The 57,671-nt window shown below is 72.1% G+C and carries 48 protein-coding genes and 1 tRNA gene (2 of these 49 cut by a window edge); 20 read left to right on the top strand and 29 right to left on the bottom strand.

The genetic code is table 11. The features are described from left to right. On the bottom strand, positions 1-764 hold the start of the coding sequence (locus ABD832_RS23905; RefSeq protein ID WP_344899122.1) for a hypothetical protein. 811 nt of this gene lie to the left of the window's left edge; only the first 764 of its 1,575 coding nucleotides appear in the window; it begins with the start codon at positions 762-764; the stop codon falls past the left edge of the window. 119 nt (positions 765-883) lie between these two features. Between ABD832_RS23905 and ABD832_RS23900 the strand changes: the two genes are divergently transcribed. From ABD832_RS23900 to ABD832_RS23890, 3 genes are all read left to right on the top strand, one after another. Then, positions 884-2,245, top strand: a complete 1,362-nt coding sequence (locus ABD832_RS23900) for a glycosyltransferase (protein ID WP_344899120.1) — start codon at positions 884-886, stop codon at positions 2,243-2,245. Positions 2,246-2,281: 36 nt separating this feature from the next. Beyond that, positions 2,282-4,063, top strand: coding sequence for a methionine--tRNA ligase (metG, locus tag ABD832_RS23895; RefSeq protein ID WP_344899118.1), 1,782 nt, complete (start codon positions 2,282-2,284; stop codon positions 4,061-4,063). A 106-nt stretch (positions 4,064-4,169) separates the two neighbouring features. After that, a complete protein-coding gene (locus ABD832_RS23890; protein ID WP_344899116.1) occupies positions 4,170-5,030 on the top strand; it encodes a TatD family hydrolase in 861 nt (286 codons plus the stop codon). Positions 5,031-5,084: 54 nt separating this feature from the next. On the opposite strand, the gene ABD832_RS23885 is transcribed toward ABD832_RS23890, so the two are convergent. Both ABD832_RS23885 and ABD832_RS23880 read right to left on the bottom strand, forming a co-directional pair. After that, complete coding sequence (locus ABD832_RS23885; RefSeq protein ID WP_344899114.1) at positions 5,085-6,476, bottom strand: hypothetical protein; 1,392 nt, start codon at positions 6,474-6,476, stop codon at positions 5,085-5,087. Next, the gene (locus ABD832_RS23880; RefSeq protein ID WP_344899112.1) at positions 6,473-8,632 is read right to left on the bottom strand and encodes a serine/threonine-protein kinase; all 2,160 of its coding nucleotides are present in this window, start codon (positions 8,630-8,632) and stop codon (positions 6,473-6,475) included. The genes ABD832_RS23885 and ABD832_RS23880 overlap by 4 nt, the downstream gene beginning before the upstream one ends. A 225-nt stretch (positions 8,633-8,857) precedes the next feature. On the opposite strand from ABD832_RS23880, the gene rsmA reads away from it, so the two are divergent. The 3 genes from rsmA to ABD832_RS23865 all read left to right on the top strand — a co-directional run bounded on the left by rsmA (position 8,858) and on the right by ABD832_RS23865 (position 12,693). Next, a complete protein-coding gene (rsmA, locus tag ABD832_RS23875) occupies positions 8,858-9,799 on the top strand; it encodes a 16S rRNA (adenine(1518)-N(6)/adenine(1519)-N(6))-dimethyltransferase RsmA (RefSeq protein ID WP_344899110.1) in 942 nt (313 codons plus the stop codon). Between the two features lie 102 nt (positions 9,800-9,901). Then, positions 9,902-10,804 (top strand): 4-(cytidine 5'-diphospho)-2-C-methyl-D-erythritol kinase, encoded by a 903-nt coding sequence (locus ABD832_RS23870; protein WP_344899108.1) that lies wholly within the window; start codon positions 9,902-9,904, stop codon positions 10,802-10,804. Positions 10,805-10,881: 77 nt separating this feature from the next. Then, complete coding sequence (locus tag ABD832_RS23865) at positions 10,882-12,693, top strand: ABC-F family ATP-binding cassette domain-containing protein (protein WP_344899106.1); 1,812 nt, start codon at positions 10,882-10,884, stop codon at positions 12,691-12,693. A 178-nt stretch (positions 12,694-12,871) separates the two neighbouring features. On the opposite strand, the gene ABD832_RS23860 is transcribed toward ABD832_RS23865, so the two are convergent. Next, the gene (locus ABD832_RS23860; RefSeq protein ID WP_344899104.1) at positions 12,872-13,423 is read right to left on the bottom strand and encodes a MarR family winged helix-turn-helix transcriptional regulator; all 552 of its coding nucleotides are present in this window, start codon (positions 13,421-13,423) and stop codon (positions 12,872-12,874) included. A 57-nt stretch (positions 13,424-13,480) separates the two neighbouring features. Here ABD832_RS23860 and ABD832_RS23855 point away from each other — a divergent pair, with 57 nt between their 5' ends. Beyond that, positions 13,481-14,245 carry a trans-aconitate 2-methyltransferase gene (locus tag ABD832_RS23855; RefSeq protein ID WP_344899102.1) on the top strand — a complete coding sequence of 255 codons (765 nt, stop codon included), beginning with the start codon at positions 13,481-13,483 and terminating at the stop codon, positions 14,243-14,245. A gap of 311 nt (positions 14,246-14,556) precedes the next feature. Next, positions 14,557-16,029: a CYTH and CHAD domain-containing protein gene (locus ABD832_RS23850; protein ID WP_344900057.1), complete on the top strand. Its 1,473-nt coding sequence runs from the start codon at positions 14,557-14,559 to the stop codon at positions 16,027-16,029. Positions 16,030-16,209: 180 nt separating this feature from the next. Here ABD832_RS23850 and ABD832_RS23845 read toward each other — a convergent pair whose 3' ends face one another. From ABD832_RS23845 to ABD832_RS23770, 16 genes are all read right to left on the bottom strand, one after another. After that, positions 16,210-17,226, bottom strand: a complete 1,017-nt coding sequence (locus ABD832_RS23845; protein ID WP_344899100.1) for an NAD-dependent epimerase/dehydratase family protein — start codon at positions 17,224-17,226, stop codon at positions 16,210-16,212. Beyond that, positions 17,223-18,695: a cation:proton antiporter gene (locus tag ABD832_RS23840; RefSeq protein WP_344899098.1), complete on the bottom strand. Its 1,473-nt coding sequence runs from the start codon at positions 18,693-18,695 to the stop codon at positions 17,223-17,225. Before ABD832_RS23840 ends, ABD832_RS23845 begins: the two co-directional genes overlap by 4 nt. A 2-nt stretch (positions 18,696-18,697) precedes the next feature. Beyond that, positions 18,698-19,951, bottom strand: coding sequence for a hypothetical protein (locus ABD832_RS23835; RefSeq protein ID WP_344899096.1), 1,254 nt, complete (start codon positions 19,949-19,951; stop codon positions 18,698-18,700). Beyond that, positions 19,948-21,243 carry a phenylacetate--CoA ligase family protein gene (locus ABD832_RS23830; protein ID WP_344899094.1) on the bottom strand — a complete coding sequence of 432 codons (1,296 nt, stop codon included), beginning with the start codon at positions 21,241-21,243 and terminating at the stop codon, positions 19,948-19,950. Before ABD832_RS23830 ends, ABD832_RS23835 begins: the two co-directional genes overlap by 4 nt. A gap of 3 nt (positions 21,244-21,246) precedes the next feature. Next, on the bottom strand, positions 21,247-22,059 hold the full coding sequence (locus tag ABD832_RS23825) for a hypothetical protein (protein ID WP_344899092.1): 813 nt from the start codon (positions 22,057-22,059) through the stop codon (positions 21,247-21,249). Next, positions 22,056-23,270 carry an ATP-grasp domain-containing protein gene (locus ABD832_RS23820; RefSeq protein WP_344899090.1) on the bottom strand — a complete coding sequence of 405 codons (1,215 nt, stop codon included), beginning with the start codon at positions 23,268-23,270 and terminating at the stop codon, positions 22,056-22,058. Before ABD832_RS23820 ends, ABD832_RS23825 begins: the two co-directional genes overlap by 4 nt. Continuing rightward, positions 23,267-24,223: a glycosyltransferase family 2 protein gene (locus ABD832_RS23815; RefSeq protein ID WP_486389082.1), complete on the bottom strand. Its 957-nt coding sequence runs from the start codon at positions 24,221-24,223 to the stop codon at positions 23,267-23,269. Before ABD832_RS23815 ends, ABD832_RS23820 begins: the two co-directional genes overlap by 4 nt. Before the next feature lie 94 nt (positions 24,224-24,317). Then, a complete protein-coding gene (locus ABD832_RS23810) occupies positions 24,318-25,070 on the bottom strand; it encodes a HalD/BesD family halogenase (RefSeq protein WP_344899088.1) in 753 nt (250 codons plus the stop codon). 135 nt (positions 25,071-25,205) lie between these two features. Then, positions 25,206-26,072 (bottom strand): hypothetical protein, encoded by an 867-nt coding sequence (locus tag ABD832_RS23805; protein WP_344899086.1) that lies wholly within the window; start codon positions 26,070-26,072, stop codon positions 25,206-25,208. An 80-nt stretch (positions 26,073-26,152) separates the two neighbouring features. Then, complete coding sequence (locus ABD832_RS23800; protein ID WP_344899084.1) at positions 26,153-26,515, bottom strand: YybH family protein; 363 nt, start codon at positions 26,513-26,515, stop codon at positions 26,153-26,155. 20 nt (positions 26,516-26,535) lie between these two features. Beyond that, entirely contained in the window at positions 26,536-27,525 is a 990-nt protein-coding gene (locus ABD832_RS23795; protein ID WP_344899082.1) for a hypothetical protein, read from the bottom strand. After that, positions 27,515-30,115 carry an NAD-dependent epimerase/dehydratase family protein gene (locus ABD832_RS23790; RefSeq protein WP_344899080.1) on the bottom strand — a complete coding sequence of 867 codons (2,601 nt, stop codon included), beginning with the start codon at positions 30,113-30,115 and terminating at the stop codon, positions 27,515-27,517. The genes ABD832_RS23795 and ABD832_RS23790 overlap by 11 nt, the downstream gene beginning before the upstream one ends. Before the next feature lie 709 nt (positions 30,116-30,824). Continuing rightward, positions 30,825-31,733 carry an NUDIX hydrolase gene (locus ABD832_RS23785; RefSeq protein WP_344899078.1) on the bottom strand — a complete coding sequence of 303 codons (909 nt, stop codon included), beginning with the start codon at positions 31,731-31,733 and terminating at the stop codon, positions 30,825-30,827. Beyond that, complete coding sequence (locus ABD832_RS23780) at positions 31,726-33,789, bottom strand: RNA degradosome polyphosphate kinase (protein WP_344899076.1); 2,064 nt, start codon at positions 33,787-33,789, stop codon at positions 31,726-31,728. Before ABD832_RS23780 ends, ABD832_RS23785 begins: the two co-directional genes overlap by 8 nt. A 62-nt stretch (positions 33,790-33,851) precedes the next feature. Continuing rightward, positions 33,852-34,940, bottom strand: a complete 1,089-nt coding sequence (locus ABD832_RS23775) for a TetR family transcriptional regulator (RefSeq protein WP_344899074.1) — start codon at positions 34,938-34,940, stop codon at positions 33,852-33,854. Positions 34,941-35,336: 396 nt separating this feature from the next. Beyond that, complete coding sequence (locus tag ABD832_RS23770) at positions 35,337-36,281, bottom strand: acyl-CoA desaturase (RefSeq protein WP_344899072.1); 945 nt, start codon at positions 36,279-36,281, stop codon at positions 35,337-35,339. Positions 36,282-36,601: 320 nt separating this feature from the next. On the opposite strand from ABD832_RS23770, the gene ABD832_RS23765 reads away from it, so the two are divergent. The 5 genes from ABD832_RS23765 (at position 36,602) to pth (ending at position 40,963) form a co-directional block, all read left to right on the top strand. Next, positions 36,602-36,676: transfer RNA gene (locus ABD832_RS23765), tRNA-Gln, on the top strand. A 163-nt stretch (positions 36,677-36,839) separates the two neighbouring features. After that, on the top strand, positions 36,840-38,294 hold the full coding sequence (glmU, locus tag ABD832_RS23760; RefSeq protein WP_344899070.1) for a bifunctional UDP-N-acetylglucosamine diphosphorylase/glucosamine-1-phosphate N-acetyltransferase GlmU: 1,455 nt from the start codon (positions 36,840-36,842) through the stop codon (positions 38,292-38,294). A gap of 75 nt (positions 38,295-38,369) precedes the next feature. Continuing rightward, entirely contained in the window at positions 38,370-39,347 is a 978-nt protein-coding gene (locus ABD832_RS23755; RefSeq protein ID WP_344899068.1) for a ribose-phosphate diphosphokinase, read from the top strand. Between the two features lie 338 nt (positions 39,348-39,685). Next, the gene (locus ABD832_RS23750; protein WP_344899066.1) at positions 39,686-40,294 is read left to right on the top strand and encodes a 50S ribosomal protein L25/general stress protein Ctc; all 609 of its coding nucleotides are present in this window, start codon (positions 39,686-39,688) and stop codon (positions 40,292-40,294) included. Positions 40,295-40,366: 72 nt separating this feature from the next. Then, the gene (gene pth / locus ABD832_RS23745; RefSeq protein ID WP_344899064.1) at positions 40,367-40,963 is read left to right on the top strand and encodes an aminoacyl-tRNA hydrolase; all 597 of its coding nucleotides are present in this window, start codon (positions 40,367-40,369) and stop codon (positions 40,961-40,963) included. On the opposite strand, the gene ABD832_RS23740 is transcribed toward pth, so the two are convergent. The 3 genes from ABD832_RS23740 to ABD832_RS23730 form a co-directional block, all read right to left on the bottom strand. Next, positions 40,960-41,451, bottom strand: coding sequence for a hypothetical protein (locus ABD832_RS23740; RefSeq protein WP_344899062.1), 492 nt, complete (start codon positions 41,449-41,451; stop codon positions 40,960-40,962). The genes pth and ABD832_RS23740 overlap by 4 nt on opposite strands. A 126-nt stretch (positions 41,452-41,577) precedes the next feature. Continuing rightward, entirely contained in the window at positions 41,578-42,024 is a 447-nt protein-coding gene (locus ABD832_RS23735; protein WP_344899060.1) for a MarR family winged helix-turn-helix transcriptional regulator, read from the bottom strand. Further along, complete coding sequence (locus ABD832_RS23730) at positions 42,021-42,536, bottom strand: exonuclease (protein ID WP_344899058.1); 516 nt, start codon at positions 42,534-42,536, stop codon at positions 42,021-42,023. Before ABD832_RS23730 ends, ABD832_RS23735 begins: the two co-directional genes overlap by 4 nt. Before the next feature lie 99 nt (positions 42,537-42,635). Between ABD832_RS23730 and ABD832_RS23725 the strand changes: the two genes are divergently transcribed. From ABD832_RS23725 to ABD832_RS23695, 7 genes are all read left to right on the top strand, one after another. Further along, positions 42,636-44,132, top strand: coding sequence for a sugar transferase (locus ABD832_RS23725; RefSeq protein WP_413224518.1), 1,497 nt, complete (start codon positions 42,636-42,638; stop codon positions 44,130-44,132). Continuing rightward, on the top strand, positions 44,132-44,899 hold the full coding sequence (locus tag ABD832_RS23720; protein ID WP_344899056.1) for a 3'(2'),5'-bisphosphate nucleotidase CysQ: 768 nt from the start codon (positions 44,132-44,134) through the stop codon (positions 44,897-44,899). Before ABD832_RS23725 ends, ABD832_RS23720 begins: the two co-directional genes overlap by 1 nt. A gap of 19 nt (positions 44,900-44,918) precedes the next feature. Then, positions 44,919-45,833, top strand: coding sequence for a sulfate adenylyltransferase subunit CysD (gene cysD, locus ABD832_RS23715; protein ID WP_344899054.1), 915 nt, complete (start codon positions 44,919-44,921; stop codon positions 45,831-45,833). Between the two features lie 172 nt (positions 45,834-46,005). Further along, complete coding sequence (gene cysN, locus ABD832_RS23710) at positions 46,006-47,268, top strand: sulfate adenylyltransferase subunit CysN (protein WP_344899052.1); 1,263 nt, start codon at positions 46,006-46,008, stop codon at positions 47,266-47,268. Between the two features lie 328 nt (positions 47,269-47,596). After that, entirely contained in the window at positions 47,597-48,556 is a 960-nt protein-coding gene (locus tag ABD832_RS23705) for a sulfotransferase (protein WP_344899050.1), read from the top strand. Then, positions 48,553-49,494: a glycosyltransferase family 2 protein gene (locus ABD832_RS23700; RefSeq protein ID WP_344899047.1), complete on the top strand. Its 942-nt coding sequence runs from the start codon at positions 48,553-48,555 to the stop codon at positions 49,492-49,494. Before ABD832_RS23705 ends, ABD832_RS23700 begins: the two co-directional genes overlap by 4 nt. 68 nt (positions 49,495-49,562) lie before the next feature. Then, positions 49,563-50,678: a WecB/TagA/CpsF family glycosyltransferase gene (locus ABD832_RS23695; RefSeq protein WP_344899045.1), complete on the top strand. Its 1,116-nt coding sequence runs from the start codon at positions 49,563-49,565 to the stop codon at positions 50,676-50,678. Between the two features lie 42 nt (positions 50,679-50,720). Here the strand turns inward: ABD832_RS23695 and ABD832_RS23690 are convergent, their stop codons facing one another. The 6 genes in view from ABD832_RS23690 to ABD832_RS23665 are tightly spaced (each overlapping or abutting the next) and all read right to left on the bottom strand, a layout consistent with a single transcriptional unit that may run on beyond the window. Further along, entirely contained in the window at positions 50,721-51,653 is a 933-nt protein-coding gene (locus ABD832_RS23690) for a sulfotransferase (protein ID WP_344899043.1), read from the bottom strand. Then, on the bottom strand, positions 51,638-53,254 hold the full coding sequence (locus ABD832_RS23685) for a lipopolysaccharide biosynthesis protein (protein WP_344899041.1): 1,617 nt from the start codon (positions 53,252-53,254) through the stop codon (positions 51,638-51,640). Before ABD832_RS23685 ends, ABD832_RS23690 begins: the two co-directional genes overlap by 16 nt. Beyond that, positions 53,242-54,126 carry a sulfotransferase family protein gene (locus ABD832_RS23680; protein ID WP_344899039.1) on the bottom strand — a complete coding sequence of 295 codons (885 nt, stop codon included), beginning with the start codon at positions 54,124-54,126 and terminating at the stop codon, positions 53,242-53,244. Before ABD832_RS23680 ends, ABD832_RS23685 begins: the two co-directional genes overlap by 13 nt. Then, positions 54,123-55,073, bottom strand: coding sequence for a hypothetical protein (locus tag ABD832_RS23675; RefSeq protein WP_344899037.1), 951 nt, complete (start codon positions 55,071-55,073; stop codon positions 54,123-54,125). The genes ABD832_RS23680 and ABD832_RS23675 overlap by 4 nt, the downstream gene beginning before the upstream one ends. Further along, a complete protein-coding gene (locus tag ABD832_RS23670; protein ID WP_344899035.1) occupies positions 55,070-56,362 on the bottom strand; it encodes a hypothetical protein in 1,293 nt (430 codons plus the stop codon). The genes ABD832_RS23675 and ABD832_RS23670 overlap by 4 nt, the downstream gene beginning before the upstream one ends. Continuing rightward, a protein-coding gene (locus ABD832_RS23665; RefSeq protein ID WP_344899033.1) for a YveK family protein crosses the window boundary here: on the bottom strand, positions 56,359-57,671 show its 3' portion. Its footprint extends 316 nt past the window's final position; the window shows 1,313 of its 1,629 coding nt (coding positions 317-1,629); its start codon lies off the right edge, out of view — the gene reads right to left on this strand; it ends in the stop codon at positions 56,359-56,361. The genes ABD832_RS23670 and ABD832_RS23665 overlap by 4 nt, the downstream gene beginning before the upstream one ends.

Here is a 57,671-nt window from a genome sequence, read left to right as displayed (position 1 = left end):
TCGGCGAACAGCGACGTCCGCATGTAGAGGATCGCGCCGTCGCTGTTGGTCATCGCGAAGTTGCCGTGCGCCGAGGCGAACCAGGCCATGTAGCCGACCACCGGAAGAGCGCACGCGGTGATCATCGCCGCGATCGTCCTCCAGGCCGTGCGCTTGACCAGCAGGTAGACCACGACCAGCGCGAGGATCGGCAGGCCGATCGACCGGGTCAGGGCGGTCAGGGCCAGCATCAGCCCGATCACCGCGCCGAGCCGCCAGGACATCCGCCGGTGCCAGAGCACCAGCGTGATCACGCCCACGACCAGCAGCATGAACATCACGTCGGACATGATCAGGTGTTCGAGCTGGATCTGGTACGCGTCGAACAGCACCGGCACCGCGGCCAGCGTCGCCCCCCAGGCGGGCAGCCCGAACCTGCCGCGCAGCAGGGTGTAGATCAGGACCGCGACGCCCAGGCCCATCAGGTGCTGCAGGAAGGCCACCAGCGCGAAGCTGTGCAGCGGCCTCAGCAGCAACAGCAGGAAGGAGTAGCCGTTCGGGCGCAGGGCGCTGGGACGGCTCGGGTTGACGGCCCCCGAGACGTACTCGTAGGAGTCGTTGAACCACAGGGCCGGGCCGTAGCCGAGCATGGTGACCACGCGCAGCAGGAACGCCAGCGCGAGGACGGCCGCGAAGAGCCGATGCCGGTGCAGGAAGGCTCGCAGGCGGGCACCCCGCCCAGGCGGGGGGGCGTCCAGGCGAGGGCGGTCGGTGACGGTCACCATGCATTACAGGATGCCAGCCGTTTCGGGGAGTTGACCCGGGCACCCGGCCGCAGAGGGCATCATGGTGAGATTGAGCTGTGCCGTGAGTGAAGGGTTGAGACGTGGAACTTACCGTGGTCATGCCTTGTCTGAACGAGGCGGAGACCGTGGAGACCTGCGTACGCAAGGCGCTCGCCTGCATGCGGGAACACGGGATCGACGGGGAGGTCCTGATCGCCGACAACGGCAGCACGGACGGCTCCCAGCAAATCGCGCGCGAGGCCGGTGCCCGCGTCGTGCACGTCGACGCCAAGGGGTACGGCAACGCGCTGATGGGCGGCATCCGCGCCGCCCGGGGCCGTTACGTGATCATGGGCGACGCCGACGACTCCTACGACTTCACCGCGCTGCTGCCGTTCGTCGAGCAGCTCCGCGACGGTGCCGACCTGGTCATGGGCAACCGGTTCAAGGGCGGCATCGCGCCGGGCGCCATGCCCCCGCTGCACCGCTACCTGGGCAACCCGGTGCTCTCCTTCATCGGCCGGTTGTTCTTCCCCAGCGCGATCGGCGACTTCCACTGCGGCCTGCGCGGTTTCCGGCGCGACGCCATCCTGCGGCTCGGCCTGCAGACCGGCGGCATGGAGTTCGCCAGCGAGATGGTGGTCCGCTCCACCCTGTCCGGGCTGGACGTGCGCGAGGTGCCCACCACGCTCTCGCCGGACGGGCGCTCCCGCCCGCCGCACCTGCGCTCCTGGCGGGACGGCTGGCGCCACCTGCGCTTCCTGCTGCTCTACAGCCCGCGCTGGCTGTTCTTCATCCCCGGCCTGGTCGTGATGACCCTCGGCCTGGTCGCGGGCGCCGCGCTGACCTTCGGGCCGGTCTACATCGGCAAGCTCGCCTTCGACGTCGACACCCTGGTCGGTGCCTCCGCCATGGTGGTGATCGGCTTCCAGGCGGTGCTGTTCGCCCTGTTCGCCAAGGTGTACGCGGCCGAGGAGGGCTTCCTGCCGGAGAGCCCCCGGGTGCGCAAGCTCGTCGACATCGTCTCCCTGGAGAAGGGGCTCGTGGTCGGCGGCCTGCTGGCCCTGGCGGGCCTGGCGGGCCTGGTCGCCTCGCTGGTCCACTGGCAGACGCGCAGCTTCGGCCCGCTGATCCCCTCGGAGTCGCTGCGCCTCGTCGTGCCCTCGGCCACCGCGCTGATCGTGAGCTTCCAGACGATCTTCGCGGCCCTGTTCATCAGCATCCTCGGCATCCGCCGTACCAAGGAGACGCCCATCGACGTGGCCGCCTCCGCGGCCGAGGAGGCCGCCGAGGCCGTCAGCCGGGCCGCGGCGGGCGACCCGGCCGACGTCCCGGTGAGCGTGGGCGGGCCCCAGACGCCGCTGGACGCCTCCGCGGCCGGTGCCGTGGGCACCGCCGACGTCCCCGCGGCAGCGGTGCCGGTGGCGGGCGTCACGGCGGACCACAAGACCGCCGACGGGCGGGTGGGCGAGGAAACCTGAGCGAGGTCCGAGCCCGCGTCCCTTAGGCTTGACACCATGTCCCAGCACATCCTGACCGCGGTCGCCTGGCCCTATGCCAACGGCCCTCGCCACATCGGGCACGTCTCCGGATTCGGCGTGCCGTCCGACGTCTTCAGCCGCTACCAGCGGATGGCGGGCAACAAGGTCCTCATGGTGAGCGGGACCGACGAGCACGGCACCCCGATCCAGGTGCAGGCCGACAAGGAAGGCCTCACCGCCCGCGAGCTCGCGGACCGCTACAACCGGGTGATCGTCGAGGATCTCCAGGCGCTGGGTCTCTCCTACGACCTGTTCACCCGGACCACCACGGAGAACCACTACGCGGTGGCGCAGGAGATCTTCAAGGGACTCCACGCCAACGGCTACATCTTCCCGCAGACCACCATGGGCGCCATCTCGCCCTCCACCGGGCGCACCCTGCCCGACCGTTACATCGAGGGCACCTGCCCGATCTGCGGCTACGACGGCGCCCGCGGCGACCAGTGCGACAACTGCGGCAACCAGCTCGACCCGGTCCAGCTGATCAACCCGGTCAGCAAGGTCAACGGCGAGACGCCGGTCTTCGTGGAGACCGAGCACTTCATGCTGGACCTGCCCGCGTTCGCCGAGGTGCTGGCGTCGTGGCTGAGCTCCAAGGAGGGCGACTGGCGGCCCAACGTGCTGAAGTTCGCCCTCAACATGCTCGGCGACATGCACCCCCGGGCGATCAGCCGCGACCTCGACTGGGGCGTGCCGATCCCGCTGGAGGGCTGGAGCGATCAGGCCAACAAGCGGCTCTACGTCTGGTTCGACGCGGTCGTGGGCTACCTGAGCGCCTCCATCGAGTGGGCCCGCCGCTCCGGTGACCCCGAGGCGTGGCGCGCGTGGTGGCAGGACCCCGAGGCCCTGGGGTACTACTTCATGGGCAAGGACAACATCGTCTTCCACGCGGAGATCTGGCCGGCGATGCTGCTCGGCTACAACGGCCAGGCCGCCCGCGGGGGCGAGCCGGGCTCGCTCGGCGCGCTGAACCTGCCCTCCGAGGTGGTCTCCAGCGAGTTCCTGACCATGGAGGGACGCAAGTTCTCCTCCTCCCGCCAGGTCGTCATCTACGTGCGCGACTTCCTGGAGCGCTACGACGCCGACGCGCTGCGCTACTACATCGCGGTGGCCGGTCCTGAGAACCAGGACACCGACTTCACCTGGTCGGAGTTCCTCAACCGCAACAACGGCGAGCTGGTGGCCGCCTGGGGCAACCTGGTGAACCGGTCGATCTCGATGGCCGCCAAGAACTTCGGGGTCATCCCCGAGGCGGGCGAGTTCACCCCGGCCGACCGGACGATGCTGGAGCGCAGCCGCGGGGCCTTCCCCAAGGCCGCGGCCGAGTTCCAGCACTGCCGGTTCAAGAACGCGACGAACGAGGCGTTCGAGGTCATCCGGGAGGCCAACAGGTACCTGGCCGAGCAGGAGCCCTGGAAGATCAAGGACAACCCCGAGCGGGTGAAGACCATCCTGCACGTGGCGCTGCAGGTGGTGGACGACGCCAAGACCCTGCTGACCCCGGTGCTGCCCAACTCGTCGAACAAGATCTACGCGATGCTCGGCGGCACCGGCGTCTGGTCGGGCATGCCGGAGATCCACGAGGTCACCGACGACGACGGCCGGACCTACCCGATCATCACCGGGTCCTACGAGGGGGCCGCGCGCTGGGAGTCGATGCCGATCCGGGTGGGCTCCCCCCTGGCCCCTCCCACCCCGCTGTTCGCCAAGCTCGACCCGAAGATCGTCGACGAGGAGCTGGCCCGCCTGGCGGAGTGACGGCCGGGCCCGTGCCCGTCGCGACGGCCCGTGCCCGCGGGTGCGGGCCGTCGCGGTGGCCGGGGCCCGGCGCGGGCCGTACCGGCTTCTCGGTAGGTTGGACGACGTGAGCGCCACGAAGCTTCCCGCCGCCCCCGAACCCCTGCCGGTAGAGGTGTTCGACAGCCACTGCCACCTGGACATCATGGTGGGCGACCGCCGGGCGTCCTCGGGGGACCCGGTCGCCCAGGCGGCGCAGGCGGCCCGGGTCGGGGTCGAGGGCATCCTGGACGAGGCCCGCGCCGTCGGGGTGAGCCGGCTGGTCACGATCGGCTACGACCTGCCCTCCTCGCGCTGGAACGCCGAGACGGCGGCGCTGCACGCCGACGTCTACGCCGGGGTGGCCGTCCACCCCAACGAGGCGCACTCCGCGACGCCGGAGACCCTCGCCGAGATCGAGGAGCTGGCCCGCCTGCCGCACGTCAGGGCGGTGGGCGAGACCGGGCTCGACTACTACCGCGACTGGGCCTCCAAGGAGGACCAGCACGCGAGCTTCCGGGCGCACATCGAGATCGCCAGGCGGACCGGCAAGGCCCTGGTGATCCACGACCGCGAGGCCCACGACGACGTGCTGCGCGTGCTGGCCGAGCAGGGTGCCCCCGAGATCGTGGTCTTCCACAGCTTCTCCGGGGACGCCCAGATGGCGAAGCGGTGCGTCGCCGCCGGGTACTTCATGTCGTTCTCCGGGCCGGTCACCTACAAGAACGCCGGGTACCTGCGCGAGGCCGCGCGGGTCGCGCCCGCGGAGCTCGTCCTCGTCGAGACCGACGCCCCCTACCTGCCTCCCACGCCGCACCGGGGCAAGCCCAACGCCCCCTACCTCATCCCGCTCACGCTGCGCTGCCTCGCCGAGGTCAAGGGGATGGACGTCGCCGACCTCGCCGCCGCCGTCAACGCCAACGGGGAGACCGTCTTCGGCGCCTGGTGAGCGTCCGTCCCGGAGCCGGGGCGGTACGGAAAGCGCGGGAGGCGTGGAAGCGGGTCAGCCCACGCCGGCACCGAACTCGACGGGAACGGCGCCGTCGAGGAGCGGGACCCTGCCGGTTCCCGGAGCGAGCACGACCCCCTCGGCGTCGTTACGGCCCAGCAGGACGACCGCCCCCGAGCCTCCCCGGTCGGGGGCGCCGACGACCAGCCGGTTGCCGCTGAAGCCCACCGACCAGCCGAAGTGGTCACCGGCCCCGCTCTGGGAGATCGTGCGACCCGGCGTCCCGTCGCCCACCGTCATCAGGTGCACGCCGCCACGCCGGTCGGTGCCGTCGAAGGGCACGCCCACGGCCAGCCGGACGCCTCCCTCGGCGGTGAGGGCCAGCGAGGAGCCGTACCCCTCCCCGGGGGCGGCTCCGGTGTCCTGGTGGAAGGTGGCCGAGGCGGTGATCTCCAGGGAGCTCGACGCCTGGAAGAGCTGGACGATGCCGGAGTTCTGCACCCCGTCGGCGTCGCCGAGCGGGGCTCCCACCGCCAGGTAGCCGACGTCGCCCTGCTCGGCGTAGGCCATCGCGTACCCGAACCGGTCGCCCGCCTCCGCGGCGACGACCTGGCGCAGGTCCCATTTCCTGCTCCGGTACTCGTCCCGCTCCCGGCCCACGTCGAAGACGACCGCGATCGACCCCGAGTCGAGCTTGCCCTCGCCCGTCTGCTGTCCCGCGCCGTCGTCGTTCTCGAACGGGGCCCCGACCGCGAGGTCGAGGTCGCCCGGCTCGCCGCCCATCTTGCCGATCGCCAGCGACCAGCCGAACATGTCCCCGTCCTCGCCGTTGCCCGAGACGCCCTCGGTCTGCTGGGAGATCCTCCTGCCCGTGCCGGGTGCGGAGGCGTCGAACAGGTAGGCCGCGCCGGAGTCGGCCACGCCGTCGGCGTCCTCGTGCGGGGCGCCCACCGCCACCAGCGTCGCGCCGGAGGTCAGGGACCAGCCGAAGTGCGCGTCGGCCTCGGGCTCGGGGGCCACCAGCCGGGCCGTCCCGCCCTGCGGGCCGCCGCGGACCACGTAGACCGCTCCCGCGTCCTTGACGCCCTCCACGTCCGTGTACGGCGCGCCGATCAGCAGGTCGGCACAGCCGTCGGCGTCGAGTTCGGCCAGCCGTACCGACCAGCCGAAACCGTCCCCGGCCCCGGGCCGGGGCGCGGCCAGGGTCCTGCCGTCTTTTTCGCGGCCGGACAGCACGTGCACGGCCCCGGCGCCCGCGAGCCCGCCGGGGTGGTCGGCGAACGGGTCGCCCACCGCGACGTCGTCCACGCCGTCGCCGTCGAAGTCGCCCGTGCCCGTCCCGGAGCAGGCCGAGGCGGCGTTCAGGGGGGTCCGGGCGGCCAGGGGAGCCCCGGCGGGCCACAGGGCGACCGCGGTCGCGGCCAGGACGGCGAGCAGCGGCCTCACGAGAGCCTCACCTCTGTTCTGTTGCCTCCCTCGACGATCACGCCGGTCAGCCTGGCGGGCCTGCGGGAGGGCGGCAGGTCGTACACGAGGACGCCGTCCGCCCGGGTTCCCGGGGGGAGGGTGGACGGCGGCACGGTCGAGACTGCGGCGGGCGAATGGGTCGCGCCGCGGTCGTCGAGGACGATGGGCGGGGCACCGTCGAGCGTGACCGGCGTCCCGCCGGTGTTGACCAGCGTCCACGGGATCGTGCAGAAGTGCCCGCGGGCCGGGGAGGTCTCCCGGTACGAGGTCAGGCCGCAGGTCGGGGAACGCGGGATGATCAACCGGAGACCCTCGACGGGGGAGCCGACGGCGATGCTGCGGCCCACGTCGGTGGCGCCGGTACCGGCGAGGTTGCCGGTCCGCGCGCTCGTCGGCCCGCCGTCCGATCCGGTGCCGTCCGATCCGGTGCCGTCCGATCCGGCGCCCGGCCCGCCGGTGTTCAGCAGCACGACGATCGTGACGAGCAGTGCCGCGAGCGCGGCCAGCCCGGCGAAGAGCCAGCGCTTGCGGGGAGCGGTCCTGGCGGACTCCTCCTCCCGGGCGGGCGGCTGCTCCCGGGCGGGCGGCGCGGGTGGCCCGGCCTCGGAGGGGGGACGCGGCCGGAACCCCTGGAACCCCTGCGACGACGGGGACGACGGCGACGACGGCGACGACGGCGGCAGGGTTGTGGCCCTCCGGCTCTCCTCGCGGTCCTCGCCCCGGTCGGGCAGGGGGGTGGTGAACGAGCGCGAGCGCGAGGGCGAGGTCGCGGGATCGGCTCCCGGCGGGAAGGACGACGGCGATACGAACGGGGGGAAGGGGCCGGGGGAGGGGCGTGCGGGCGCCTCGGGGGAGCCGGAACGCGAGCCGGCCACCGATGCCGGGTCCGTCCACGTGCCCGGGTCCGTCCGTGTCCCCGGATCCGTCCGCGTCCCCGGGCCTCCCGGGGTCTCGAAGGTCCCCGATCTGCCGGGGGCTCCCGCCGTTCCGGTGATCTCCCTGGTCGGCGCGGGATCGGCGGAGTCCACCGAGGGTGCCGAGGGCGACGAGGCCGTCGACACCGGGGGCGGTGCCGGGGGCGGTGTCGCGGGGTCGGCCGGACGTGCCGGTCCGCGTCCCCGCGACCCGGTGGGAACGGGGGTCGGCGCCGTGGCCGGATCGTCGAACCCCTCGGCCAGGTTCAGCGCGCTGAGGGTCTGGGTGGAGTCGGGCTCCACGTTCGAGGGCGGCCGCCACGACTCGCTCAGCAGGTCGGTGGCGATCAGGGTCGGCGGGTCGGCCGGGAGCGGGACCGGCGCCGAGGGAGCGGCGATCTGGCCCCCCACCAGGGCGATCAGCAGGTCCTGGGCGCTGGGCCGCCGGTAGGGGTCCATCGCGGTCGCCAGCCGGACCAGGTCGTTCAGCGGGGCCGGGAGCGCCCCCAGGTCCGGTGGGGTGGTGAGCAGCCGGGTCGCCATCGTCATCAGGTCGCCCCGCCCGTAGGGGTGGCGGCCGTTGCCCGCGTACGCGACCATGCAGCCCCAGGCGAAGACGTCGGCGGCCGGGGTGATCTCCAGGCCGCGGACCTGCTCGGGGGCCCACCAGCCCGGGCTGCCGAGCACCTCACCGGAACGGGTGAAGCTGTGCGTGGAGTCCAGTGCCCTGGCGATGCCGAAGTCGATCACCCGGGGGCCGGACATGGACAGGATCACGTTGGCCGGCTTGAGGTCCCGGTGGACCAGCCCGGCGACGTGGATGGCGGCCAGTGCCGCGGCCACCCCCAGCGCCACGCCGTGCAGCGTCCCGGCCTCCAGCGCGCCGTGCTCGGAGATCTGGCGGGAGAGCGGCGTGCCCGGGATGTACTCGGTGACCATGTACGGCCGGCCGTCGTCGGCGGTGCCGTTGTCCAGCACCTGCGCGGTGCAGAAGGAGGCCACCCGGCGGGCGTTCTCCACCTCCGCGTGGAAGCGGGAGGCGAAGCCCTCCTCGATCGCGAACTCGGCCTTCACCACCTTGAGCGCGACCGGCCGTCCCGCGGGGGCCACCGCCAGGTAGACGGTTCCCATTCCGCCCTCGCCCAGGCGGCCGAGAAGGCGGTAGCTCCCGATCTGCTCGGGATCGGCGGGGCGCAGCCCTTCGACACCGGGCTGGTTCACGTCCTCTTCACCGGGAAGGGTCCCTTCCTCGCCGTTGGTCCCGAGTAGGGCAACGTTATCCACAACGGAACCCCTCGTGCTCCATCACGCGTTCTTGCACGGGCTTCGGTGCGGGAAACTTGTCGGATGGCATTGGAGAGCGACCTTGGGTGATCGAGACGGACGACGGGGAGAGCACGGTGGTCCGGCGGGTGCCGGATCCGTGGCGCCGTGCGGGGAACCAGCATGAGCCTCCTCGGTCCAGCGGAAATACGTACTTTGGCGGATACGCTGAATATTCGCCCCACGAAGAAGCTCGGCCAGAACTTCGTGATCGACGGGGGCACGGTCCGAAAGATCGTGCGGGTCGCCGGGCTCGATCCCGACGACGTCGTCATCGAGGTCGGCCCGGGGCTGGGATCGCTCACGCTCGCGCTGCTCCCCGAGGTCCGCCGGGTCATCGCGGTGGAGATCGACCCCGTCCTCGCCCGGCAGCTGCCGCTGACCGTCGGCGGGCACGCGCCCGAGCTGGCCGACCGCCTGACCGTGGTGCTCGCCGACGCCATGCGCGTGCTGCCCGCGGACCTGCCCGCGGAGCGGCCGACCGCGTTGGTGGCCAACCTGCCCTACAACGTGTCCGTTCCTGTGGTGCTGCACCTGCTGGAGACGCAGCCCTCGCTGCGCAAGGTCCTGATCATGGTTCAGGCCGAGGTCGCCGACCGGCTGGCCGCCGCACCCGGCTCCAAGGTCTACGGCATCCCCTCGGTCAAGGCCGCCTGGTACGCCGACGTGCGCCGGGCCGGTCCGGTGGGCCGTACGGTCTTCTGGCCGGTTCCCAACGTCGACTCCGGCCTGGTCGCGATGACCCGGCGGGAGCCGCCCAGCACGGTGGCCACCCGCGAGGAGGTCTTCGCGGTGGTGGACGCGGCCTTCGCGCAGCGCCGCAAGACACTGCGCGCCGCCCTGGCCTCCTGGGCGGGCGGCGCCCCCGCCGCCGAGCGGGCGCTGCGGGCGGCCGGGATCGACCCGTCCGCGCGCGGCGAGCAGCTCACCGTGGAAGACTTCGCGCGGATCGCCGAGAACCGCGACACCGGTGCGGGTGGCGGTGCCGGTGCGGGTGCGGGTGCCGGTGATGGTGGCGCTGGTGACGACGCGGCCGATGGTGATCCGTCTGGATCATCCTCTTGATGACCGTACATAGTGTGATTTGTCGATCCGTCTGCGTGAGCGCGGAAGGAGCCCGTTACGATTTGTCGTCGTGACCAGTGAGCGAGCCTCCGTGAGGGACGCATGAACTCCGTGACCGTCCGCGTGCCCGCGAAGGTCAACCTGCAGCTCGCCGTCGGGCCGCTGCGGGACGACGGCTACCACGACCTCGTCAACGTCTTCCACGCCGTCTCGATCTTCGACGAGGTCACGGCCACCGCGGAGACCGGGATGAGCGTCCGGGTGGAGGGCGAGTCCGCCGACCAGGTGCCCGAGGACGGCGACAACCTGGCGATCAGGGCAGCCCTCGCGCTGGCCGGTCACGCGGGCCGCTCGTACGGGGTGAACCTGGTCATCCGCAAGGCGATCCCGGTGGCGGGCGGCATGGCCGGAGGCAGCGCCGACGCCGCCGCGGCCCTGGTGGCCTGCAACGAGCTGTGGGGCCTGGGCCTGCCGCTGGAGGACCTGATGGAGATCGCCGCCGACATCGGCAGCGACGTCCCGTTCGCCCTGCTCGGCGGTACGGCCGTCGGCACCGGCAGGGGGGAGCGGCTGACCCCGCTGGAGGTGTCGGGCACCTTCCACTGGGTGTTCGCGCTGGCCGAGGGCGGCCTGTCCACCGCCACGGTCTACGCCGAGTGCGACCGGCTGCGCCAGGCCACCGGCGAGCAGGTCGCCTGGCCCCGCGCCGCGGAGCCGCTGCTGGCCGCGCTCCGCTCCGGGGACGCCGAGGCCCTCGGCGCCGGGCTCAGCAACGACCTGCAGCCCGCCGCGGTGAGGCTCCGCGGCTCCCTGGCCCGCACCCTGGCCGCCGGGCGCGAGCACGGCGCCCTCGGCGCGCTGGTCTCCGGGTCCGGTCCCACCTGCGCCTTCCTGGCCGGGTCGGCGGAGCACGCGGGCGAGCTGGCCGCCTGTCTGAAGGCGGCCGACGTGGCGCGCGACGTGATCACCGCCCACGGTCCCGTCCCCGGCCCGGTGGTGCGATAGGCCGTCCCGGCCCGGTGAGCCGGGCGGCGTCCGCGGCGGGGGTCGCGCCGGCCGGGAGCGGATACGCTTGTGTGGCGATGAATCTGGTCAATCTTGAGTCGGTCTCCCACTCCTACGGTCCCAAGCCCCTGCTCAGCGACGTCTCCCTCGGCATCGAGGCGGGTGACCGCATCGGTGTGGTCGGCCGCAACGGCGGTGGCAAGACGACCCTGATCTCGGTGATAGCCGGTGATCTCAAACCCAACAGCGGGCGGGTCACCCACAACCGGGGGCTCCAGGTCGGGTCGCTCTCCCAGGGGGACGATCTCGATCCGGCCCGGCCGGTGCGCGACATCGTCCTCGGCGACAGGTCCGAGCACGAGTGGGCCGGTGACGCGGGCATCCGCGAGATCCTGGCCAGCCTGCTCGGCGACATCGACCTGACCGCGCTCGCGGGGAGCCTGTCGGGCGGTGAGCGGCGCCGCACCGCCCTGGCCAAGCTGCTCATCGACGAGCACGACCTCATCATCCTGGACGAGCCCACCAACCACCTCGACATCGAGGCCATCGACTGGCTGGCCCGGCACCTGGCCGGGTGCAGGACCGCGCTGGTGGTCGTCACCCACGACCGGTGGTTCCTGGACGCGGTCTCCACCAGGACGTGGGAGGTCGTGGACGGCACGGTCGAGCGCTACGAGGGCGGGTACGCCGCGTACGTGCTGGCCAAGGCCGAGCGCGCCCGGGTCGCCGCGGCCTCCGAGGCCCGCCGGCAGAACCTGATGCGCAAGGAGATCGCCTGGCTCCGCCGGGGCCCGCCCGCCCGTACCTCCAAGCCCAAGTTCCGCATCGACGCCGCCCAGGCGCTGATCGCCGACGAGCCCCCGGCGCGGGAGAGCGTCGAGCTGGTCAAGTTCGCCGCGGCCCGGCTGGGCCGCACGGTCTACGACCTGGAGGACGTCACCCTGCACGCCGGCGGGCCGGGGCAGGGGCCGCTGGTGCTGGACCACACGACCTGGCAGTTCGGCCCCGGTGACCGGGTCGGCCTGATCGGCGTGAACGGGTCGGGCAAGTCCTCCCTGCTGCGGCTGCTCGCCGGTACGGTGCGGCCCGACTCGGGGAAGCTGGTGCAGGGCAAGACGGTCCGCCTGGCGCACCTGTCGCAGGAGCTCGGCGAGCTCGACCCCGGGCGCCGGGTGCTGGAGACGGTCGAGGAGGTCCGCAAGTTCATCCAGGTCGGCAAGAAGGAGTGGACCGCCTCCCAGCTGCTGGAGCGTCTCGGCTTCAAGGGCGACGCGCAGTGGAAGGTCGTCGGCGACCTGTCCGGTGGCGAGCGCCGTCGTCTGCAGCTGCTCCGCCTGCTGATGGACGACCCCAACGTGCTGCTGCTCGACGAGCCGACCAACGACCTCGACATCGAGACGCTCAACGAGCTGGAGGACCTGCTCGACGGCTGGCCGGGCACGCTGATCCTGGTGAGCCACGACCGGTACTTCCTGGAGCGGGTCACCGACAAGACCGTGGCGCTGCTCGGCGACCACCGGCTGTCGATGCTCCCGGGCGGGGTGGACGAGTACCTGGCCCGGCGGGCCTCGGGCGCGGCCGTGTCCGCGCGGGCGGCCTCGGGCGCGGTCTCCGGTACGGCGTCGGCGGTCTCCGCCACCGCGGCGAAGGATCCGGGCACCGGCCTGTCGGCGCGGGACGAGCGCGAGCTCCGCAAGGAACTCTCCCGTCTGGAGCGTCAGCTTCAGAAGCTGGACGGCCGCGAGGCGAAGCTGCACGCGTCCATGGCCGACGCGGCCGCCGACTACGGCCGGCTGGCCTCGCTGGACGCCGAGCTGAAGGAGATCGTCGCGGAGAAGGACGCGATCGAGAGCGAGTGGCTGGAGCTGGCCGACCGCCTGGGCGAGTGAGCCCCCGGGTCCGCTGACCCCCAGGGCTCCCGGCCCTCCCGCGTCCCCGGCGCTCCCGCGTCCTCGGTCCTCCCGCGTCCCCGGCGCTCCCGGGTCCTCGGATCCCCGGACCCCGGCGCTCCCGGGCTGCGGGCTGGCGTCGCGATCGCGGGTCCCGGGCGGTCGGTGCGCTCGGCGCTCAGTGCGTTCCGGAGTCGCCCGTATCGAAGGGGACGAGCAGCGTGCGCAACAGGTCCGACAGGACCTGCCGCTCGCGTTCCCCCAGGCCCGACAGGAGCTCGCGCTCGCGGCGGAGCAGGTCGGCGAAGGCGCCGTCCACGCGGGTTCGCCCGGCGTCGGTGAGCGAGACCAGGACGCCGCGCCGGTCCTCGGGGTCGGGGCGCCGCCTGACCAGCCCGGCCGCGGCCAGCCGGTCGATCCGGTTGGTCATGGTCCCCGACGTCACCAGCGTCGCGCGCAGCAGCGCCCCCGGGCTCATCTCGTACGGCTCGCCGGCCCTGCGCAGGGCGGTGAGCACGTCGAACTCCCAGGTCTCCAGCTCGTGCTCGGCGAAGGCGGCCCGGCGGGCACGGTCGAGGTGGCGGGCCAGCCGGGAGACCCGGCTGAGCACCTGGAGCGGCTCCACGTCGAGGTCGGGCCGCTCCTGACGCCAGGCGGCGACCAGCAGGTCGACCTCGTCCCTCGTGCCGGCGTCGGGCCCGGCGTCACGGTCGGCGTGGTGCAGGCTCATGGCGCCGAGTCTATCTCTCTTGACATCGAGATATTCCGACGGGTATCAATCATCTTGATGTCAAGAGATGTGTGGGATCCCACGGTTTACGGCCGCTACGCCGACGAGCGCTCCCGGCCCTTCTTCGATCTTGTGTCCAGGATAGCCGCGTCCGGCCCCGGCAGCGTGGTCGACGCGGGCTGCGGCACCGGTGAGCTCACCGCCGAGCTCGCCGGGCGCTGGCCGGGCGCCCGCGTCCACGGGTTCGACTCCTCGCCCGCCATGATCGCGAAAGCCCCGGCCGGGGACTCCCTGACCTTCTCGGTGGACGACGTCACCTCGTGGCGCCCGTCCGCTCCGGTGGACGTGATCGTGTCCAACGCGGTCCTGCACTGGGTGCCCGGGCACCGCGAGCTGCTGGCGCGCTGGGTGGAGGCGCTCGCACCCGGGGGGTGGCTCGCCTTCCAGGTGCCCGGCAACTTCGACGCCCCCAGCCACGCCGTGGTCCGCGAGCTGTGCCGCAGCACCTGGCGCGACCGGCTGGGCGACCTGGCCCCGGGCTCCCCGGTCGACGACCCGGCGGGCTACCTGGCCCTGCTGGCCGGCCTGGGCTGCCGGGTGGACGCCTGGGAGACCACCTACCTGCACGTGCTCCCCGGCGAGGACCCCGTGCTCGGCTGGATCACCGGGACCGCCCTGCGTCCCATGCTCGACCGGCTGGACCCCGACGAGTCGACCCGCTTCCTGGCCGACTGCGCCGTGTCCCTGCGCGCGGCCTACCCTCCCGGGCCGTACGGCACCGTCTTCCCCTTCCGCAGGATCTTCGTGGTCGCCCAGAGGTGACGGACGGGTCCGGCCCCCGCCCCGACCCCCGCCCCGGCTCCTCGCCCAGGCCTCTCGCCCAGGCCCCTCGCCCCGGGCCCGGTCCCGCCCGCGGGACGGGATCGCGTGATGTCCGGCCGGTGCGCGGGAAGCCGATCCCCTCGCAGCTCACCGTGCCCGTTTCCTGTCCTCACGAGAACCGTGGGCCCGGTTTCGGTTTCCGTCACCCCTGGGGGAATGCGTCCGATTCGGGTTCCTGTGCGGATGACGGGGCATCAATGAATACCGCGAAGCGTACGGACATCTGAGAATCCAGGGGATGACCTGTGGCAATGGAGATCGAGGACAAGTTCGACGTCCCTGTGGAGTACGAGGTGCCGGACCTCACCGGCCTTCCGGGCTCGACCGAGGTCGTGGGTCCCAAGACCCACCAGCTGGTCGCCCTCTACTTCGACACGCCCGATCTGCGGCTCGCCGCCCGGGGCATCACCCTGCGCCGGCGCAGGGGAGGCACCGACCCCGGCTGGCACCTCAAGCTCCCCAAGGCCAAGGGCGTCCGCCAGGAGATCGTCCACCCGCTGACCCGGAGTACCAAGATCGTTCCTGCCGAGCTGGCGGACCTGGTGCTCGCCTACACGCGGGGCGCGCCGCTGGTGGCCGTCGCCGAGCTGGACACCCGCCGCGCCGTCACCACGGTGGTCAACGGCGCGGGCGTACGGCTGGTCGAGATCGCCGACGACCGGGTCAAGGGCACCGTGCTCGGGGAGAGCCCGCACGTCGAGCGCTGGCGCGAGGTCGAGGCCGAGCTGATCGAGGGTGACGAGAAGCTGCTGAGGAAGGTCGGCAGGCGGCTGACCAAGGCCGGGGCCGTCCCCGCCGACTCGGCCAGCAAGCTCGCCCGCCTGCTCGGTGCCGCCGGAGCGCTGTCCGAGCACCCCCGTACCGAGGCCGAGCCGGGCTCGGCGGGCCAGGTCGTGCTCGCCTACCTCGGCACCCAGGTCGCCGCGCTGCTGGCGCAGGACCCCCGGGTCCGCAAGGCCGAGGAGGACGCCGTGCACCAGATGCGCGTCGCCGCCCGGCGGCTGCGCAGCGCGCTGAAGTCGTTCAAGGGGATCGTCAAGGGGACCGGGACCGTCCAGAAGGAGCTCCGGTGGCTCGGCGCGGTCCTCGGCGAGGCGCGCGACCTGGAGGTCATCCGCGACCGGTTCGCCGGCAGGCTCGGCGCGCTGGAGGGCTCCCTGATCGTCGGACCGGTGGGGACGCGGCTCAGCTCGGACCTGCTGGACGAGGAGCACGAGGCCCTCGACCGGATCAGGGACGTCCTCGGCGGTGAGCGCTACTTCGCCCTGCTCGACGCCCTCGACGACCTGGTCGCCACCCCGGTGCTCACCAAGGCCGCCCACAAGCCCGCGGACACCCTGGAGAGCGTCGCCGCCAGGAGCTGGCGCAGGGTCACCGACGCCTACGCCACCGCGCAGGCCATCGAGAACATCACCGAGCGCGAGCTCGCCATGCACGACGTGCGCAAGGCCGCCAAGGGCGCCCGCTACACCGCCGAGGTGATCGGCATGACCAGGCTGGCCAAGCTGGCCGAAGCCGTCCAGGAGGTGCTGGGCACCCACATGGACGGCGTCGTCGCCCAGGAACGGCTGGCGGCCGAGGCCGAGAACGCCCGGAGGGCCGGGGAGGACACCTTCACCTACGGCGTGCTGACCGGGCTGGAGCGGGCCCGGGCCGAGCGCGCCAGCGAGGAGTTCCCCCGGGTCTGGCAGGAGACCACCGAGGCCGTGGCGAGACTCCTCTGACGTCCCGCGCGGCCCACCTCGTCCGGGCGGGACCCGGGCGAGGCCCGGCCGCGCGGACGCATGGCCGCGCGGTCGCACGGATGCAGGGATGCACGGATGCACGGATGCACGGCCGTACGGCCGATTTTCCGCGGCACCGGGACGCGCACGCTCCCCTGACCGCCTGGGGAAGGGCCGTCGTCAGCGGATCCTGGACACGGCCCGCCACGACGGCGGCATGTTCTTGTCGACCTCGATCCCGTCGAACACGGAGGGCTCCTGCGGTCCCTGCTTCCGGGCCCAGGCGGCCATCCTGGCGATCCCCTCCGCGAGCGGCACCGAGCCGGTGCCGACCCCCAGGACGTCCCGCGCCTTCTCGTGGGAGGAGTACGCGTGCACGACCTCGTGGCGCGCGGGAAGGTGCTCCACCCGCAGGGGCGCGTCCATGGCCGCGGCCACCGTGGTCGCCAGCTCGTTGACGGTGTAGGGCGTGTCGCCGCCGATGTTGAAGGTCTGGCCGTACGCCCGCGGATTGTCCACGGAACGGGCGATGGGCAGCGCCACGTCGTCGATGTAGCTGAACGCGCGCGTCTGCTCGCCGTCCCCGAAGATCGTGCAGGACTCCCCGCGCAGGATCTGGTTCATGAAGATGCCGATGACGTTGCGGTAGCGGTCACCGATGTTCTGGCGTTCGCCGTACACGTTGTGCGGGCGGAAGACGATGTACGGCAGGCCGAAGATCTCGTGGCTGACCTTCAGCTCCTGTTCGACGGCGTACTTGGCGATCCCGTACGAGTCGATCGGCAGGGGGGTGAGGTCCTCGCTCATCGGCGGCTCGGCGTCGCCGTAGACCGCGATCGAGGAGGTGAAGACGAAGCACCGCACGGTCCCCGTGTTGACCGAGGCGTTGATGAGGTTGACGCTGCCGATGACGTTGTTGGTGTAGTTGTACCGTTTGATGAAGTGGCTCAGCCCCTCCGCGGCGTAGGCCGCCAGGTGGAACACGTAGGTGAACCGCCACTGCGCGAACAGCGAGTCGACGAGCCCGGCGTCGCAGACGCTCCCGGCGACGAAGTGCGCGCCGTCCGGCACGTTGGCCGCGTCGCCTCCGGAGAGGTCGTCGAGGACGACGACCCGGTGACCCGCCCGCACCAGCTCGGCCGCGACGTGCGAGCCGATGAACCCGGCGCCGCCGGTGACCAGGGAAGTGATCGTCATAGGGGGATTTCCTTTCCGCCGGTCGTGATGACCTGGCGTTCCGAGTCGGGGGACCGACCTGTCACCGGCCGGGTGAGGCCGAGCAGGCGGAGGCTGGGAACGGTCATGACGGTGGTGACGAGCGCCATGATCACCAGTACGGTGAACGCGTTGCCGTTGATGACGCCGATGCTGAGGCCCGAGCTGAGCACGACGATCTCGGTGATGCCGCGGGCGTTCATCAGCACCCCGAGGCCGAGGGCGAGCCTGGGGGGCATGCCTCCGGCCAGGGTGACCAGCCACGCGCTGCCGAGCTTGCCGAGGATCGCGACCACCAGCAGCAGCGCGCCGCCCAGCAGCACCCCGGGATGGGTGACGGCGAACCGGACGTCCACCTGGAGGCCGATCGAGGCGAAGAAGACCGGGAGCAGCAGTACCTGGTTGAACGTGCCCAGCCGAGCCGGCACGTTACCCAGCACCCTGGCCTCCCGGGGCAGCACGACACCGGCGAGGAAACCACCGAAGATCGCGTGGACGCCGATCAGGTCGGTGATCGCGGCCAGTGCGAAGACGAGACCGAGCACCAGGCCGAGGCAGGCGGGAGCGGGCAGTCTCCGGTGCGCGTACCGCAGCGCCAGGGCCCGCAGCGCCGGTCGCACCACCAGCAGGAGCACCGCGCAGAGGGCGACGGTGAGCGAGAGCGCGACCACGACGCCGGACGCGCCCTCCGCGCGGAGGATGGCGAGCACCACGGCCAGCGCGCACCAGGCGAGCACGTCGGCGACGGCCGCGCAGATCATGGCGAGCGACCCGAGCCGGGTGCCGTCCAGCCCGGTCTCCCGCACGATCCGGGCGAGCACGGGGAACGCCGTGACGCTCAGCGCGGTGCCGACGAAGACGGCGAACGGGACGAGCCCGACCGAGTCGCCCGCGAACATGTCGAACAGCGGCAGCGCGGCGACCACGCCGAGGGCGAACGGGACGACCATCATCGCCTGGCTGGCCGCTCCGATGACCCCCCGCTGGCGGCCGAGCACGCCGTGGTCGAACTCGGCGCCCACGGTGAACATGAACAGCGCCAGGCTGGCCTGGGCGATGAGGTTCAGGTGCGGCAGGACGGCGTCCGGCAGGACGGCGGAGACCACGCCCGGGGCGAGCGAACCGAGCACGGACGGCCCGAGGAGCAGACCGGCCATGATCTCGCCGATCACCGGGGGCTGGCCGACGCGCCTGGCCAGCACGCCACCGAGCGAGGCCAGGCCGCCGATCACGGCCACGGCGAGGAACAGACGTGCCATCAGCTGGATCGGGGACGAGGCGTGCGCCGCGTCCGCGGTCGCCCGGTGGACCGCGGGCGACGACACGGAGAACCCGACGACGACGAGCAGCAGCACGGCTGCCGCGGTCAGGCCGACGGCGACGGCGACACCTCGCGCGGGAGCGGGCATGAGCCGCTGCTCCGTCTCCTCGAGCGGCGCTTCCGGATGCATGGTCACACTCCTGGGGTGGGCCGGCGTCGTGACGGGGGGAGCCGGCGCAGGACGACGGCCGCGTGGACGAGCTCGCCGCAGCCGAGCACGGTCACCGCGCCGAGCGCGCCCGCCCAGGGTACGACGGCGAAGGCGAGTGCCCCCATGGCGACGAGGGAGACGGCCGCCCCGTACGCGGTCGTCCGGAGTGTCTGCGGGGTGGCGTTCTCCATCAGGTAGTTGACGCTGCCCATCGCGAAGAGGATCGGCACGCAGGCCGCGTACAGCACCAGGACCCCGGGCCCGCCCAGGTCCCGGAGCAGCAGGAGCGAGGCGCCCAGGGTGAGCGCCAGGTAGGGCACCCCGGCGAGCACCAGCAGCCGCAGCCAGCGGGAGAACGTGCCGAGCATCGGGGTCAGGTCGCGCTGGTGCAGCCCGCGCGACACCTGCGGCTGCAGGATGCGCAGCAGGTAGGCGAAGGCGTTCAGCAGGACCGAGGAGGCGATGACGGCCAGGTAGAGCCCGCCGCTCTCGTCCTCGGCACCCGTCACGGACAGCGCCAGGAACAGCAGGCTGACCGAGACGCCGCCCACCACGTCGGCGACCGCCATCAGCGCCGAGGTGCCGACCGAGACGCGGACCAGCGTCCTGCGGCGCAGCCCGGTGAAGTCGGGCCGCAACCCGGCCAGCAGCGCCGCGTTGAGCACGATCAGGGTGAGGGTGTACAGGGCCAGGAACGTGGCCGGCGGGGTGCCCGTCACCGCGGCGACCGTCAGCCCGGCCAGGACCACCGCCAGGACGAGATGGTTGGCCACGTCCCTGCCCGGCCGGTCGACGGCGCGGCTCAGGCCGACCAGCACCTGGTTGCCCCCCGCGCAGATCGCCCACAGCCCGGCCAGGCCCGGCAGCAGCGGGTCGTCGCGGCCCAGGAGCAGCACGGCCAGGACGGCGAGCGAGACCAGCAGCAGCACGGCGGCGAGCGCGACGAAGATCCCGATCAGCCGGTCGACGGTGCGCCGGGCCCGCGGGACGAGCTTCAGCGCGCACTTCTCGATCCCGAGGGAGGCCACCGGGAGGAGGAACGCCGCCCCGCCCATGGCCGCGGCGTAACCGGCGTAACCGGTGGAACCCCACGCGCCCGCCAGGGCGACGTTGGCGAGCACGACCGTCCCCCGGTAGCCCATGCGCGCGCCGACGAGCGACGCCATGACCTTCGGGGCGACGGCGAACAGGTTCCTGGCGCTCACCCCGGGACCGGTCGTTCCGGTGCCCGTCATCCGGGAGCGTCTGCGTAGTCGGAGGTGACGAACTTCCCCTTGCCTCCCGGTGTGATCGTCACGGACTCGGCCGTCACCACCTCCAGCGGGAAGTCGCCCCGGGCCAGCTCGAAGAGCCTGGCCCGTACGCTCTCCAGGAGCCCGTCCGTGCCGTCCGTGCCGTTCATGCCGTCCGTGCCGGGGACCACGTGCAGGCGGACCAGCCCGGTGGCCTCCTGGTGGACGAAGCACTCGCTGATCCCCGGATGGGTGGCGGCCAGGTGCAGGAACGCGTCGGGGTAGAGCCGCTCACCGCCGGGGAGGGTGACGAAGTCGTTGCTGCGCGCCTTGGTCAGCCGCAGGACGCGGAACCTGCGCCCGCACCCGCACCGGCCGGGCTCGATCAGGCCGATGTCGCCGAGGTCGTAGCGGATGAGCGGCATGGCCCGCTCCAGGAACGAGGTGACCACGACGTGGCCCTCCTCGCCCGCGGGCAGGGCCCGCCCCCGGTCGTCGACGATCTCGCAGTGGACGCGGTCCTCGCTCAGGTGGGCCCTGCCGTGCGTGCAGTCGTAGGCGACGTTGAGCACCTCGAACGCGGAGTACTCGTCGAACACCGGCGCGCCGAACCTCTCGGCGAACATCGTCCGATGCTCGGGGAGCAGCAGCTCGGACTCGGTCATCACGATCCGCAGGGTCCGTCTCAGCCGCGCCAGCTCGGCGGCGGTGAGGGCGCGCAGCAGCGCGCGCAGGTGGACCGGGTAGCCGATCAGGACCTTGGGCCGGTTGGCCAGCAGCTCGGCCTTGATCTCCGCCATCGGCCGGTGCGACAGGATCACGTGCCTGCGGAACAGGTTGAAGCGCTCGAACATCCGGGCGGGCGGGGCGAACGGCCGGATGTGGGTGAGCCTGTCGGTCGGCAGGTAGCGTCCGGTGGCCAGGAACCGGCGGACGAGGGCGGCGCCGTGGTAGTCGTGGGAGGCCTCGTCGTGCAGGATCCGCACCCGCCGGCCGGTGCTGCCGCTGGTCTGGAAGGACCTGCACCTCGCCGGGTCGACACCGTCGGCGAGCAGGTCCTCCAGCGGCCGCTCGCGCAGCACCTCCTTGTCGAGCACCGGCAGGTCGGACAGGTCGGCCAGGGCGGTCAGCGGCGGGCGGGAGTAGCGGGGGTCGTCCCGGTAGTACGGGACGCGGGCCCGGGCGTACTCGATCATCCGGTTCAGCTCGCGCAGCTGCCGCCGTCGCAGGGCGGAAGGGCTGCCGTACTGCCTGGCGACGGTGATCGGGATGTAGCAGGCCTCGCGGAGGAACACCGGTCAGCCCCTGCTCGCGGGGGAACCGTCCGCGCGGGCCGCACCCGCCCCGGGAGCATCGGCGGCGTCAGAGACGTCGGAGGCGTCGGCGGCCCGGGAGACCCCGGGAGCGGTGGGAGCGGTGGGGGCGTCCGGGCCGTCCGTCCCGTCCGCCCGGGAGCGCGGCGAGCGGACCAGGGCCTCCCACCAGCGCTGCGGGGAGAGGAAGACCAGCAGCGCCAGGATCACGTGCACGGCGATGAACACGTAGGCCTCCATCTTGGTCGGCGGGTGGCCGATGAAGACCGTGATGTGCGAGGCCCACTCCCACACCTCGGGAATCGTGGCGTAGGCCGGGTCGGTGTGGTCGTTGACCGTGAGGAAGGCCAGGTCCTCCAGGCCGGACAGCATCAGCAGCAGCATCCCGTAGGAGAGCCTGCGCACGGTCGCGGCCGTGCCCCCGCCGAGCCGGTAGGCCAGCGCCAGCGCCAGGATGATCATGGGCGTCAGCGTGAGGACGTGGTAGTAGAGGTTGCCGAAGGAGGTCGGGTCCTCGGAGATGGCACCGCCGAAGAAGAAGATCTTCGGCACGAAGTACAGGAAGTACAGCAGGAAGGCCGGTGGGATGAGCAGGAGCGGGAGCCGCATCCGCTTGGCCCACTCCACGTCGAGCGCGGCCACCGCCTCCGCGGCCATCACGAACGGGACCAGCTTGAACAGGAAGAGCCAGAGCGACTTCACCTCGCGGTCGTGCGGCAGGCCGAACCAGACGATCGCCGCGGCGATCACCGCCAGCGAGGCGAAGATCAAGAATCTGCGGTGCTTGGGGGGGATCATTCTGACCCTTTCTCATCGTTCTCGATCACGAACCGCAGGGTCTCCAGCGCGGTGTCCCGGGCCGGCATCAGCGACTCCCTGGTGTCGGCGACCATCATCAGGTAGCCGAGTTTGTGCGCGGCCTGCCGGTAGGCGTGCACCCGGTCGCCGGGCGACTTGAACAGCTGCACGTCCACCACCTCGGGCATCCGCAGCAGCGAGTCCATGCCGACCACGTCCTTAAGGACGCCGTCGGTCTCCGAGGTGAGGATCTGCAGCACGGCGGCGCGCCGGAAGGGGACGGTGATCTCCAGCGGCTCGCCCAGCGCCAGCCGGATCGCCGCCTCGACCGTGTTCAGCCCGAACGCGTGCCGCACCATCAGCGGCATGCCGTTGCCGCCGAGCCGGGCGCCCATCTCGATGAAGTGGATGTCGCCCCCGGGCGTCAGCACGAAGTCCAGGTTGACGGGGCCGCGCTCGTGCCCGGCCTCCGCGCAGATCATGACGATCGCCTCCCGGAGCCGCGCGTGGACGGACGGGTCGAGGTCGGCCGGCACCACGTGGGCGAGGCTGATCATCTCAGGCGGGCCGGTGATCGTGCGGTCGGTCACCGCCATGAACCCCAGCTCGCCTCCGGTGAAGAAGCACTCCGCCGAGCAGTGCCTGCCGGACACGATCTCCTCGACGATCACCTGGTGCGAGAAGGAGTACTTCCAGGCGTGCTCGATCGCGCCCCGCAGGTCCGCCGGGACGCCGATGGCCGTGATGCCCTTGCTGCCCGAGGAGTCGGCGGGCTTGACGATCAACGGGTAGCGCATCCGCCCGGCGGCGGCCAGCAGTGCCTCGGTGCTGCCGTCCTGCGCGTACGCGTGGCTCGGCAGGCCGAGCCGGGCGACCAGCGCGCGGAAGAAGCCCTTGTCGACCGAGCAGCGCAGCGCGCCGGGGGACGGCTGGTGCGCCGTGCCGTAGATCCGGCTCAGCTCGGCGACGGACTCCTGGGCGGCGTCGCTAGCCGGTGAGATCACCGCCGCGACGTCGATGGGCCCGAGCGTCGCCGCGATGGCCGCGGGGTCCCTGCTGGTCATGCAGAGGAACCGGTCGGCCTCCGCGGCGCCGAGCGCGTCCGGCCGCTGGTCCACCCCGATCACGTGGTAACCGAGCCGCCGGGCCTCGCGGTAGGCGGGGATCTGGTCCTCGCCTCCGCCGAGCACGATGATGTTCCGGGTGCTCAACTGACGTCCTCCCAGATGTCGGCGGTGAGGTAAGGCGTCTCCTGGCCGTAGAGGGCCTCGTCGGCGCGGACGACGATGTTGGCCTCGCGGATCTGGTAGCGCGGCATCCCGATCGCCTGCACCCGCATGACCCGTACGAGATAGCGGGCCACCACGACCACGACGAGCAGCGTGATCAGGCTGGTGGCGAGCCCGGCCGTGGCCAGCGCGTCGTGCCCGGCGAAGCCCGTCCAGAACAGTTCGAGGAGCAGGACACCCGCGGCCAGCATCGTCGCGGCCAGCGCGTAGAGCCAGACCAGCGGCCGGAAGGAGAAACCGACGAAGAGCTCGATGGCGTGCCCGGCGAGCTTGCGCAGGTTCCACTTGCCCTGGCCGGCCACCCGGGGCCGGTGCGAGGTGGGCAGGGTCGTGTACCGCGCGCCGAGCAGCGGGGCGGTGGCGGAGAAGTAGGGCGTGGACAGCCGGCTGTCGACGACCTTGCGCGCCACGCAGGTACGGGCGATCCGGAACACCGAGGCCCCCGCAGGGATCTCGATCCCGAGCCACCTGCGCGCGATCATCTGATGTCCCCAGGTGCCGAGACGCCGGTACCACGGGTCCTGGCGGTTCTCCCTGACCGCGAAGACCACGTCGTAGCCCTCCAGCGCCTTTTGCACCAGGCGGTGCATCTCCTCGGGCGGGGACTGCAGGTCGGCGTCGAACTGCACCGTCCACGGCTTGGAGGCGTACTTGAAGCCCGCCGAGAAGGCGGCCTCCAGGCCGAAGTTCCGCGCGAAGGAGATGTACTTGACGAGGGGGTCCCGGGCGGCGAAGGACTTGATCGCGTCCAGCGTGCCGTCGTCGCTGCCGTCGTCGACGAACAGGATCTCGACGTCGTCGTACCGCAGCAGCTCGGACCGGATCTCGCGGTAGGCCTGCTCGACGCAGGCGGCCTCGTTGTAACAGGGGATCATGGCTGTGATGCCGGGCCGCGGCATGCGAGCGTTCTGCGCGCTCGCATCCGCGGCCGCCATGGGCGTCGGCGACATGTTCGGTGGAGGGGTCGTGTCAGTCGAACATCGCGTTCATGGTCTCGTGGGTCGCTTCCTTCTTCATGTCGGACTCACTTCCCCAGCACGTGTTGAGGATGATGCGCGTCTGGTCGGCGTTGAGGGGGATCGTCCGGTGCAGGGTCGTGTCCGACCGCAGGAAGTACAGGTCGCCGGTGACGTGCCCGTAGGTCTTGATCGGGTGCTCCAGCAGGTAGTCCTCGACCTGCGGGTCGTTCTTGTCCCAGTCGGTGTGCGGGATGCACTGCAGCTGGCCGCCGTACTTCGCGTCCGGGGCCTCGATGATCCAGATGACCGTGAAGCTGAAGTCGCCCCAGTGCCAGCCGTGGGTGTCGCCCTTCCTGTGCTGGCGGATGGCGATGTACTTCTCCTCCTCCCACGGGCACTCCAGCACCGGCTGCGCGGCGAGCCTGGACAGGAAGCCCATCATGGCCTGCGACTCGTAGACGGCGGGGATGAGCTCGCTGCCCTTGGCGATCGCCTGCTGGCTGATGGTGGTCATGTACCGGGGCGTGTTGCCGGTCTCCTTGAGGTGGATGTCGATCCGCTGGCCGTGCTCGTCGAGGAGACGGTGCACCTCCTGGGAGATCTCCTGGAACAGGTCGTCGGGGACCAGGCCCCGCAGCTTCACGTACCCCTCCCGCCGGTAGTGCTGGGAGAGCTTGCGCACGACCTTGTCGTCGGCGTACCGGGTCTCGATGTGCTCGCGGATGCGCTGGTCGGTCTGCTCTTTCAGGGTGGGGTTCGCCATGGTGTCCGGGCGCCTTTCTCTGTGTTCGCGGTGTCTGTCCGGCGAAAGGCGCGGCTCTCGGCGAGGACCGGCGCTTTTCACGATCTTCATGGGGCGGGTCGCGTCCGGGCCGGCTCACCGGCTCCGGACGGGACGTCAGGTCTGTCCGCGGGCGACCAGCACAGGTGTGCCGTGCCGGGGGCAGAGCTCGGGCACCAGACCGGCGGTGCCCGGCGGGACGACGTTCACGAGCGTGGGACGGGTACGGCGCAGCAGGGTGAACAGCGGTCCCGTGGCGTGCGGCCGGACGTGGACGCGCCGCCAGTTGGTGTGCATCCGGCCGCACTCGCGGTGCCGGGCCCCGAGGTAGCCGAGACGGGCGTCCCACAGCACCTCGGCCGGCCGGCCGCCGCCCTGGTCACCCCCCCGCGGCCCGTCCGCGTCACCTGTGCGGGGCCCGCTCCCGGAGGGCACGGCGTGCTCGTGCAGCTCGCCGAGGGACCTGCGCAGGAACACGCGCACGTCCCCGGTGTGGTCCCGGCGCAGTTCCTCGACCTGGCCGGGGTCGCCGAGCAGTCCGGGCTCGCGGGCGTCGTGGAACGCCCGGATCCCGGCGGGACGCAGCTTCGGGTCGGCCGTCTCGGCGTGCTCGCAGAGCAGCACCGCGTAGCGGCCACGCCGGGGTCCCAGGTGCCGCCAGTCCAGCAGCGCCGTCCGCACCTCGAACAGCGGGCGGTCGCTCCGGTGGACCCCGGTGAGCCGCAGCGCCTCGTACAGCTCGCCGGGCTCGCCGAGCCACGGCACCACGTCCGTACGCGGCAGGTGCGGGGCGGCGAAGGGGTACAGCGTGGGCAGCAGGTCGTCCAGGCCGGCCGCGGGCAGGGGGGCGGGGTCGTCCAGGACGGCCCCGGCGTCGGCCCACATCTCCCGGTAGTGGGGCACGGTCGCGAAGGCCCGTGCCACCGCGGCCCGGTAGGCCCGCTCACCGGCGCGCCACGAGTGGCCGCGCGATCGCCCGAACATGCCCTGTGTCCCCCGTCGTTCCCTGTCGTCCCGGTGGTTCCCGGTCGTTCCGGTGGTTCCCGCCGTGCCTCGCCGTCCGGTCAGTTGAAGGTGTTCTGGTCGTGGACGAGCAGCCAGCGCCCGTCGCTCCGGGCGAAGACCAGCGTGAGGTGGTAGGTCTTCCGGTACGGGGCACCCTCGGGGTCGACGTCGTTGTAGGCGACGGCGAGCAGGGCGAAGGCCGAGTCGCCGGTCTCGCTGACGCGGACGGTCTCCGAGCTCATCGACCAGTCCTGGTCGGCGAACCACTCGCGGTGGAACTTCGCGATCTCGTCCTTGCCGGTCAGCAGCGTGCCGTTGGGCAGGATCAGTGTCGCGTCCTGGTGGACGGTCTCCAGGTAACCGTCCAGGTCGCGCTCGTCGATCGCCTTCAGATGCAGGGCGAGCGCCTCGTCGAACTTCATCGTCCTGTCCTTTCCACGGGTCACCACGGGGCGACCACGAGGGTCTGCGGTACGAGGTCGCAGCCGAACCGCTGCTTGAGCTCGGCCATTCCCTTGCCGAACTCGATCCCGTCCCGGCCTTTCCGGATCATGTAGTCGATCTCCTGGAGGTAGAGATCGAAGTAGAGGTCGCGACGGCCGCCGTCCCGGATGTCCAGGGAGCCGGTGACCGTGGTGATCAGCCGGTCGCCCGTGTCGAAGGCCAGGTCGAACGAGAGCAGCCGGTTCCCCTCGCGGTGCCCGAAGTAGCACACCCCGCCCTCACCGTTGAGATGGCCGAAGTAGCCCAGGGGGATGGGGGGCCTGCCGCCGCCGTGCTTCAGGTCGGTGAGGTGCGCCAGCCTGCTGGCCTGGGCGGGGTCCACGGTGCCGGCGGCGTGCAGCGGCTCGGTCGTCCCCGCGGCCTCGGCGTGGATCCGGCGGAACCGCTGCCGCCGCCCGCGCGGCAGCCCGGCGAGGTACTCCTCCGGGTCGGACCAGCGGTTGACCAGCAGCGTGTTCGGCGCGGTGGCCACCCGGGGGCGGAACCGGCCCGCCATCAGCGGCAGCTCGCCGGTGCCGACCTGCCGGTACACGATGCCCAGGCAGTGCCGGCCCAGCCGGCGCCGCGTCGCCCTCTCGAACGCCTTCAGCACGGCCCGGCGCTCCACCTCGTCGAGCCTCGACGCGAAGGCGAAGCCCGGGGTGAACCCGAGCGGCAACCGGCAGTCGAACCATCCGGCCGGGGGCAGCGACCCGGGCCGCGCGTAACGGTCACGGCGGGCGGGCAGGCCGCCCACGTCACCGAGGAACATGCCCGCCACCTGCCCGCCGTCGCGGACCACGGCGAGGCGGACCGGGCGCTGCGCGCACCAGGCGTACGCGGTGAGGGCGTCGGCCTGCCAGGCGGCGGCCAGCCGCTCCTGCTTACGGAAGATCTCCCAGTCGGCGGGTACCGGCTCGGCCGTCGGATCGACGATCTCAACGTGCACCGGGATCACCCGACCGTAACCGGGCCAGGACCCGTTCGCGCAGGGGACGCTCGCCGCGGTCGGCGTAGGCGCGGACCGCGGCCACGATCGCCTCCCGGCCGAAGACCTGCTCCAGCCGCCTCAGCGGCGGGCCGTCCTGGGTGCCGAACAACGTCAGGCTGAGCGTCCGGTACGCGTCGCGGGACCACCGTTCCGGCAGGTCACCGGTCGCGATCAACCCGGCGGCGTCCGGGACGTCGTCCCGCCCGGCGTCGACGGCGTCGATCCAGCAGCGGCCGTGCACCGCCAGCCACGCCCGCGCGTACCGCGCGCGCTCATGGGCCTCGGGGGTGCCGCCGAGCGCGGCGGCGACGAGGCCGGCGTCGTAGCACAGGCCGTGCAGCAGGCCCAGCACGGTCCGCATCCGCGGCGCCGGAGCGGACACCTGCTCGTCGGTGGTGAGCTCGTGGAGCACCCGCGCCCGCCGGTCACCGCCGCGCACCGCGTCGAGGAACGCGTCGTAGGCCGCGTAGCTCCCCAGGAACCCGGCGCGTTCGGTGCTGATCCGGAAGTCGGCCTTGCAGTTGGTCCTGCCGTACAGCCAGAGGATCATGGCCGGAGGCATGATCGGGAGCAGGTCGCCGAGCGTGATGCCGCCGCCGCGCGAGCCGGACACCTTGCCCCGGTCGGCGAACTGGCGGACCAGCCCGTAGGGCACGATGACCGGCTGGCGGGAACCGAGGAACCGCCGGTAGATCACCCGGGTACGGTCCATCGTGCTGCCCGCGCTGCAGTGGTCCTGCCCGGCGGGCTCGCAGTCGATCTGCTCGTGGGTGACCCGCAGCGTCCAGTCCAGCGCCCACGACGGCTTGACGACGCCGAGCCGCCCGGTCACCGCGATCGCGCCGCAGGACCGGCAGGCGTAGCGCACCCGCGCCGGGCCGAGGCCGAGGATGGCGGTGGTGCCGCGGCCGCACTGCTCGCAGTAGACGGTGAACAGGCCTTCCGGCGCCTTGGCCCCGAGCAGCTTCGCGAGTTTCCCCGCGTGTCGCTGGTAACGCCCCTGCAGGCGGGTGTAGGTACCCGCGAGGTAGCGTTCGTGCTGGTAGTGGGTCTGCCAGTGCGAGCCGGGCGGGGTGCGGCCGTCGGCGTCCGCCTCGGGAGGGCAGATGCCGGCCTGCTTCAGCTCGGCGATGTAGCGGCGGCAGATGGCGGTGGAACGCGCCGGGACCGCGCCCAGCGGGCGCGCGGCGTACCCGGCCAGCTCCGGCTGCCTGGCGGCCTGGCCGGCGCGGATCGGGTCGAAGTCGTCGAAGCTCAGCAGGATCGCCGACCGGCGGCCCATCCGCCGCAGCGCACGGTGCACCAGATGGGCGATCGCGGTGTCGCGGAAGTTCCCGACGTGGAACGGTCCGCTCGGCGACATGCTGGTCTGGATCAGGATCCGCCGCTCCGGCGGGTGCCGCCTGGCCAGCCGGTCGGCGTAGTCGCAGGCCCAGTGCGGCTGGGACGCGTCCTGCCGGAAGAGGTCGGCGTAGTCGTCGTCGCGCGCGGCGCGGATTCCCGACTTCATCGCACCCCCTACTGGGCCGCGGGGACCGGGGCCGCCAGCGGCCCGGTGCCCGGCCGCCCGGGGGCCGTCCCGCCGGCGGACGCCTCGTCGTCCCACAGGCCCGGATGGGCGCGGAACCATTCCACGGTCCGTTCCAGGCCCTCCTCGATGGGGACGCGGGGGGGTCCAGCCCAACCGGGTGCGGGCCAGCGTGATGTCGGGGCAGCGCACCGAGGGGTCGTCCTGCGGACGCGGGACGAAGGCGATCTCGGAGGACGAGCCGGTGAGCCGTTTGATCCACTCGGCGAGGTCCAGCATCGAGATCTCGTGCGGGTTGCCGAGGTTGATCGGCCCTTCGAGGTTGGAGTTGAGCATGCGGACGATCCCGTCGATCAGATCGTCCACGTAGCAGATCGACCTGGTCTGGCTGCCGTCCCCGGAGACGGTGACGGGCTCGCCGCGGAGCGCCTGCCGGATGAAGGTCGGGATGGCCCTGCCGTCGAAGGGACGCATCCGCGGGCCGAACGTGTTGAAGATCCGCACGATCGCCGTGTCGACGTCACCGGCACGCCGGTAGGCCATCGTCATCGCCTCCGCGAAGCGTTTCGCCTCGTCGTACACCCCCCGCGGCCCGATCGGGTTGACGTTGCCCCAGTAACCCTCGGGCTGCGGGTGGACCAGCGGGTCGCCGTAGGCCTCGGAGGTCGAGGCGAGCAGGAACCGCGCCCCCTTCTCCTTGGCCAGTTCCAGCGCGTTGAACGTCCCGCTGGAACCGACGCGCAGGGTGTCGATCGGCAGCCGCAGGTAGTCGGTGGGAGAGGCGGGGGAGGCGAGATGAAGAATCGCGTCCAGACTCTCGGGCACCTTGAGATGCAGGGACACGTCGGCGCGGAGCATCCGGAACCCCGTGAGGGGCATGAGGTGCTCGACGTTGGTCATCGATCCGGTGGAGAAGTTGTCCACGCAGGTGACGTGGTATCCCTCCCCCAGGAGGCGTTCACACAGATGGGAGCCGAGAAATCCGGCGCCACCCGTGATGGCTATGTGGGGATGGTTCATGTGCCCTTCTCGGAAGACAAGAGCCTGGTGCTCGCGGGGCGAGCCCGAAAATCTTCGAGGAGGCCGTACGGCCTGCGTGGCGGGTCTCAGTGAATTGCCGGGATTTTCGCGCATACAGAAATCGAACGGTGAATCTTGACTCCCGGGTCAGTCGAGAAGACCGCACGATCGGCTGCCCGGTGACGCGGTCCCGCAGGTGAGAGGCGTTTTCAGGGTGGAAATCTCTTTTTATCGAAATCCTCCCGGACTCCGATATTTCGGGAGCGTATAGATTACCGGTCATTCAATCAAGTAGGACATTTCCCCACATTAGGGTACAAACTATCCATTCATTGGTTAAAGCGGTCAACCGATATGGACCTAAAACATTGGCATCCGGATGAGTGCGATGCAGGAATGTCGCCGTTCCCGCCGCTCACGGCGGGTATGCGCGGCGCCGGTGGACATGACCGCGCACGTTCCAAAGCGTCTGCGCCTGTCCGGCCCGGAAAGCGCGGGTGAATCTTGCCGCTGATTCGGTCCGGTTTTAACGGAGTATTCGGCGGTCCCTTTTCCGGGGTCAGGTGACGGTGCCGGGCGGCGGGACGGACGGGACGCGGATCCCGGGTCGCGGCCCGCGACCCGCGTCCCGCGCACGGGTCCGCCGGGACGCCGCGCCCCCACAGCGGGCGGGTGCGCGGGAACGCCCGACGCCCCGGGGACGCGCGTGTCAGACGGGGTAGTCGTCCGCGGCCACGACGACGCCGCCGGCGTGGTGCAGCACCATGAACGCGCCCTTGCGCAGCTTCCCGTCGCCCAGCCCGCCGGGCCGGTCGCCGGAGCCGCCGGCCAGGTCGCCGATCCCGGAGATCAGCTCCGGCAGGACCTTGCCGTGGCTGCACAGCGCCAGGGACCGGTCCGAGGCCAGGGCCTCGGTGACCAGGCGCAGGCAGGCATCGGGGTCGTAGCGGCTCTCCGACAGGGCCGGTTCCAGCCGCACCGGCAGGCCGGACCGCTCGGCGTACGGCTGCAACGTCCGCACGCACCGCTCGCTGGGGGAGCTGACCAGCTCCGCCGGGCCGAAGGCGCCCAGCAGGCCCGCCAGCGTCGCGGCCTGCCTGCGGCCGTTCTTGTCCAGCGGCCGCTCGTCGTCGTCGCCCTTCCACTCCTTGCGGCTGCCGGCCAGGGCGTGCCGGACCAGGACGAGCGGGGTGGTCGCCGGGGAGACCTCGCCGAACGCGCGCAGCAGCACGACGTCCGCCTCGTAGCTCAGGCGCCGCCCGGCCTCCCGCACCGGCAGCCAGGCCACCTCGTCGACCTCGTCACCGGGGGTGAACGGCCCCTCGGCGACCATCCTGGCCACCCAGTGCTCGACCCGCTTGGGCCGCCCGCGGTGGATGTAGCGGGTCGGCGGCAGCGACCGGCCCAGCTCCACGGTCAGGCCGGTCTCCTCGGCCACCTCGCGCAGCGCCCCCGCGATGGCGTGCTCGCCGCGCTTGAGCTTCCCCTTGGGGAACGACCAGTCGTCGTACGCGGGCCGGTGGACGAGGGCGACCTCGGGGGCGTCGGGGGAACCACGCCACACGAGCGCTCCGGCCGCGCGGATCAGGTCGTCCGGCTCGCGGCCGTCGTCAGTCATCGATCGTCCTCCACCTGCGCGTGCCGATCAGATAGGTCTGCAGGTCGTCACCGGGGTGCCGGGTCCAGGTCCCGTCCGGGTTGAGCCACCAGGTGGCGGTCTCGTCGGCCATGGCCCGGTCCAGCAGGTCGCTGAGGTAGTTCCGCTGCTGCTGGCTGGAGACCTTGACCAGCGCCTCCACCCGCCGTTCGATGTTACGGCGCATCATGTCGCCGCTGCCGATCCAGATCTCCGGGCGGCGCCCGTGCCCGAACTCGTAGATCCGCGAGTGTTCCAGGAAGCGGCCCAGCACGCTCCTGACCCGGATGTTCTCCGACATGCCCGGGACGCCCGGCCGGAGCGTGCACACCCCCCGCACCCACAGGTCGACCGGCACGCCGGCGTTCGAGGCCCGGTAGAGGGCGTCGATGATCGGCTCGTCGACCAGGGAGTTCGTCTTCATCCTGATGCTGGCCGGACGGCCCGCCTCGTGGTGGGAGATCTCCCGCTCGATCCTGGCCAGCAGCCCGCCGCGCAGCGAGTGCGGGGCGACCAGCAGCCGCCGGTAGGCCGAGTGGTTGGAGTAGCCGGTCAGGTGGATGAACAGGTCCGTGACGTCCTCGCCGACCAGCCGGTCGGCGGTGAGCAGGCCCAGGTCCTCGTACAGCCTGGCGGTCTTGGGGTTGTAGTTCCCCGTGCCGATGTGGCAGTAGCTGCGCAGCTCGCCCGAGGACTCCTGCCGTACGACCAGGGCCAGCTTGCAGTGGGTCTTCAGCCCCACGACGCCGTAGACCACGTGGCACCCGGCCCGCTCCAGCTTGCGCGCCCAGGTGATGTTGGCGTGCTCGTCGAACCTGGCCTTGATCTCCACGACCACCACGACCTGCTTGCCCGCCTCGGCCGCGTCGATCAGCGCGTCCACGATCGGCGAGTCACCGCTGGTGCGGTAGAGCGTCTGCTTGATGGCCAGCACGGCCGGGTCGGCGGCGGCCTGCTCGATGAAGCGCTGCACACTGGTGGAGAACGAGTCGTAGGGGTGGTGCAGCAGCACGTCCCGCTCGCGCAGCACCGCGAAGATGTCGTCCTCGACGTGCACGACCTCGGCCGGGACGAAAGGGCGGAAGCTCAGCTCACCCCGGTCCAGGTCCGCGATCGCGTGCAGCCCGGTCAGGTCCAGCGGCCCGGGCAGCCGGTAGATCTCGTGGTCGGCCACCCCCAGCTCGTCCACCAGCAGTTCCAGCACCTCCGGCGTGATGGTCTCCTCCACCTCCAGCCGGACCGGCGGGCCGAAGCGGCGCTTGAGCAGCTCGCGCTCCAGCGCCTGCATGAGGTTCTCGGTGACGTCCTCGTCGACGTCGAGGTCCTCGTTCCGGGTCACCCGGAAGACGTGGTGCTCGACGACCTCCATGCCCTTGAACAGCTGCCCCAGGTGGGCGGCGATCACGTCCTCCAGCGGGACGAACCGGTTCGTGGACGCGGTGACGAAGCGGGGGAGCTGGCTGGGCACCTTGACCCGGGCGAAGACCGTGTTGCCGGTCGTGGGGTTGCGCACGGTGACGGCCAGGTTCAGCGACAGGCCCGAGATGTAGGGGAAGGGGTGGGCGGGGTCGACGGCCAGCGGCGTCAGCACCGGCCTGATCCGCTCCCGGAACAACTTGCGCATCTCGGTGCGCTCGTCGCGGCCCAGATCGTCCCAGCGCACGATCTCGATGCCCACCGCGCCCAGCTGCGGGCAGATCAGCTCGTAGAAGCAGGCCGACTGCCGCTGGGCGAGATCGTTGGCGATCGCCGCGATCCTGGCCAGCTCCTCGCGGGGCTTCAGCCCGCTCTTGGTACGCAGCAGCAGGCCGGTGGCCATCCGCCGTTTCAGCCCGGCCACCCGCACCCGGAAGAACTCGTCCAGGTTGCTGGCGAAGATGGCCAGGAACCGCACCCGTTCCAGGAGTGGCAGGGAGGGATCCTCGGCCATCTCCAGAACGCGCTGGTTGAACTGGAGCCAGCTCTCCTCCCGGTTCAGGAAGCGGTCCTGCGCCAGGGGGAGCCCGTCAGGGGTGGGTTGGGTGGGTTCAGCGGACATATGACCAGAATGCCCGCTTTGGTTGAACAGAACGTTAATTTCGTCTCAACGGGCGCTGTTGCTTAACCGCTCGTCTCGATCTTTGCCCGTTCTTGGGGAAAACTCTCGGCCCCCTTGACCTCGTCGCGCCCGGCCGCCCTGGCCTCCTTCAGGCGAGCCCTCTCCTGCTCCTTGAGCTCACGCTCCCACGCCTTCTCCTGCTCGCGCAGGTCGCGCAGGCGGATCTTCTCCTGTTCGCGGGCGAGCTTTTCGGCCTCGCGCCGCTCGCGCTCCCGGGCCTTCTCCTGCTCGCGCAGGTCGCGCAGCCGGGCCTTCTCCTGTTCGCGGGCGAGCTTCTCGGCCTCGCGCCGCTCGCGCTCGCGTGCCTTCTCCTGCTCCCTGGACTCCCGCTCGCGGGCCTTGGCCAGCTCGCGGAGCTCCTTGTCCGTGAGGGCCGGCACCTGGGACGCGGGACGCGCACGCGGCGGGGACGCGGGCGGCTCCCCGGCGCGCTGCGGCGCCGGGACCGGCCGCTGTTCCAGGTCGCGCGAGGCCGAGGTCAGCCGGGGGGACGCGGCCAGGCCGGTCAGGCCGTTCCACGCCAGGTTCACCAGGTGCGCGGCGACCTCCTGACGCGGAGGGGTCCGCACGTCCAGCCACCACTGGCCGGTCAGCGCCACCATGCCCACCAGCATCTGGGCGTACATCGGGGCCAGGGTGGGCTCGTACCCCCGCTCGGCGAACTCGTCGACCATGACGTCCTCGACCTGGCTGGCGATGTCGTTGATCAGGCTGGCGAAGGTGCCGGTCCCGGAGGCGGCGTGCGAGTCGCGCACCAGGATGCGGAACCCCTCGCTGTTCTCCTCCACATAGGCCAGCAGAGCCAGGGCCGCCCGTTCCAGCTTGATCAGCGAGTGCGAGGCGGACAGGGCCTCGGTCACCATGCCGAGCAGCTTCTGCATCTCCCGGTCGACGACGACCGCGTACACGCCCTCCTTGCCGCCGAAGTGCTCGTAGACCACCGGTTTGGAGACGTTGGCGGTCGCCGCGATCTCCTCCACCGAGGTGCCGTCGAACCCCTTCTCCGCGAAGAGGGTCCTGCTGATCTGAATCAGCTGTTCCCGGCGTTCCTTACCTGACATGCGCCGACGGGGTTCACTCACGGTTCTCATAATGACCTGTTTCATTGCGACGCTAGCGCGTCGCGGTGAGGCCGCTTGGATCCGGCTCCTTCCCTCGTCGGGAGGAATCGTTCGTTCCTCACGATTTCTCCCTCCTCGGTCCAGTCGCCGGCGCGGCCTCACGGGAGTCCCTCGGGAAAAGAGATAGGGGCGTTCGGAAGACCGGTGGACGGCCTGGTCCCAGGGGGCGGCAGAGGTCGAAGAGCGACCATGGCGCGGGTGTGTGTCGTGGTGGGGAGGAGCCATGGCGCGGTCGGCGCGCGTGAGGCGTCGTGTCGCGGTGGAGCGGCGCGGTGGGGCGCCATGGCGGAGCGGGACGGGCGCCGTGCAGTGGCGCCGGCGGATCCGGTTCCTGGGGGGCCGGGCCGGGGCCCGGTCCGGGTCCGGTCAGGTGGTGGCGATGCGCTTGGCGGCGAGGCGCTCGGGGGTGGGCCAGCGGACGTCGTAGGCCCAGCCCGCCTTCTCGAACATGCGGATGACGCCGGCGCTGAGGTCGATCTGCCCCTTCAGGGCGCCGTGCCGGGCGCAGGTGGGGTCGGAGTGGTGCAGGTTGTGCCAGGACTCGCCGAAGGACGGGATGGCCAGCCACCACACGTTGCGCGACTTGTCACGGGACTCGAAGACCTCTTCGCCGAAGACGTGGCAGATCGAGTTGATCGACCAGGTCACGTGGTGCAGCAGGCCGATCCGGACCAGCGTGCCCCAGAAGAAGCCGGTCGCCATGCCCCACCACGACCAGGTCAGCAGGCCGCCCAGCAGGGCGGGCGCGACGATCGTGGTGATCGCCAGCACCGGGAAGAGCTTGTGCAGCCGGACGATGTCCGGGTCCTTGACCAGGTCGGGGGCGTACTTCTGGCGGTTGGCGCGGTCGGTCTCGAACAGCCAGCCCATGTGCGCCCACATCAGGCCCTTGGACACGGCCACGAAGCCGGTGCCGAAGCGCCACGGCGAGTGCGGGTCGCCGTCCTTGTCGGAGAACTTGTGGTGCTTGCGGTGGGTGGCCACCCAGTCGAGCACCGACATCTCCATCGCGAGGCTGCCCGCGATGCCCAGCGCGATCTTCAGCGGGCGCTTGGCCTTGAACGAGCCGTGCGTGAAGTGGCGGTGCAGGCCGACGGTGACGCCCAGCCCGGTGATCACGTAGAAGACGCCCGCGATCGCGACGTCGGACCAGCCCAGACCCCAGCCCCAGGCGAACGGGATGGCCACCAGCAGGGCGACCAGCGGGGCGCCGACGACCACGCCGAAGGTGAGGATCTCGGGCAGGGTCTTCCGCTCGGGGTCGACGTCGGATCTGGGTCCTGGAGCAGGACGTTCTTCGATGACGGTCATGCGCTACCTCGCGGTGACTCGGAAAGAACAAACTCATGTGGCTACGCCACCGTAACCTACGCCATCGTAAGTTAGGAATGCATGAGCGCCGAAAGTATGAAAGCCGGCTCCCCGGCTGATGTCATGCCTGATGCCATGTCGGGTTCACCCTGTCTCCTACCCGCCCTCGACCTGCTAAACGACGGCGCGCCTCCGGGCGGGCGTCCGGGCCGGTCCCGATCGCCGGGGGACGGGCGCGCGAACAGGGGCGCGTACGGCGCGGAAGGCTCTGTATCGTAGGGGGGCCGGGCGCGCGGGCCTGTTCCCGATCGCCTGGTCGGTCCGGCATTGGGTAATTGGCAGCCCGCAAGGTTTTGGTCCTTGTTGTCCAGGTTCGAGTCCTGGTGCCGGAGCCATCCCTCCTGTCTGGTTTATTGATCAGCCTGGTCGGCTGGGTGGGTTCCAGGGGGGAGAGGTATCCTCACGTTGTCGAGCAGGTGACGGCGCCGTGCCCCGGGGATGGCCATCCGTCATCGTGCTTCGCCATGTCTCAGCCGCGACGCCGAGGGAGCCTCGTCCGTGAGTGTGCCGCGCCCGGCAGCCGTCATCGTCCTCGCCGCCGGTGAGGGCACCCGGATGAAGTCGAGAACACCGAAGATTCTTCATGAGCTGTGCGGCCGCAGTCTGGTCGACCACATGCTCGCCGCCGCCAGGGGGCTCGAACCCGAACGGCTCATCGTCGTCATCGGTCACGAACGGGAACGGGTCCGGGCACACCTGGCCGGCACCGGCCCCGACGTGCAGACCGTCGTCCAGGCCGAGCAGAAGGGCACCGGCCACGCGGTCCGGACCGTCCTGGAGACCGTGGGCACCATCGGCGGTACCGTCCTGGTGACCTACGGTGACACCCCGCTCCTGCGTACCGAGACGCTGGCCGCCCTGCTGGACCGGCACGGCGAGGACGGCAACGCCGTCACCGTGCTGACCGCCGAGGTCCCCGACCCCCACGGGTACGGCCGGATCGTCCGCGACGCCTCCGGGGCGGTCCTGAAGATCGTCGAGGAGAAGGACGCCGACGCGCGGGAGCGGGCGATCCGGGAGATGAACTCCGGCGTCTACGCCTTCGACGGCACCCTGCTGGCCGACGCCGTCAAGCGGGTCTCCGCCTCCAACGCCCAGGGCGAGGAGTACCTCACCGACGTCCTCGCCATCCTCCGCGAGGACGGGCACCGGGTCGGCGCGCACATCGCGGCCGACTACGTGGAGGTGGAGGGCGTCAACGACCGCGTGCAGCTCGCCTTCGCCCGCAGGGTGCTCAACGCGCGCCTGCTGGAGGCGCACATGCGGGCCGGGGTGACCGTGATCGATCCCGCCACCACCTGGGTCGACGTGGACGTCGTCCTCGAACCCGACGTGGTGCTCCACCCCGGCACCCAGCTGCACGGCCGTACCCGGATCGCCGAGGGCGCCGAGGTCGGCCCCGCCACCACGCTCACCGACACGGTCGTCGGCGCGGGGGCGCTGGTCCGCAACGCCGTCTGCGTCGAGGCGGAGATCGGCCCCGAGGCCCTGGTCGGGCCGTACGCCTACCTGCGGCCGGGCACCGTGCTGGCCCGCAAGGCCAAGGCCGGCACGTACGTGGAGATGAAGAACGCCCGGGTGGGCGAGGGTGCCAAGGTCCCGCACCTGAGCTACGTGGGCGACGCCACCATCGGCGCCGGGGCCAACATCGGCGCCTCGGCGATCTTCGTCAACTACGACGGGGTCGACAAGCACCACACGACGGTGGGCGACCACGCCTTCGTCGGGTGCGACACCATGCTCGTCGCGCCGGTGACCATCGGCGACGGCGCCTACACGGCCGCGGGCTCGGTGATCGACGCCGACGTGCCCCCCGGGGCCATCGGTGTGGCCCGCGGACGGCAGCGCAACATCGAAGGGTGGGTCGTGCGCAGGCGCGCGGGCACCAGATCGGCCAAGGCGGCGCTGGACGCCGCCGAGACCGGGAAACAGCAGGGGAGCCAGAGTGAGTGAGCGAAGCGAGCGGCCCGGCGGGTACGGCGGCGGCATCGCGCGGACATCGGCGTGCCGTCAGGCGAGGAGGACGGTATGAGCGGTATCAAGCAGACCGGTGAGAAGAACCTGATGTTCTTCTCCGGCCGCTCGCACCCGGAACTCGCGGACGAGATCTCCAGTCACCTGGGGGTGGACGCGACACCGACCACGCTGCGCGACTTCGCCAACGGCGAGATCTACGCCCGCTACCAGGAGTCCGTCCGCGGCTGCGACGCGTTCGTCATGCAGAGCCACACCTGGCCGATCAACCAGTGGATCATGGAACAGCTGATCATGGTGGACGCCCTCAAGCGCGCGTCCGCCAAGCGGATCACCGTGATCATGCCGTTCTACGGCTACGCCCGCCAGGACAAGAAGAGCAAGGGGCGTGAGCCCATCACCGCCCGGCTCATGGCGGACATGTTCAAGACGGCGGGCGCCGACCGGCTGATGTCGATCGACCTGCACACCTCCCAGATCCAGGGCTTCTTCGACGGCCCGGTGGACCACCTGTTCGCCATGCCCGTCCTGGTGAACTACCTCAAGGACAAGATCGACCTGGAGAACACCACGGTCGTCTCGCCCGACACCGGCCGGGTACGGCTCTCGGAGCGCTGGGCCGACACCCTCGGCACCCCGCTGGCCTTCATCCACAAGCGCCGCGACCTCGACGTGGCCAACCAGGTGAAGGTGAACGAGGTCGTCGGCCGGGTACGGGGCCGGACCTGCGTGCTGATCGACGACATGATCGACACCGCGGGCACGATCTGCAAGGCCGCCGGCGCGCTCTACGAGCAGGGCGCCACCAACGTGGTCGTGGCCGCCACCCACGCGGTCTTCTCCGACCCCGCGGTCGACCGGCTGAAGAACTCGCAGATCTCCGAGGTCATCGTCACCAACACGGTGCCGCTCCCCGAGGACAAGCGGTTCGACAAGCTCACGGTCCTGTCGATAGCCCCCCTCATCGCCCGCGCGATCACCGAGGTCTTCAACGACGGCTCCGTCACCAGCCTCTTCGAAGGCGACAGCTGACCCCCACACCCGATCAATCCCCTCACCGCCGCCCGGGAACACCCACCCTTTGTTCCCGGGCGCCCTCATGCCCTGCGTTGGTTACCCCGCCCCACGAACCTCCCCGGGGACCCCCGTGAGACCGCGCCGGCGACTGGACCGAGGAGAGGAGGATCGCGAGGAACGAGCGATCCTCCTCGACGAGGGAAGGAGCCGGATCCAAGCGGTCTCACCGCGACGCGAAGCGTCGCCATAAACACTGTATGGTTGAGGGATTGTGTGCGCTCGTAACGCCTTCCGCTAGGGCGGGTGAGGGGGAGCGCACCTTTTCCGCTCCCGAGATCCCTAGGAGATCAGCCGTGTCCGAAGTGGTAATCACCACCGAGCTCCGTGACAAGTTCGGAAAAGGCGCCGCGCGCAAGATCCGCCGCGAGAGCAAGGTACCCGTCGTCCTGTACGGACATGGCGCCGAGCCCCAGCACCTGTCGCTGCCCGGTCACGACCTGCTGCTCGCCCTGCGTACGCCGAACGTGCTGATCCGCCTCGAAGGCGCGGTCACCGAGCTCGCGCTCCCCAAGGGCGTCCAGCGTGACCCGATCAGGGGCTTCCTGGAGCACGTGGACCTCATCCTGGTCAGGCGTGGCGAGAAGGTCACCGTCGAGATCCCGGTCACCGTGGTGGGCGAGGTCGCCGACGGCATCCTCGACCAGCAGCTCGTCTCCATCTCCGTCGAGACCGAGGCCACGCACATCCCCGAGGGTGTCGAGGTCGACGTCGAGGGCCTGGAGGTCGGCACGCAGATCACCGCCGCCGAGCTGAAGCTGCCCGAGGGCACGACCCTGGCCGCCGACCCCGAGGCGCTGGTCCTGATCGTGGCCCCGACCCCGGTCGCCGAGCCCGAGCCCGACGCCGACACCTCCGTGGCCACCCCGGCCGCCGGCGGCGACGACAACGAGAACGCCGAGTAGCCTTCTCTGCCGGACCTGTCAGGGCGGCTCGCGTGCGAGCCGCCCTGACGCGCGCATGAAAGGGATCACATCGTGGACCGCTGGTTGGTCGTGGGTTTGGGAAACCCCGGGCCGGAGTACGCCGGGAACCGGCACAACGCGGGGTTCATGGTGCTCGACGAGCTCGCCGCGCGGGCCGGCGGGCGGTTCAAGGCGCACAGGTCGCGCGCGGAGGTGCTGGAGGGCCGCCTGGCGGGGGCTCCCGCCGTGCTGGCCAAGCCGCTCTCCTTCATGAACCTCTCCGGAGGGCCGACCAAGGCCCTGGCCGACTTCTACAAGGTCGAGCCGGCCCGCGTGATCGTGGTCCACGACGAGCTGGACGTCCCGTACGGCGCGCTGAGGGCCAAGCTGGGCGGTGGCGACAACGGCCACAACGGGCTGAAGTCGATCACCAAGTCCCTGGCGACCAAGGACTACCTCCGGGTGCGGTTCGGCATCGGCCGTCCGCCGGGCCGGATGGACGCCGCCTCCTACGTCCTGCGTGACTTCGCCACCGCCGAGCGCAAGGACCTGGGATTCCTGGTCGACCGGGCCGCGGACATGGTGGAGTCACTGATCAAGGCCGGCCTGGAGCCGACCCAGAACGTCTTCCACGGCATCGACCTGAACGTCTCCGGCCCACCCCGCTAGGGGTAGGCGCCTGGGCGGACGATCATGATGACCACGACGATCGCCCACAGCAGGTTGTAGATCCCGGCGAGCATGCTCAGGGTCCGCAGCCGTCCGCCGTCGTCGGGGAAGGCGAGGGCGTCGCGCTGACGCGGATAGATCTGCAGGGCGAGCAGCCCGCCCGCCCCGGCGGTGAGGACCATGGAGACGTTGATCCAGATCTCGCCCATCCGGCCCTGGACGAGGGCCAGGGCGATCCCCACGACGGGCACGACGACGCCGAAGATCCCGTACACGCGGGTGATGCGGTGCAGCGCGACGGCCACGGCCCGGCTGCGCTCCTCCTCGGGCTCCGGCGGCGGGCCCGCGGGCCCGCCCACGGCGGCCGGGTTCACCACGACGCCCGCGGCCACCGGGGCGTAGCGGGGGAACAGGCTCGTCGCGACGGCCGAACCCCCGACGAACACGATGCCGGCCAGTACATGGATCGACAGCAGCAGACCTTCCACGGGCTCTCCTCTCATCACCTTCAGTCAGGCTGAAGCCTAGCAGTGCCTTCAGTCGGCCTGAAGGTCAGGAGGGAAAGGTGACGGATACCGGGACGCCGTCGTCCCGGCGGGCTCCCGCGGCGCGGCTCAGGGCGGGAAGGGGCCTTCGAAGGCGGCGCGTACGGTGTCGGCGATCCGGCGCTGGATCGGGTCGGCCTCCGGGCCGAACAGCCGCTCGTCGACCTCGGACACGGCCCCCATCGCCGCCCGCATCAGGCGCGTGCCCTCGGGCGTGAGCTCGATCGCCGAGGCGGACCCGGCGCGGGCGGTGGTGTCACGGACGAACCCGGCGGCGGACAGCGCCTTCACCGCGGTGTGGACGCTCTGCACGGTGATCCCGGACATCCGCGCCAGGTCGCTGAACGACGCCCCGGGGACCGCGGAGACGTGGCCGAGCAGGCCGAGCCTGCTGACCGTCAGCCCGAGCGGCGCCAGGGCGGCGCCCAGCTCGGACTCGATCCGGTGCGCCAGGGTGAGCAGCACGATGGAGGGGCTGGTCACCGGCGGCCCCGGGGGGCCGTTCCCGATCGTCACCCGTCCTCCCTGGTGAAGGCCATCAGGTTCTGCAGCAGTTCGGCCTGCTCGACCGCGTCGTCCAAAGCGTTGTGGGTGTGCGGGCGGCCGGAGTGCAGGTGGGCGGGCATCTGGCGCTTGGTGGCCCAGCCGATCGGCACGCCCGCCTTGGCCGCGTACAGCGTCTTGAGGTCGATGCAGCGCGAGTGCCCGAACGGCGAGGCGCCGGTGAAGCGCATGAAGTACCAGTAGATCCACATCCAGTCGTAGGAGAGCGGGTAGGCCGCCAGCACCGGTGAGCCGTTCCCGCTCGCCTCGCGGATCCACCCGGCGGCCTCCCGCATCGCCTCGGCCGGGTCGCGGCCCTCGCGGACCAGCCTGTCCCGGTCCAGCCCGCTCACGGCGAGCGCCTCGGGGACGTGGTCGTCGCTGATCGGCCGCAGTTCCGCGTAGAAGGTGCGGCTCTGCGGGTCGACGGGCTCGAAGACCCTTCCGGTCATCCGCCCGGCCACCGCCATGCCGAAACTGATCATCGAGTACGGCCCCGGAATCGGGCCATCGGCCTCTATGTCCACAGAGATGTACGTTTCCGTCTTCAACCCTCGGGCCTTTCCAACCGCCGATAGCATTCCATGACTGTCTGTTCGCGAACGGTTACGCAGGGGGAGCGTGTGCGCGACGTGACCGCGATTCGTGCGGTGCCCGGGCCGGTCGCCGGCGGGGTGCCCGCCGGACGCCGGCGCGAGCCGGGCTGGGTGCGGGGGCACCGGGCGATGGCCGTCGTCGCCGACACCGCCTGCGCCGCACTGGCCGGGGCACTCGCGCTGATCCTCCGATTCGGCGAGGTTACCGCCTACGTCTTCCCGTACGTCGTGATGAGCACGGCCCTGCCCGCGGTCTGGGTCTGCGTGGTGGCGCTGAACCGCGCCTACGAGGCCCGTCTCGTCGGCCTGGGCTCGGAGGAGTTCCAGCGCATCCTGCAGTGCGGCTTCATGCTCACCGCCGCCCTCGCCGTCGGCGCCTACCTGACCAAGACCGAGGTGGCCCGCGGCTACGTGGTGCTGGCGTTGCCGCTGACCACGCTGCTCACCCTGCTGGCACGGTACGCGCTGCGCCGCTGCCTGCACCGCAGGCGGGCACGGGGCGGCTGCATGCGGCGCGTCGTGGCCGCGGGCCACCGGGTGGCCGTCGCCGAGCTGGTCCGCCGGTTCCGCCGGGAGCGCTACCACGGCCTGGAGGTCGTCGGGGTCTGCGTCCCGTCCGGCGGGACGCGGCAGGTGGAGGGCGTGCCGGTGCTGGGCGACCTGTCCGACGTCGCGCTCGCGGCCGGGCGGGTCCGCGCCGACACCGTGGCCGTGCTCGCCTGCCCGGAGATGGACGGCACGGCGCTGCGCCGGCTGGCCTGGCGGCTGGAGGAGAGCGACACCGACCTGGTCGTCGCCCCCGCGCTGATGGAGGTGGCCGGGCCGCGGATCACCATCCGTCCCGCGGCCGGGCTGCCGCTGCTGCACGTGGACCACCCCGAGCTCTCCGGCCTGCGCCGGCTGCTCAAGAACCTGTTCGACCGGCTCGGCGCCGGGCTGCTGCTCGCGGTGCTGCTGCCGCTCCTGGTGGGCCTGGCGGTCGCGGTGCGCGCCTCGGGGCCCGGTCCCGTGCTGTTCCGGCAGCGCAGGGTGGGACGCGACGGCACCGAGTTCACGATCTACAAGTTCCGGACGATGCGCGCCGACGCGGAGCATCGGAAGATCACCCTGTCCAGCGACGGCCCGGGCATGCTCTTCAAGATCCGGAACGACCCCAGGGTGACCCCGCTGGGCGCCCGGCTGCGCCGCCGCTCCCTGGACGAGCTGCCCCAGCTGATCAACGTCGTGCTGGGCGACATGTCCCTGGTGGGCCCCCGGCCGCCGCTGCCCGAGGAGGTCGCCCGGTACGGGGACGACGTCCGCCGCCGCCTGCTGGTCAAGCCGGGGATGACCGGCCTGTGGCAGGTGAGCGGCCGCTCGGACCTGTCGTGGGAGGAATCGGTACGGTTGGACCTGCGTTACGTGGAGAGCTGGTCCCTCATGCTGGACCTGCAGATCCTGTGGAAGACCTGGTCGGCTGTCGCGCGAGGAGCTGGAGCATACTGATGACCGTTCGCGACGATCACGCACTCGCCGCCGAGCTGGCGACCGAGGCGGGCGAGAGGCTGACCGCGCTGCGCGCCGAGCGCGGCTTCGCCGACCCCTCGGGGCTGCGCAAGGAGGGCGACACCGCCTCCCACCTGTTCCTGATGGAGGCCCTGTCCCGGCTGCGCCCGGACGACAGCGTGCTGTCGGAGGAGGCGACGAGCGAGGAGCGCCTCGACCCGCGCAGGCTCCGCGCCGAGCGGGTCTGGATCGTCGACCCGCTCGACGGCACCCGGGAGTTCGCCGAGGAGGGCCGCGAGGACTGGGCGGTCCACGTCGCGCTCTGGGAACGCGGCACGCTGACGGCCGGGGCCGTGGCGCTGCCCGCCCAGGGCCGCACGCTCTCGACGCTCGAACCCCCGGTGCCGCCCGCCCCGCGGCCGGACGCCAGGCCGCGGATCGCGGTCAGCCGCACCCGGCCCCCGGAGTTCGTCCGCGCGCTCGCCGAGCTCGCCGGTGCCGACCTGGTGCCGATCGGGTCGGCCGGCGCCAAGATCTCCGCGGTGCTCACCGGACAGGTCGAGGCGTACGTGCACGCCGGGGGCCAGTACGAGTGGGACTCGGCCGCGCCGGTCGCCGTGGCCCTCGCCTCGGGCGTCCACGCGAGCCGTGTCGACGGCTCGCCGCTGGTCTACAACCAGCCTGACCCGTCGCTGCCGGATATCCTGGTATCCCTACCGGGACTGGCGCCAACGTTGCTCGCCGGAATCCGGGATCTGCACCGCTAATCCCCGCTAGGAGAGACAGATGCTTCAGCGCGACTACACCACGTCGCAGCTCGATGTTCTCGAGGCAGAGGCCATCCACATCATGCGCGAGGTCGCGGCCGAGTTCGAGCGTCCCTGTCTGCTCTTCTCGGGGGGCAAGGACTCCATCGTCATGCTCCGCATCGCGGAGAAGGCGTTCTGGCCCGCACCCATCCCCTTCCCGCTGATGCACGTCGACACCGGCCACAACTTCACCGAGGTCATCGAGTTCCGCGACCGCCGCGCCGCCGAGCTGGGCGCGCGCCTGGTCGTCGCCAGCGTCCAGGACTCCATCGACGCCGGCCGCGTCGTCGAGGAGACCGGCCGCAGGGCCTCGCGCAACCGCCTGCAGACCACCACGCTGCTGGACGCGATCGAGGAGCACGAGTACGACGCGGTGTTCGGCGGCGCCCGCCGCGACGAGGAGAAGGCCCGCGCCAAGGAGCGGGTGTTCTCCTTCCGCGACGACTTCGGTCAGTGGGACCCGAAGAACCAGCGCCCCGAGCTGTGGAACCTCTACAACGCGAAGATCCGCAAGGGCGAGCACATCCGGGTCTTCCCGCTGTCGAACTGGACCGAGCTCGACATCTGGGACTACATCCGCCGTGAGGGCATCGAGATCCCCTCGATCTACTACGCCCACACCCGCAAGGTCTTCGAACGCGACGGCATGCTGCTGGCCGACAGCGAGTTCATCATCCGCGACGAGGACGAGCCGCTGGTGGACATGACGGTCCGCTACCGTACCGTCGGCGACGTGACCTGCACCGGCGCGGTCCAGTCCGCGGCCGCGACGGTCGAGGAGATCATCGACGAGATCGCGGTCACCCGGATCACCGAGCGCGGCGCCACCCGCGCCGACGACCGCGCCTCCGAGGCCTCCATGGAGGACCGCAAGCGAGAGGGCTACTTCTGATGCCCTCCCCGATGCCCTCGCGCACGCGGCGAGGCCCCTGCGGCCCCGGCCCGGACGGGTGCCCGCGCACCTCCGGCGGCCGGCACCTGACCCTTGAAACGGAAGAACGACACCTCACGAGGAGGGACGGCGCCGCCCGTCGGGTCACCGACGGTCTCCTGCCGAGAATCTGATGGACATCCTTCGCTTTGCTACGGCGGGAAGCGTCGACGACGGAAAGTCGACGCTCATCGGACGGTTGCTCTTCGACTCCAAGGCGATCTTCGAGGACCAGCTCGAGGCGGTCGAGCGCACCTCCCGCGACCGCGGCACCGAGTACACCGACCTGTCGCTGCTCACCGACGGCCTGCGCGCCGAACGGGAGCAGGGCATCACCATCGACGTGGCCTACCGCTACTTCGCCACCCCCCGGCGCAAGTTCATCATCGCCGACACCCCCGGCCACATCCAGTACACCCGCAACATGGTCACCGGCGCCTCCACCGCCGACCTGGCCATCGTCCTGATCGACGCCCGCAAGGGCGTGCTGGAGCAGTCACGCCGGCACGCGTTCCTGACCACCCTGCTGCGGGTGCCGCACCTGGTGCTGGCCGTCAACAAGATGGACCTGGTCGACTACTCCCAGGAGCGGTTCGAGCAGATCCGCGAGGAGTTCACCGCGTTCGCCTCCAAGCTCAACGCGCCGGACCTGACGTTCATCCCGATCTCGGCGCTGCACGGCGACAACGTGGTGGCGCGCTCGGAGAACACGCCCTGGTACAACGGCTCCTCCCTGCTGCACCACCTGGAGCACGTGCACATCGCCTCCGACCGCAACCTGGTCGACGTGCGCTTCCCCGTGCAGTACGTCATCCGCCCGCAGCGGGCCACCGACCCGTCCCTGCACGACTACCGCGGCTACGCCGGGCAGGTCGCGGGCGGCGTGCTCAAGCCCGGGGACGAGGTCATGCACCTGCCCTCGGGGCTGGCCACCCGCATCGCGTCGATCGACACCTTCGACGGGCCGATCGACGAGGCGTTCCCGCCGATGTCGGTGACCCTCCGGCTGGAGGACGACATCGACATCTCGCGCGGCGACATGATCTGCCGTCCCAACAACCAGCCGCACGTCTCCCAGGAGCTGGAGGCGATGATCTGCTGGATGGCCGACACGGTCAAGCTGGCCCCGCGCTCCAAGCTGATCATCAAGCACACCACCCGCAGCGCGCGTGCCCTGGTCAAGGAGCTGCACTACCGGCTGGACGTCAACACCCTGCACCGGGACGAGACGGCCGGATCCCTCGGGCTCAACGAGATCGGCCGCGTCTCGCTCCGGGTGACGCAGCCGTTGTTCGTGGACGACTACGCCCGCAACCGCCTCACCGGCGGCTTCATCCTCGTGGACGAGGCCACCAACAACACCGTCGGCGCCGGGATGATCGTCGACGCCCGGTAGGCCGTCCGCCCGGGTGCCCTCGCCCGCGCCCGGACCGCGCCTTCTCCCGTACGCGACGGGAGGGGCACGGTCCGGGCGCGGGCGTTCCGCGTTTCCGGGTCGAGTGGGCCGGGCGGGCCGGGGCGGGCCGGGCGGCCCGTGAAGGACGAGGAGGCGCGGCCGGGGGCGGGCCGGACACCCGTGAAGGGCGAGGCGGCCCGCAGCGGTACGGAGACGCGGGGCGGCGTCCCCCTCCTCCGGGTAGATCCTTTGTCCGTTCTCTGACTCCTCCGTTACGCTACGCGCTAGCCTCGTCGCGTTCCGTATCCGTGGGGTAGGGGTTCGTGCCTTGTCTGATAGTCCGTCACCCGCCCGGGTGGTCTTCCTCGGTGGCCTCGGCCGCAGCGGGACCACGCTGCTGGAGCGCCTGCTCGGTGAGGTCCCCGGCATCGCGCCGCTCGGCGAGGTCGTCCACCTGTGGGCCAGGAGCGTGCTCGCGGACGAGGCGTGCGGGTGCGGCGAGCCCTTCGGGTCGTGCCCCTTCTGGGAGAAGGTCGGCGAGCGCGCGTTCGGCGGCTGGTCCGAGGAGACGGCGCGGAGGATGATCGCGCTCAGGCCGCGGGTGGACCGCACCCGGCGGATCCCCACCCTGTCCAGGCTGCTGGCCGAGGAGCGGGCGGGCACCGGCAGGTGGCCGGCGTCCGGCACCGCCGAGCTGGACGAGTACGTCACCGCCCACCGCCGCCTGTACGACGCGGCCGGGGAGGTCGCCGACTGCCCGGTCGTGATCGACTCCAGCAAGCACGCCTCCCTGGCCTTCTGCCTGGCGGCGGCCGGGGTCGACGTCCACGTCGTCCACGTGGTCCGCGATCCCCGCGCGGTCGCGCACTCCTGGCGCCGCAGGGTCCCGCGCCCCGAGGACGGCCATCTGATGACCCACTGGTCACCCGCCCGGACCTCGCTGCACTGGCTGAGCGAGAACCTCGGGCTGGAGCTGCTGGCCCGCAGGGGCGTCCCGGTCACCCGGGTCCGCTACGAGGACCTGCTCGACGACCCCGCCGACACGCTCAGGCGCCTGGTCGCCGCGATCGGCGTGCCGTGCCGCCTCGACTTTCTCTCGGGCGGCTGGGCGGAGCTGTCCACGGCGCACACGGCCTCGGGCAACCCGGTGCGCTTCACGGTCGGCCGCACGGAGCTGACCAGGGACGACGGCTGGCGGGCCGCGGCGTCGTCCCGTCGCCTGCGCCTGGTCACCGCGCTGACCTGGCCACTCATGATCAAGTACGGTTACCACAGGAGACTCGCGTGAACACATCGGTGGGTGTCGTCATCCCCACCCGGGGACACCGGCCCGACCAGCTGCGCGCGGCCACGCTCGCCGTGCTCGGCCAGGATCATCCCGGTCCCGTCGAGGTCGTGGTCGTCGTGGACGGGGGCGACCCGGCCTGGGTCGCCGACCAGGTGGCCGACCTGCTGGTCGGCAGGGCACTGACCCCCGGCCCGCAGGACGCGCCCGCGCGCGGGGTGCGGGTGATGGCCAACCGGCTCACCCCCGGTCTGCCCGGCGCCCGCAACACCGGCATCGCGGCGCTGGCCACCGACCTGGTCGCGTTCTGCGACGACGACGACCAGTGGCTCCCCGGCAAGCTCACCGCCCAGGTCGCCGCGCTGGAGGCCGAGCCGCGGGCGCGCTTCTCCAGCTGCGCCATCGAGGTCGAGTACGGCTCGCGCCGCATCCCCCGCCTGGCCGGGACCGGCCGCGTCACCTACCGTCACCTGGTGCGCTCGCGGATGGTGATGGTGCACTCCTCGACGTTCGTGTTCCGGCGCGGCGGTCTCTGGGTGGACGAGAGCGCCCCCGGAGGCCAGAACGAGGACTGGGACCTGGCGCTGCGCGCCGCAGCCCAGCACCCCATCGTGCACGTCGACCGGCCCCTGGTCCGGGTGCGCTGGGGCGGGTCCGCGTACGTGACCCGCTGGGCCGATCGAATCGCCGGGCTGGAGTGGATGCTCGCCCGGCACCCTGATCTGGCCGTGGATCCGCGCGGCGCGGCGCGGGTCTACGGTCAGCTCGCCTTCCACCACGCGGCCCTGGGCCGAAGGCGGGAGGCGGGCCGCTGGGCCTGGCGGGCGTTCACCGCCCGGCACGGCGAGCCGCGGGCGCCCATCGCGCTCGCGGTCGCGGCCGGGCTGCTCCCCGCCCGGGGCCTGCTCAGCGTCCTGCACCACCGGGGACGCGGCATCTGATGGCGCCCCTGGCCGAGCACCCGCGCACGACCGTCCGCCCCGGTTCCGCGACGGCACCGTCCCTCACGGTGCCTCTCACGACGAAGCCCATCGTGATGCCCTTCCCGGTGGCGCCGCCGCCGGCGCCCGTGCCGTCCGCGCCGCCACCGTTCGCGAGCGCGTGGGGGGCAGGGCTCCCGCGGGTGGTCCTGCCCCGCGACGCCCGGCCCGCCCGGCCCGCCGTCCACGGGGACGCGCTCACCGACCACCGGGCCGTGTCCGCCGATCACGGTCCGGTGCCCGGCCTGCCCGCCGTCGCCGGGCAGGCCGGGACCCCGGGCACCGCGCGGGGGGCGGCACGGGCCACCTCCCGACGGCGGACCCGGCCCGACAAGGCCACCTCCCGTCGGCGGGCCCGGCCGGACCGGGCCACCCGCAGGCGGCTGCGCAGGCGCGTGCACGTGGCCGGGATCGCGTTCGACCCGATGACCGAGGGCGAGGTCGTCGACCACGTGGTGGCCGCGTTGAAGAGCGGCAGGGGCGGGCACCTGGTGACCCCCAACGTCGACATCGGCCGGATCGCCGCCCGCGACCCCCGGGCCCGGGAGCTGGTCGAGGGCGCCGACCTCGTCGTCGCGGACGGCATGCCGCTGGTGTGGGCGGCGAGGCTGCTCGGCACCCCCGTCCCCGGCCGGGTCACCGGCGCCGACCTGATCTGGTCGCTGTCCGAGGCCGCCGCCTTCTACCGCCACCCGGTGTACCTGCTGGGCGGTCCGAAGGGCGCACCCGCGCGGGCGGCCCGCGAGCTGGTGGCCCGCCATCCCGCGCTGGTGGTCGCCGGGACGGACAGCCCGCCGCACGGGTTCGAGGACGACCCCGACGCGTACGCCCGCGTGCGCGACGCGGTGATCGCCGCCGCTCCCCGGCTGGTCTTCGTCGGGCTCGGGTTCCCCCGGCAGGAGCGGCTCATCGCCTCGCTCCGCCGGGACCTGCCGGGCACCTGGTTCGTCGGCTGCGGCTCGGCGATCGCCTTCGCCGCGGGCACCGCGCGCCGCGCGCCGAGGTGGATGCGCCGCGCGGGCCTGGAGTGGCTCTTCCGGCTGGTACGGGAACCGGGCAGGCTGGCCCGTCGCTACCTGGTCGACGACCTGCCGTACGCGATCCGCCTCCTGACCGTCTCGCTGGTCCGCGGCCTGTTCTCCTGAACGCCCGGCTCCGGCGGGCTCCTGGGCTCCTGGGTTTCGGTCTCAGGGCTCCGGGTGCCCCCCGAAGACCAGCTCCCTGACCCGGCGGGCCTCCCGCGGGCTCAGCCGGGCACCGGCCTCGGCGACGGCGCGGCGCGAGTCCGTCGGCCGGTAGGCCGTGCGGGACAGGCCGTGCCAGGTGAAACCGGCGGTGCTCGCCCGGGGGGCGGCCGTGCACGCGCGGCGGACACGCTCGTGGGCACGGGCGGACCAGGTCAGGCCCGCCCACTCGTACAGGCGGCGGAAACCCGCCGACGGGTCGAGGGCCAGGTCCTCGTAGCGGGCCAGCATGATCCGCGGATGCCGGCCGGCCAGCTCGGCGGCGCTGACCACCGCCGCCCGCCACAGCGCGGCGGCCGTGGCGACGCGGTCCCGGGAGCCCGCGAGCGCGCGCAGCTCCTCCAGGTGCGGGTGGTCGCGCATCAGCAGCGGCTGGTCGAACAGCTCGCGGAGGTGGACCGTCCAGCCCAGCCGCTGCCAGCTCCCGACGAACGCCACCGGGTCGCGCAGCAGGATGATCACCCGGCAGTCCAGCCGGTCGGCGAACCAGCCCGCCGAGAAGAGCGCGAACGGGTCGTCCAGCAACGCCCGGCGCCCCGCCAGCCGCCCCAGCGTGAACGCGGTGCCGTACCGGACCATCCTCGCCAGGTCGTACGGGGAACGGTTGCGGCGCAGCTCGGCCAGGAAGCCGTAGCGCAGCGCGACGGTCCGGGTGAAGGCGGGCAGCCAGTCCCGCTCGTTGTCCTGGCAGATGTACTGGAAGCGGTGCCCGACCACGGCGTCCAGCACACCGGGGCAGTGACCGGGCGGGTGCTCGGGATTGAGCGGCTCGTTGACGTAGACCAGCTCCCCACCGGCGGTGAGCATCCTGCCCGTCCAGCTCGTCCCGCTCCGCGGCAGCCCGGTGACCAGCACGGGGGTCACCGCGCTCGCCATGCCGGTCGTGCTCTCTGTGCTTTTCGTGCCGATCGCGTCCACCGGGCCCGGTGTCTCCGCCACGGGCCGAGGGGGCGCAGGCCGTACCGGCGGTGGACGTGCCGGAGCGGCAGCAGGTTCTTGACCACCGTGCCGCCCGCCCAGCCGAGGGCGGCCCCGAGCGGGCCCAGGGAGGGGACCAGCAGCAGGTCCAGCAGCACCGTCGTGGTCAGGGCCGCGACGAGGTACGCCAGACCCGCACCGGTGTGCCCGGCGGCGGTCAGCGCCACGTCGGCCATCCCGCACCCGGTGGCGAGCAGCATGGTCGCGGCCAGCACCAGCGCCACCGGCGCACCCGGGGCGTACTCCTCGCCGAAGACGGCGCCGAGCAGCCAGGGCGCGAACGCCGCGTACCCCAGCCAGATGGGCCAGGTGAGCGCGACCAGCCAGCGGGTGGACGACCGGTACAGCTCGCGGGCGCGCGGCAGGTCGCCTTCGGCCAGGGCACGCACCAGCCTCGGCTGCGCCGCCTGCGCCAGCCCCTGCCCGGCGAGCTGGCCCACGACCTTGAACCGGGTGGCGGCGGTGTAGACGGCCGCCTCCGCCGGACCGGCCAGCCAGGCCACGACCACGATGTCCAGCCGCTGGAACACCGCCTGGATCCCCGCGGCCAGCGACCGCGGCCAGGTGTGGTTCCACAGCTCGCGCGCGGCACCCGGCGGGCCGGACGTTCCCGGCAGCCGCCGGCGCAGCCAGAGCCAGGCCAGCAGCAGGACCACCGGGTACGGCAGCGCCCAGGCCGCGACCAGCGGTGCCACCGAGCCGCCCCCACCGCCCCCATCGCCACCGCCGGTCATCACCGCCGTCCCGACCAGGACGAGCTGGGCCACCGGCTGGAGCACGCCGGTCAGCAGCAGCGTCGGCCGCATCGAACCGAACCCGCGGGTCGCGCTCACCACGATGCCGGAGCACGTCACCGCGGGCAACGCGACCGCCAGCACCCGTAGCGCGGGATCGGAGACGGTCAGGAAGGCCACGACGCCGACGGCCGACGAGAGCGACGCCACCGGGACCATCGCCGCACGTAGATGGCCCGCCGCGCGCGGACGGTCCACGGCGTACGGATGGCCTGTGGTGCGCGGACGGTCCACGGCGTGCGGGTGGCCTGTGGCGTCCGGGTGACCGGACGGCCGGGACCGGGCGATGAGGTGGACCAGCCCGTTCCCCGCGTCCAGCCGCAGCACCGTGGCGGCCAGCAGGCACAGGGTGGTCGCCGCGAAGAAGGCCCCGGCCGTCCGCGGGTCCGTCCCCCTGGCGACCAGCACGACCGTCAGGAACTGCACGACGGCACCGGCCCCCGCCCCGGCCAGCCCGGCCACCCTGTCCGCACGACCCGACAGGTCCGCACGACCCGACAGGTCCGCACGGCCCGACAGGCTCGCACGGCTCGACGGGTTCGCGGGGGCCGGGAGAGCTGGGGGATCCGAGGGGGCCGGGAAACCCGAGAGGCCCGGGGAAGGCGGGTCCGTGCGGGCGGGGAGGTCCCCGGGATCGGGCAGGCCGGTTCCGTCCGGTCGCCGGTGGACCCGGTCCGTCCCGTCGGCCGGGGTCAGCGGCGCCACGAGGGCTCCGTGCCCAGCCACGAGGTCAGCAGGGCGTCCTGCTCCTCGAAGCGATCGGCCAGCTCGCGGCGCAGGGACGGGGGCATGGGGGCCGGTCTGGGCCGGGCGTTGTACCGCTCGAACACCGGGTCCCCCAGGTGGGGTAGCCCGAGGAACGCCAGCACGCGGTCGTAGGCGACCTCCGGTTCGGCGAAGAACCGGCCGCTGTCCAGGACGAGGATCCGCTCCCGGCCGACCAGGGGCTCCAGCCGGGCGAGCTGCTCGGCGTAACGTCCCCTGGCCAGGTAGGCGTGATGGCGGTGGGCCAGGCTCGTGGAGTTCGGTGCGGCGCACAACGCCTCGGCCACCCCGGCGAGCCGTTCCTCCTCCAGCTCGACGGCCCTGGCGAAGGACGGCTCGGTCTCGAACCCCCTGGCCAGCTCGTGGGCGTGCGCGGAGAAGGCCCGCTCGACGGGGTCGCGGACGAGCACGATCAGCCTGGCGCCCGGCAGGTCACGGGCGATCCGCGGCCCGGCCAGCGGGTGGAACAGGTAGTAGGGCGACGACTCGAAGACCTGTGGCCGGTGGCCGTACCTGCGTGCCGCCCGGGAGAGCGACATCCGCAGCGGGAAGTGGGCCCGGTACCACGACGGACCTCGGTCGTAGGCCACGTCGAAGTAGTGCACGCCCTTGCGCAGCAGGGGCTTGAAGATCAGTGGGTGCTGGGACAGGGCACGGTACAGCGAGGTGGTGCCGCAGCGCTGGGCCCCGACGATGAGGAAGGTGGGGAGCGCCCGCCGTGCCGAGGTGAGGCGCCCCGCGGCCTGGGAGATCGCGTGGGCCGCGCGTTTCAGCTCGGGCCTCAGTGCCGCGGGCACGACCGCGCGCCTCACAGCAGGCTCTCCTGGCCGTCGAGGACCGGGCTGAGCCAGGCCTCGGGAGGGCCGAGAGGGGCGTGGCCGTCGGCCGCGTGCCGGTCGGCGAGCGCGATCAGGTAGCGCAGGGCGGTGAGCCGGGACTCGGCGGCCGACAGCCCGAACGGGGCCAGGATCCGCAGGGAGCGCGCCACGCACGCCCCGGCCGCGGTGACCGGGTCCTGGCGGCGTAGCGCGCGGTGGAAGAAGTGGTGGACGGCGTCGAAGCCCAGCGGGACCCCCGTGCCGAACCGTTCCCAGTCCCAGACCAGCAACCGCCCGTCAGGCCCCCGCGAGATGTTCCACGACGTCAGGTCCCCGTGCCAGGCGAAACGAGAGGCCGGAGTCTCAAGGGGCCCGGGGGGCCCGGGGAGCCCGGTGCCGGGGAACGGACCCGCGGGGACGTGCGCGATCTCGGTGATCGCGGCCGTGAGGACGTCGTCGCGGATCCGCCCCCGCCGCACCGGGAGCGGGGTCAGCGCCAGGACGGACAGGCCCCGCCAGGACCCGTGGTGCAGCACGGCCGGTGGGACGACGGTCTTCAGCGGCACACCGGCGAGCAGGCCGAGGGTCCGCGCCTCGTGCGCGACGAGCTCCCGGGTGAGATCGGTGTCGCCGATCTTCACGAAGGCGATCGGCCCGTCCGGGGCGTGCGCCTCCAGGATGGGTTTGCGGTTGGCCCGCCGGGCCGGGGGCACCCGCAGCGTGACGCGGAGACGGATGCCGAAGATCTCACTCAGGTGGCTCTCGATGCCCCCTCTCCGCACCATGACCCGCCTACCCGGATGCCACCACGCGCGCGGGACCAGCCTGCGGGGGAGCAGCCGGTGCGGGAGCAGGGTGTACGGCCTCGGCTCGCCGGGACCGGGGAAGAGCAGGTCGACGGTCCGGTCGAGATAGCGCAGGCGGGCGTGGGCGTCGTTCATGCGGCCGTGCTCGCCATCGAGTTCCTCCAGAGCAGCGCGAACGAGACCAGGTACAGGCTGAGCGGCGTGACCAGGCCGTCGTAGACGAACATGTAGAGCAGGGTGAGGACCATCACGAGGACCCCGGCCATGCCGATCGGGCTGCGGTCACGCCAGTGGCGGCGGACGGCCCCGGCGAAGAACGCCACGTAGAGCGCGGCTCCCGTGAACCCCTGAGTGATCATGAGGTGCCAGAGGTGACCGTCGCCGCCCAGCGGCGGGTGACCGCAGGTGACGCACCAGTCGGTCTTCCCGGTGGTGATCGTCCGGTGGTTGCCCCTGGCGTTGCGGGTGTTGCCGTACCCGATGATCGGGGAGGTGCTTGCTGCCGCGACCGTCGCCGTCACGGTGAAGCCGCGGATGTCGTTGCTGTGCGGGCTCTCCAGCCGCTGGGCCACCATCGTGCGCAGGGGGCTGAGGGCGAACACCAGCGCCCCCGCCGCCAGGATCGCGCAGGTCACGACGCGTGCCCGCCCGCCCAGACGCACCAGCAGGTACGCGGCGGCGACGCCGAGCCCGATCCACAGCCCGCGGTTGAGCGAGTAGACCACCGGGATCGCGGCCGGCGCGACCAGCAGGACCGCTGCCGTCCGCCTGCGCGGGCCGCCGTACACCCACCAGCCGACCACGAACCAGACGAGCAGCACCGACAGGTTGCCGCCCCAGGCGTTGGCCCACTCGAACGGTGCCTCGGGGCGGGGCGAGGGGTGGCCGAGGACCCACTGCGTCTGCGCCGCGGTGGGGTGGATCAGGTTCTGGACGAAGGGGTTGCCGCTGATCCAGCCCGGGAGGATCAGCTCGACCGGCGAGGTGAACGCGGCACGGGGCGCGAACACGCCCAGCAGCCCGCCCGCCACGGTCGTGACGAACAGCGCGCCGAGCATCCGTACCAGGGTGAGCTGCGGCAGCTCCTCCTCGGTCAGGTTCCCCAGGTAGAGCACCATGATCAGCAGGGAGACGTAGAGGACGAGGCGCATCAGGTAGCCGATGAGCCGTCCGGCGCCGAACTCGCCGTAGGTGCCGGGCGGCATCTCGCCGAGCATGACCGCGCTGATCAGGTACCCAGCGAGGAGGAGCAGCCAGAGGCCGAACCCGCGTGGCGCCCTGATCGGCCGTCTCCGCCACAGCACCGCCGCCATGGCCGGTGCCACGACGACCACGCAGAGGCCACCGAAGCCGAGGGCCCACCAGACGGGGTACCCCACCAGGAACGCGGCGATCGGCCAGGCGGCCGGACGCAGGCCCCTCACCTTCGGCGTCCCCTCCGCCCGGCGGCGACCTGCCGCTCCTGTGGAACGTTCCCATGGGGCTCCGGACCTGGAAGACCTTTGGACGTCTCAGGATTCGGGGGTGCGGGACGCGGGGGATGCGGTGGGGGAGGTGAGGAGGACAAAGGGGGTGCGGCGGGGGAGACGGAGGACGGGGAGGGCGGGCTCGCCGGGCTTACCGGGGGAGGTGGCGTGGCCCGATGCCCACCCGCCAGGCCGGCGAGGGGGCGACCGGTCCTCCTCGAAGGAGCCTCACGGTCCCGGCCGATCGGGTCCCGGTCACCCGGGCCCCGGCCGTCCGGATCCCTGGGCGCGACGTCCCGCCCACCCGGATCCCGGCTCCCCGCACGAACGTCCAGGCCCCGAACGTCCAGGCCCCGAACGTCCAGGTGCCGAACGTCCAGGTCCCGGACCTCCAGGTCCCGACCGTCCTGGGCCCTCCCTCCCGTGCCCCGCCCGTCCGCCCGAGGGACACCCTCGTGCCGGACGTCCTCGTGCCGAGAAGGCGCGTACCCGGGCACCTCGTGCCCGCCGATCTCCTGCCGACCGGCCTCGCGTGCGCGCTTCCCCCCGGGACGGGGAGCGGGCGGAGGCCGTACGGCGGACGGGGAGAGTGTGTCGCCGGTGAGAAGGGTGCCCGCCACCGGGACTCCGCGCTCCCGCAGGGCCCGTACGGCACGCCTGACCTCCCTGGGGGAGGTGCCGGGCACGGAGACCACGAGCACCGCGCCTGCCAGGCCGCGCAGCTCCTCGTCGCCGACCGCGTCGAGGCCGGTCAGCCGCCGGACGTCGGCGGCGGTGCGCAGGGTGGTGTCGAGGCGGTCGCGGACCCAGGCGAGGCCGACCCCGCAGAGCAGCCCGGCCATCAGGCCGCTGCCCAGGTACAGGGGAGGCCGCGGGGCACGGGGCTCGGTGGGGGCCACCGGAGGGCCGATCACCGAGCCGGGGGTGACGGCGATCGTCCTGAGGGCGTCGTACCGGGCGGTGAGGGTGTGCACCTGGCGGAGAAGGACGTTCTGCCGCTGGAGGGCCAGGGCACGCTCGGAGGTGCCGTTGTCCAGCCCGGGAAGGGCGGTGGCGACCGCGGTGAGGCTCGCGTTGACCTGCTTCAGCTTGGCCAGCACCGCCCTGAGCTGGGCGCTGAGGGCCCGGGTGGAGGTCTCGCGCCGCTGGGCCAGGTAGGCCAGGGAGTAGGCGTTCGCGCACGAGGCCGCCGTCGCCGGTGCGGCGGCCGTGCAGGAGATCTCCAGGACCGAGGTGTTGGGCGGTACGGAGACCTCGGCGGGGCCGG

Source organism: Streptosporangium longisporum (genome assembly GCF_039534895.1).
Classification (GTDB): domain Bacteria; phylum Actinomycetota; class Actinomycetes; order Streptosporangiales; family Streptosporangiaceae; genus Streptosporangium; species Streptosporangium longisporum.
Note: the sequence above shows the minus strand (reverse complement) of the source record. Positions and strands in the feature narration are given on the sequence as shown.

Bases quoted from the DNA above. Each gene is read 5' to 3' on its own strand.
- ABD832_RS23900 (WP_344899120.1), top strand. From the start codon at position 884: ATGCCTTGTCTGAACGAGGCGGAGACCGTGGAGACCTGCGTACGCAAG.
- metG (WP_344899118.1), top strand. From the start codon at position 2,282: ATGTCCCAGCACATCCTGACCGCGGTCGCCTGGCCCTATGCCAACGGC.
- rsmA (WP_344899110.1), top strand. From the start codon at position 8,858: ATGAGCCTCCTCGGTCCAGCGGAAATACGTACTTTGGCGGATACGCTG.
- ABD832_RS23870 (WP_344899108.1), top strand. From the start codon at position 9,902: ATGAACTCCGTGACCGTCCGCGTGCCCGCGAAGGTCAACCTGCAGCTC.
- ABD832_RS23865 (WP_344899106.1), top strand. From the start codon at position 10,882: ATGAATCTGGTCAATCTTGAGTCGGTCTCCCACTCCTACGGTCCCAAG.
- ABD832_RS23860 (WP_344899104.1), bottom strand. From the start codon at position 13,423: ATGAGCCTGCACCACGCCGACCGTGACGCCGGGCCCGACGCCGGCACG.
- ABD832_RS23855 (WP_344899102.1), top strand. From the start codon at position 13,481: ATGTCAAGAGATGTGTGGGATCCCACGGTTTACGGCCGCTACGCCGAC.
- ABD832_RS23850 (WP_344900057.1), top strand. From the start codon at position 14,557: ATGGAGATCGAGGACAAGTTCGACGTCCCTGTGGAGTACGAGGTGCCG.
- ABD832_RS23845 (WP_344899100.1), bottom strand. From the start codon at position 17,226: ATGACGATCACTTCCCTGGTCACCGGCGGCGCCGGGTTCATCGGCTCG.
- ABD832_RS23840 (WP_344899098.1), bottom strand. From the start codon at position 18,695: ATGCATCCGGAAGCGCCGCTCGAGGAGACGGAGCAGCGGCTCATGCCC.
- ABD832_RS23835 (WP_344899096.1), bottom strand. From the start codon at position 19,951: ATGACGGGCACCGGAACGACCGGTCCCGGGGTGAGCGCCAGGAACCTG.
- ABD832_RS23825 (WP_344899092.1), bottom strand. From the start codon at position 22,059: ATGATCCCCCCCAAGCACCGCAGATTCTTGATCTTCGCCTCGCTGGCG.
- ABD832_RS23815 (WP_486389082.1), bottom strand. From the start codon at position 24,223: ATGATCCCCTGTTACAACGAGGCCGCCTGCGTCGAGCAGGCCTACCGC.
- ABD832_RS23810 (WP_344899088.1), bottom strand. From the start codon at position 25,070: ATGGCGAACCCCACCCTGAAAGAGCAGACCGACCAGCGCATCCGCGAG.
- ABD832_RS23805 (WP_344899086.1), bottom strand. From the start codon at position 26,072: ATGTTCGGGCGATCGCGCGGCCACTCGTGGCGCGCCGGTGAGCGGGCC.
- ABD832_RS23800 (WP_344899084.1), bottom strand. From the start codon at position 26,515: ATGAAGTTCGACGAGGCGCTCGCCCTGCATCTGAAGGCGATCGACGAG.
- ABD832_RS23790 (WP_344899080.1), bottom strand. From the start codon at position 30,115: ATGAACCATCCCCACATAGCCATCACGGGTGGCGCCGGATTTCTCGGC.
- ABD832_RS23785 (WP_344899078.1), bottom strand. From the start codon at position 31,733: ATGACTGACGACGGCCGCGAGCCGGACGACCTGATCCGCGCGGCCGGA.
- ABD832_RS23780 (WP_344899076.1), bottom strand. From the start codon at position 33,789: ATGTCCGCTGAACCCACCCAACCCACCCCTGACGGGCTCCCCCTGGCG.
- ABD832_RS23775 (WP_344899074.1), bottom strand. From the start codon at position 34,940: ATGAGAACCGTGAGTGAACCCCGTCGGCGCATGTCAGGTAAGGAACGC.
- ABD832_RS23770 (WP_344899072.1), bottom strand. From the start codon at position 36,281: ATGACCGTCATCGAAGAACGTCCTGCTCCAGGACCCAGATCCGACGTC.
- ABD832_RS23755 (WP_344899068.1), top strand. From the start codon at position 38,370: ATGAGCGGTATCAAGCAGACCGGTGAGAAGAACCTGATGTTCTTCTCC.
- ABD832_RS23730 (WP_344899058.1), bottom strand. From the start codon at position 42,536: ATGATCAGTTTCGGCATGGCGGTGGCCGGGCGGATGACCGGAAGGGTC.
- ABD832_RS23725 (WP_413224518.1), top strand. From the start codon at position 42,636: ATGACTGTCTGTTCGCGAACGGTTACGCAGGGGGAGCGTGTGCGCGAC.
- ABD832_RS23720 (WP_344899056.1), top strand. From the start codon at position 44,132: ATGACCGTTCGCGACGATCACGCACTCGCCGCCGAGCTGGCGACCGAG.
- cysD (WP_344899054.1), top strand. From the start codon at position 44,919: ATGCTTCAGCGCGACTACACCACGTCGCAGCTCGATGTTCTCGAGGCA.
- cysN (WP_344899052.1), top strand. From the start codon at position 46,006: ATGGACATCCTTCGCTTTGCTACGGCGGGAAGCGTCGACGACGGAAAG.
- ABD832_RS23690 (WP_344899043.1), bottom strand. From the start codon at position 51,653: ATGGCGAGCGCGGTGACCCCCGTGCTGGTCACCGGGCTGCCGCGGAGC.
- ABD832_RS23675 (WP_344899037.1), bottom strand. From the start codon at position 55,073: ATGAACGACGCCCACGCCCGCCTGCGCTATCTCGACCGGACCGTCGAC.